We start from the raw sequence: 57,671 nt of genomic DNA, 5'->3' as shown, positions 1-57,671 counted from the left end.
AGGGTGTTGTAGAGGGCGACGCCGAACAGCGAGGCCACGGCGATGAAGCCGAGGTGCTTGCGGATCAGGGCCCGCTGCTGCCAGACCTGGCGGGCGGCGAAGGGGGCGACGGCGACGAGGGCGATGACCCAGCGCCAGAAGACGGCCTGGACGGGCGGGACGGTGCCGGCCATTCCCCGGGTGGCGACGAAGCTGCCGGACCAGACGACCGTCGCGAGGAGGGCGAGGAGCACGCCGAGCCCGGCGGCTCCCTTCTTCCCGGTGCCCACGGTGATGGGCTGTGCTTGCGGAACGGTACGGACGCGGTCCATGACGGCCACTGTGTGTCTCCCCCTCGGGGTCGGTCTGGGTGAATTCGTGGCTCTACCGTCGCACCTGCCCATTGCTCAGGTCCATCGAAATGTTTCGATCGATCTTTTCAGCAGAACTGAACGATTCCTCGGAGGTGCGGGCCGACCGGGCGGCGGCGAGCTGTCCGGCGACGGTGGCCCCGAAGGCGATCGCCATGCCGGCGAGCTGTACGGGCGTCAGCGCCTGCCCGAGCGCGGCCCAGCCTATGACGGCGGCGGTGAGCGGGGAGAGCGGGCCGAGCAGGGTGACCGAGGTGGCGCTGAGCCGGCCGATGCCGCGGAACCAGAGCCAGTACGCCGCTCCGGTGTTGATCAGCATCATGTAGCCGTAGCCGAGCAGGGCGTTGCCGTCGAGCGCCGGCGGGGCGCCCTCGACGAGGGCGGCTACGGGGATGATGACCAGCCCGCCCGCGGTGAGCTGCCAGCCGGTCATGGCCAGCGGGCCGACGCCCTCGGGGCGCCCCCACCGCTTGGTCATGACGGTGCCCGCGCCCATGGAGACGGAGGAGACCACGCCCGCGATGATCCCGATGAGGTCCAGCTCGGCTTCGGCGGTGAGGACCACCATGCTCACGCCGAGCGCCGCGACAACGGCCGCGAGGATCGTACGGAGGCTCGCGCGCTCCCCCAGGAGCAGCGCGGCGAGCCCCACGACGAAGAGCGGGCCTGCCGAACCGAGCACGGCCGCGACGCCGCCGGGCAGGCGGTAGGCGGAGAGGAACAGCAGCGGGAAGAAGGCGCCGATGTTGAGGGTGCCGAGGACGGCCGACTTCCACCACCACTCGCCCTTGGGCAGGGTCCGGGCGAGCGCGGTCAGCAGCAGTCCGGCGGGCAGGGCCCGCATGACCCCGGTGAACAGCGGACGGTCGGGCGGCAGCAGTTCGCTGGCGACGAAGTAGGTGGAGCCCCAGGAGACGGGGGCGAGAGCGGTCAGGGCGACGGTGGCGATGCGCTTCATGGCGGGGTGACTCCTCGGCAGGTGAGGAAGGCGGATCGTGGGGGAGGTGCGGGTGGCTCAGGCGGCGGCCGGCGCCGCGGCGCGCGGGGCAGCCGGGGCCGGCGGCTCGGCGTGGACGGCCTCGGCGGGCAGGTGCCGCTCCAGCCGGACCAGCGCCAGGGCGGCGCCGAGCGCGCTGACGGCGAGGACGGCCCAGGGCAGCCGGCCGTCGACGGCGAGCAGGAAGGTGAAGAGGGAGGGGGCGAGCGCGCTGGCCAGCGAGTACGACAGCTGGTAGGTGGCGAGGTAGCGGCCGCGGACGGCTTCGGGGGCGGCGGAGACCGAGAGGGCGCCGCCGGAGGGGCTGTGCACCAGCTCGCCGAGGGTGTAGACGACCACGATGGCCAGCAGGGCGATCAGGGTGGCGGTCTGCCCGGGGCGCACGGTGCCGAGCACGATCTGGCCGACGAAGGCGGCGGCGAAGAGCAGGGCGCCGAGGGCGGCCGAGCGGGTGCGGCGGGCGCCGGAGCGGCGGACCCGGCTCGCGATCAGCACGCCGATCCCGGCGCACAGGACGGTGTTGACGGTGAAGGCGGCTCCGGTGAGGGAGTCGGGCGCCATCAGCCAGGTGGAGAGGTAGAGCGGGAAGAGGACGGAGAGGGCGGAGTAGCCGAGCGCGGTGAGGAAGTTGGCGGCGGTCAGCCCGAGGAAGGGCCGGTCGCGTAGGACCATCCGGTAGCCGGCGGCCGGGCGCTTCGCGGAGCCGGCGGCGCCCGCCGTCCCGGCGTCGCGGACCGGGCGGACCCGGGCGACCAGCAGTCCGGCGAGGGCGAAGGCGAGCGCGTTGCCCCAGGCGGTGTAGGTGAATCCGCCGGTCCCCCACAGCCCGAGCACCGCGGAGACGAGGAGGGCGCCCGCGCCCATCCCGGCGTTCTGCAGGGCCCGGATGGAGGCCTGGAGCCGGTCGCGGGCGGAGCCGCGCGCCACCTCCCCGATCAGCGACTGCTGGACGACCGAGAAGGAGCGGTCGGCGAGGGCGGTGACGAGGGTGACGGCGGCGAAGGCGGGCAGCGAGTGCGCGAAGGGGTAGAGGGCGAAGCCGGCCGCCCGCATCCCGTAGAGCACCAGGTTGACCTTCTTGGCGCCGAACCGGTCGACGGCCGAGCCGGCCAGCGGCATGAAGGCCAGACCGGCGACGCCCGTGATGGTCATGACCAGGCCGACGAGGGTGAAGGAGAGGCCGGTGACGTGGTGGAAGAAGACCAGCGAGAACGGGATGTACATGCCGATCCCGACCGCGCTGATCGCGACACCGGCGAGCAGGGACCGCTCTCCCGCGACTCTCGTTTCCATTGCTTCCCCCGAAGTAGGCCGGTCCAAGTAGGTCGATGGAAAGTAGCTTACTCCTAAGCTACTTTCCGTCAAGCAACTTTCTTGCGATCGACTTGTGGAAGGCTGGATACTGCGCCCATGACCGAGGCCAACAAGGACGCCGTCGACGCCATCGCCGCCCAGTGGCACGTGGTGCGCCCGGACCTGAACACCGAGCCCATGGCCGTCTTCGGACGCATCTACCGGATCGCCCGGGCCATGGGGGACGAGATGGAACGGGCCTACGCCCGCTTCGGCATCTCGCGCGGGGAGTTCGACGTCGTCGCCACGCTGCGCCGCTCCGGCGAGCCGTACATGCTGTCGCCGCGGCAGCTGTCGGCCACGCTGATGCTCACCACCGGCGGCATGACAGGGCGTCTGGACAAGCTGGAGAAGGCCGGACTGCTCAGCCGCAAGCCGGATCCGCACGACCGGCGCGGACTGCAGGTGACGATCACGGACCGCGGACTGGCACTCATCGACGAGGCCGTCACCGCCGGCCTGGAGGTGCAGCGCGCCGCGCTCATCGGGCTGAGCGAGGAAGAGGTCGAGGTACTCACCGGCCTGCTCCGCAAGCTACTGGCCGGGATCTGAGGACACAACAAGGCGCCGGAGGTCGCCACACACCGTTCACGATCGGTGTGCGGACCTCCGGCGCCCCGGAAGCCTTGCGTCGGAAGCCCTACTGCTGCTTGCGCGACTTGTCGCCGACCATCACCAGACCGGCGATGACCAGGAACAGCACGATCGGCAGGACCACGTACAGGCCGATCGTCTCACCAATGCTGATGCCCTGGCCCGGGTCATCGCCGTCGTCGCGGGTCAGCGCGAGGGCGGGAGACGTCATCAGCTGCATCATCAGCGCAGATCCGGCCGTGACGGCGCCGGCGCGCAGAGCGTTCTTCTTGTCCACGGTGCAAAACTAGCGAACGCCCGAACGGCGCGCGCGCCCGGGGGTGCCGTACGGGGTCACGCCCCCTTGCGAAGGGCCTTCAGCAGGGCGTTCACCCGGGGCGACGCGGCCAGTTCCGCCAAGGTCAGCGGCCGTCCGCCGGCATCGGCGACCGGCAGCCGCCAATTGGGGTACTGGTCCCAGGTGCCCGGCAGGTTCTGCGGCCGCCGGTCCCCCACCGCGTCCGGCAGCCATACGCCGACCAGCCGGGCGGGGGTGCGCAGCAGGAAGGCGTACAGGGCCCGCACGGCGGCCTCCTCGCCCTGCGTGTCCAGGCCCAGCCCGGCCAGCAGTTCGAGCCACTCGGCGGTGTCGGCGGCGTCCTCGGCCCGCTCCCGCTCGACCGGGCGGGCCAGCAGGCCGAGCCGGTCGCGCAGTTCCACGTGGCCACCAGCCAGCTTGGCGGCCGTGGGCGGCAGGTCGTGCGTGGTGACGGTGGCCAGGCAGTCGGCCCGCCAGTCCTGCGGCGCGAGCGGCTTGCCGCCGCCGTCCCAGTCCCGCTCGAACCAGAGCACCGAGGTTCCGAGCACCCCCCGCCGGGCCAGCGCGCGGCGGACCCGCGGCTCCACCGTCCCGAGGTCCTCGCCGATGACCAGGGCCCCGGCGCGGTGGGCCTCCAGGACCAGGATCGCGAGCATGGCCTCGCCGTCGTAGGTGACGTACGTGCCTTCGGCGGGCGGGGTGCCCTCGGGGATCCACCAGAGCCGGAACAGCCCCATGACGTGGTCGATGCGCAGGGCCCCGGCGTAGCGGAACACCGAGCGCAGCAGCGACCGGAAGGGCGCGTACCCGGTCTCGGCCAACCGGTCCGGCCGCCAGGGCGGCAGCCCCCAGTCCTGACCGCGCGCGTTGAAGGCGTCGGGCGGGGCGCCGATCGAGGTGTGCCCGGCGTAACAGAACGACGCCCCGAAGCGGTCCGAGCCCTGCGGATGCACGCCGACGGCCAGGTCGTGCACGATCCCGACGGCCATCCCGGCCTCGCGCGCGACCCGCTGGGCGGCGGCGAGCTGGCCGTCCGTCAGCCAGACCAGCCAGCGGTGGAAGTCGGCCCGCTCCTTCGGGTCCTCCCCCGCGTGGCCTGCGCACCACACGGCATGCAGGTCCAGTTCCGCACCATGCTCCGCACGGAACCGGGCGTAAGCGGCTTCCCGCTCCGGCGTCCGCGGAACGGCGTACAACAACTCCAGGGCGGCGCGCTTGACTTCCCAGACCCCATCCCGGTCGATCAGCTCCCCCTTCTCGAGCACCGCGCGGCGCAGCTGCGCACCCCGCGCGGCGAGCTCGGCCAGAGCCTCCTTCTCCGGACACCCGGCGTACTCCGGGATGTCCTCGATCCGCAGGTGGACGGGGTCCGGGAAGCGGCGCGAGGAGGGCCGGTACGGGGACGGGTCGGTCGGGGTGCCGGGCACGGCCGCGTGCAGCGGGTTGACCTGGATGAACCCGGCGTCGTGGGTGCGGCCGGCCCAGCGGGCGAGCTCCGCGAGGTCACCGAGGTCGCCCATGCCCCAGGAGCGTTCGGAGAGCAGCGAGTACAGCTGGACGAGCAGCCCGTGGGCCCGCTCGGGCGCGGCGGGGGCCCGCTCCGGGGCCACGATCAGGGTGGCCTCGCCGACGGCGCCGTCCGGCAGGGTGACGCCGATCCGGTGCACCCCGAGCGGCAGCCGGGGGCTCCCGCCGGGGCCGACGACCCACTCGACGGCGGCCCCTGTCGGCTGCGAAGCGGGCCGCCGCCGGGGACGGGTGTGCGCCGGGGCGTCCCCGCAGGGCGCCGAACGCTCTGCCGCGTCACAGTCCGACCCCTCGCCACGTTCGGCGCCCGAGGAGACGCCCCGGCGCGCGCCCGGCCCCGGCGGCACCGGCCCGGACGACACGGGGTCCGCAGCCGCCGGCTCGGCCCCCGCAGGGCCACCACCCCCGTCCGCGGCCACCCCGCACCCGAACACCCCGCCCGGCCGGGCCACATCCGGCCCCGCCGGATCCGACTCCGGTTCCAGCCGGATCCGCGCCCCCGCCGGCAGGCCGGTCAGCGCGGCCGGCGGCGGTTCGCCCTCCCACCACACCAGGGTCCGCGGCAACAGCCGCTCCCGCTCGCCCCGTTCGGCGGACTCCAGGGACGCCCGGACGTCCTCCGGGGTGTCGGTCACCACCCCGAGCAACCCGAGCACCGCGGCGACCGTGGCCCGCGGTACCGGAACCGTGACGTCCGCCGCGGGCTGATAGGCGGTGGCCACGCCGTGCAGGGCCGCGAGCCGGGCCAGGTCGTCCATGGGCGCACTCCTTCGTGCATGAGGGTGGGTCGGCGCCAGGTCAACACCGGGGCGGCACCCAGGGACACGGCCGGGGGACACCGCAGCCCTACCCAGTCCGGGGCATCGCATTCCTGGCGTATCCCGGTCAGATCACCCATCCGCATTGACACTCCAGCCGCACTGGTGGTGGGCTCGGGCTCATCCGTACGAGCGGGGTACGTCTCGCGGCGAGGAGGCTCGGTGCAGCTCAGGGGCAGGAAGCGGGCGACGGCCGCCGCCGTGGCGGTGGTCGGGGCGCTGCTGGGCGGAGCCGTGGCCTCCGCTCCGATCGGGGTCATGGGGATCGGGTCCGCTCCGGACCGGACGGACCGCGAGCCGGGCCCCGTCGCGGGCGCGGGCGCCTCCGCCGAGCTGGTCCTCGACCCCGCCGCCAACCCCTCGCGCACCGCCGCAGAGGGCCCCGCCGTATGGCCCCGGCCGCAGTCCATGTCCGCCGATCCGGCGCGCGAGCTGCCGCTGGGCGCGGAAGCCGTACTGGTGGCGCCGGACGACGTGGATCCGTACGCGGTCCAGGTCGTGCGCGAGGCCCTGCGCGCGGCGGGCGTGCGCACCCTGCACGCGACCGCCCCCGGGGCTCCGCTGCCCGCGCGCGGCACCGTCGTACGTCTCCAGGGCCCGGACGCCCACGAGGCCCTGCGGGCGCTGGGCGCGGCCGAGGCCGGCGACCTCCCGGACGGGGGCTACCGGCTCGCGGTGGGGCGGTCCGGCGGCCGGGACACGGTCGCGCTGGCCGGCGTAGGGGAAGACGGGCTGTTCCACGCGGCGCAGACGCTGCGTCAGCTGCTCGCGGCGGGCGGCGGGAAGGCGCCCGGGGTGCTGGTGCGGGACTGGCCGGCGGCGCCCGTGCGCGGGATCACCGAGGGGTTCTACGGGGAGCCCTGGAGCGGGCAGCAGCGCCTGGCGCAAGTGGAGTTCATGGGGCGCACCAAGCAGAACCGGCTGCTGATCGCGCCGGGTGACGACCCGTTCCGGACGACGGCCTGGCGCCAGGAGTACCCGGCCGCGCAGCAGGCGGAGTTCCGCGCGCTGGCCGAACGGGCCCGCGCCAACCGGGTCGTGCTGGGCTGGGCGGTGTCCCCGGGGCAGTCGATGTGCCTGTCCTCGGCGGAGGACCGGGCGGCCCTCGCGCGCAAGCTGGACGCGATGTGGGAGCTGGGGTTCCGCGCCTTCCAGGTGCAGTTCCAGGACGTCAGCTACTCCGAGTGGGGCTGCCGGGAGGACCGCGAGCGGTACGGGAAGGGCCCGGCGGCGGCCGCGAAGGCGCACGCGCAGGTCGCGGGCGAGCTGGCGGCGCACCTGGCGCGCAAGGACCACGGCGCGGCGGCGCTGTCGCTGCTGCCGACGGAGTACCACCAGCAGGGTTCCACCGCCTACCGCAAGGCCCTGGCGGCCGCGCTGGACCCGCGCGTGGAGGTGGCCTGGACGGGCGTGGGCGTGGTGCCGCGCACGATCACCGGGAAGGAGCTGACCGGGGCCCGCTCGGCGCTGGGCCACCCGCTGGTCACCATGGACAACTACCCGGTCAACGACTGGGACCCGGGCCGGATCTTCCTCGGCCCCTACGCGGGCCGCGAGCCCGCGGTGGCGGGCGGTTCGGCGGCGCTCCTCGCCAACGCCATGCCGCAGGGCACCCTGTCGCGGATCCCGCTCTTCACGGCGGCCGACTTCGCGTGGAACGCGCGCGGTTACCGGGCCGGGGAGTCCTGGGCGGCAGCGGTGCGCGAGCTGGCGGGCCCGGACGCGCGGGCGCGGGAGGCGGTGGCGGCGCTGGCCGGGAACACCGCGTCGTCGGGTTTGAAGCTGGAGGAGTCGGCGTACCTGAAGCCGCTCGTCGAGCGGTTCTGGCAGGCCCGCGCGGCGGGCGACCCGGCGGCCGGGGCCGAACTGCGCAAGGCCTTCACGGTCCTGCGCGAGGCGCCCGCCCGGCTGCCGGCCCTGTCGGGCGAGGCGGGGCCCTGGCTGGAGCGGCTCGCGCGCTACGGGACCGCGGGTGAACTGGCGCTGGACGTCCTCCAGGCGCAGGCCCGTGGTGACGGCACGGCCGCCTGGAAGGCCTCGCAGGCCCTCGCCGGGGCCCGGGAGGCGCTGGCGGAGCCGGGCACGGCGCGGGTCGACAAGGCCGTACTGGACCCCTTCCTGAAACAGGCCGCCGCGGAGGCGGACGCGTGGACGGGGGCCGCGCGCACGACGGGCACGGTGACGCGGGACGCGGACAGCTGGACGGTGCAGCTGGACGCGCAGCGCCCGGTGTCGGCGGTGACGGTGATGACGGACCCGCTCCCGGCGGGCGCCCGGGGCGCGGCGGTGGAGGTCCACGTGCCCGGCGAGGGCTGGCGCAAGGTGGCCGAGGCCGCCGCCTCGGGCTGGACCCAGGTGGACACGGGCGGGCTGCGCACCGACGCGGTACGGCTGTCCTGGGCGGGCTCGGCGGCCGCGCCGGCGGTGCACCGGGTGGTGCCGTGGCTCGGTGACGGCCCGCAGGCCCGTTTCGAACTGGCGGACGGAGCGGCCGCCGACGCGGAGATCGGCGGCCCCGTGCAGCGGGTCTGGGCGAAGCTGACCGCGCTGGGCGCGGGAGAGGTCCGCGGGCCGCTGACGGCGAAGCCGCCGGCGGGCGTGTCGGTCCGGCTGCCGGGGACGGTGGTGGCCCCGCGCGGCGGGCAGGTGTCGATCCCCCTGGAGGTGAGCGTCGCCCCGACGACGGCGCCGGGCAGCTACCAGGTCCCGGTCGCCTTCGGCGGGGAGACCCGCACCCTGACGGTGCGTGCGGTGCCGCGTACGGGCGGCCCGGAGCTGCTGCGTACGGCGCGGGCGAGTTCCTCGGCGAACGAGACCCCGGACTTCCCGGCCTCGGCGGCGGTGGACGGCTACCCGAACACCCGGTGGTCCTCCCCGGCGGTGGACGGTGCGTGGTGGCAGGCCGAACTCCCGTCCCCGGCCCGGATCGGGCGGCTGGAGCTCCGCTGGCAGGAGGCGTACCCGTCGGCGTACCGGGTGGAGACCTCGACGGACGGGACCACCTGGCGCCCGGCGGCGGCCGTCCCCTCTTCCCGCGGGGGCCGCGAAACGGTCCGCCTGGACGCCCCGGAACCCGCGCGCTTCCTCCGCGTGACCTGCGACCGCCGCGCGACCCGCTTCGGCTGCAGCCTCTGGTCCGCGGAGGCCTACGCGGTCACGCCGTAGCCTGCGGCGCCGCAGGCTACGGCGTGGCTGGATTGCCCGCAGGGCAATTTCAGCCTCGCCGGCGTTTTGAGGCGCGGGGGTCCGGGGGCAGCGCCCCCGGCAACGGCGCCGCAGCCGCGCGGAGTCCCGGGGCAGGCCCGCAGGGCTACCCGGCCGCGACCCCGATGCGCTCCAGCGCATCCTCGGCCCCGTACGGCTGGAGGTACGGCATCCACCGCGGATCCCGGTGCCCCGTGCCGATGATCCGCCAGGCCAGGCCGGAGGGAGGGGCCGGCTGGTGCCGCAGGCGCCAGCCCAGTTCCAGCAGGTGGCGGTCGGCCTTGACGTGGTTGCAGCGGCGGCACGCGGCGACGACGTTGTCCCACACGTGCTGCCCGCCCCGGCTCCGCGGGATGACGTGGTCGACGCTCGTCGCGACGGCCCCGCAGTACATGCAGCGGCCGCCGTCGCGGGCGAAGAGCGCGCGCCGGGTGAGAGGAACGGGCCCCCGGTAGGGGACCCGCACGAAGCGCTTGAGCCGGACCACGCTGGGAGCGGGGACGACCCTTGTCGCGCTGTGCAGATAGGCGCCGGATTCCTCCAGGGAGACAGCCTTGTTCTCCAGTACGAGGACGAGCGCGCGGCGGAGCGGTACGACGCCGAGGGGCTCGTACGACGCGTTGAGGACCAGGACGTGCGGCACGGACTGCCTCCTTGTACGCCGGCGGCGCGTGGCTCGCGCCGGGACGATCTGCTCTCCAGTCTCTCCTTACGGCTGGTCGAAGCGCCACCACGCGCCCGTAACGGGTCCGGGGTGTTTTCAACCACACCTGCTTCCTGCCCAGGTGAGTCTGGTCTCTCCCTCGAACAGAAGGGCCGTTGGCAAACGCGTTGAAGGGATTGCCCCGTTAGTGTGGTTGGTCTGCCCGCACACCCCGTTCGGCGGGCAGGCCGCTATACCTGGAGGTACCTGTCGTGCCCTGGCCCGCCGCTCTGCTGCCGATCGCAGCAGACGTTCCGGACGCGCCCGCCTCGGTCAAGGAGGCGCAGGAGAGCGTCACCGAGGCCGCGAGCTTCATCGAGCAGAACTGGGCCACCTGGCTGAGCATCGGCCTGCGGATCCTGCTGATCGTCGTGATCGCGGCCGCTCTGCGCTCGGTGGTCCGCAAGGCGCTGACCAAGCTGATAAACCGGATGAACACCAGCGCCGAGGCCGTCGAAGGCACCGCGCTCGGCGGGCTGCTGGTCAATGCCGAGCGGCGCCGCCAGCGCTCGGAGGCGATCGGCTCGGTGCTGCGTTCGGTGGCCTCGTTCCTGATCATGGGAACGGCCGCGCTGATGGTGCTGGCCGCGCTGAAGATCGATCTGGCCCCGCTGCTGGCGAGTGCGGGTGTGGCCGGTGTGGCGATCGGTTTCGGCGCCCGGAACCTGGTGACGGACTTCCTGTCCGGCGTCTTCATGATCATGGAGGACCAGTACGGGGTCGGCGACAAGATCGACGCGGGGGTGGCCTCGGGCGAGGTCATCGAGGTCGGCCTGCGGGTCACCAAGCTGCGCGGGGACAACGGCGAGATCTGGTACGTCCGCAACGGCGAGATCAAGCGGATCGGCAACCTCAGCCAGGGCTGGGCGACCGCGACGGTGGACGTCCAGGTCAAGCCGACGGAGAGCCTGAGCCGGATCCGCGAGGTGGTCCAGGAGGTCGCCGACACCCTGGCGAAGGAGTCCCCGTGGGACGAGCGCCTGTGGGGTCCGGTGGAGGTCCTGGGCCTGGACGAGGTGCTGCTCGCCTCCATGACGGTGAAGGTGTCGGCGAAGACGATGCCCGGCAAGCAGTTCGCGGTGGAGCGGGAGCTGCGCTGGCGGATCAAGGAGGCCTTCGACGCGGCGGGCATCCGGATCATCGGCGGCCTGCCCGCCGGGGACGAGGAGGAAGCGCTCGCGGCCGACCCGTCGGCCTCCGTCGCCCCGCCGTCGGCGCTGGCGAACCCGGCCTCCCCGCAGTCCCTGGCCACCGCCCCGATCCCGCCGCCGGGCGGCCCGCGGATCACGAAGTAGATCCAACCCGAGCCGAACACCCCGAACGGACGTCTCCGCTGCCCCGCAGGCCAATCCTGCGGGGCAGCGGCATTGACACGGCTCGAACGACGACAGGAAACTTACCTAACAGTTCCTCGCAGTCCATCCCGGTGAGAGAGAGACCGCGCCATGCCCGCCGCCACGCCCGGAACACCCAGCCTGCTGCGCGCCATGAACGACCGGGCCGCCCTCGAACTCCTGCTGGCGCACGGGCCGCTGTCCCGGACCAGGATCGGCAGCCTCACCGGACTGTCCAAGCCCACCGCCTCCCAGCTGCTGGCCCGTCTGGAGGCCGCCGGACTCGTCGTGGCCACCGGCACCGACGACGGCCGCCCCGGCCCCAGCGCCCAGCTGTACGCCGTCAACCCCCGGGCCGCGTACGTCGGCGGACTGGACGTCACCCCGGGCCGGGTCCTCGCCGCCGTGGCCGACCTCACGGGCACCGTCGTCGGCACGCACGAGGTGCCGTACGCGCCCGAGACCGGCGCCGTCGACCAGGTGACCGAGGCCCTCGGCGGCGCCGTCAAGGCCGCCGGGCTGCACCGCTCCGACCTGCACCAGGTGGTCATCGCCACACCGGGCGCCTTCGACCCGCAGACGGGCCGGCTGCGCTACGCCGGCCATCTCCCCGGCTGGCACTCCCCCACCCTCCTCGACGAGCTGGCCGCCGCCCTGCCGATGCCCGTCGAGTACGAGAACGACGTCAACCTCGCCGCCGTCGCCGAGCAGCGCCTCGGCGCGGCCCGCGGCCACGAGGACTTCGTCCTGCTGTGGAACGAGGAGGGGCTCGGCGCCGCCCTGGTGCTCGGCGGCCGGCTGCACCGCGGCTGGACCGGCGGCGCGGGCGAGGTGGGCTTCCTGCCGGTGCCCGGCCACCCCCTGGTCCGCCAGGTGGCGCGCGCCAACACCGGCGGCTACCAGGAGCTGGCCGGCGTCCAGGTGCTCCCGCGCCTCGCCGCCGAACTGGGCGTGGAACCCGTACCCGAGGCCGCGCCCGGCGGACCGTACAGCCCCGAGGTCGGTGCCGCCGTCGCGCTGCTCTCCCGGGCCGCGGCCACGCCCGAGGGGCCCCACCTGCGCTTCCTCCAGTCGTACGCCACCCTCCTGGCCACCGGCCTCGCCTCGCTGGTCGCCGTCCTCGACCCGGAGATCGTGGTCCTCTCCGGGGCCGTGATCGCCGCGGGCGGCGACCCGCTGCGCACGCTGCTGGAGTCCGAGCTCGCCGAACTGGCCCCCTCCCGGCCCCGCCTGGTCTCCGGCGAGGTCGCGGAACGGCCGGTGCTGCGCGGCGCGCTGGAGAGCGCGCTGGCAGCCACCCGCGACGAGGTCTTCGACACCTCCCGCTGACCCCCAAGGACAACCCTGCCGCCTGGACCCTCAGTTACGGACCGGAGTCCTTCAAGGGCCCGCACCACACCGAAGGCGTTCGTCGAAGGCGTCACCCTCACAGGAGTGAAAGGCTGATCACGATGAAACTCGCAGTGGTGGGCGGCGGTTCCACCTACACCCCCGAGCTGATCGACGGCTTCGCGCGGCTGCGCGACACCCTGCCCGTCGGCGAGCTCGTGCTGATCGACCCCGCCACCGAGCGGCTGGAGCTGATCGGCGCCCTCGCCCGGCGGATCTTCACCCGGCAGGACCATCCGGCCAAGGTCACCACCACCGCCGACCTCGACGCGGGCGTCGCCGGCGCCGACGCGGTCCTGCTCCAGCTGCGCATCGGCGGGCAGGCCGCCCGGCTCCAGGACGAGACCTGGCCGCTGGAGTGCGGGTGCGTCGGCCAGGAGACCACGGGGGCGGGCGGGCTCGCCAAGGCGCTGCGCACCGTCCCGGTGGTCCTCGACATCGCCGAGCGGGTGCGCCGGGCCAGCCCGGACGCCTGGATCATCGACTTCACCAACCCGGTCGGGATCGTCACCCGGGCCCTGCTCGGCGCCGGGCACAAGGCGGTCGGACTGTGCAACGTGGCCATCGGCTTCCAGCGGAAGTTCGCCGCCCTGCTGGACGTGGCCCCGGCCGAGGTGTACCTCGACCACGTCGGGCTCAACCACCTCACCTGGGAGCGGGGCGTGCGCCTCGGCGGGCCCGACGGCGAGGACCTGCTGCCCCGGCTGCTCGGGGACCACGCGGAGTCGATCGCCGCCGACCTGCGCCTGCCCCGCGCGGTGCTGGACCGGCTCGGCGTGGTGCCCTCGTACTACCTGCGCTACTTCTACGCCCACGACGAGGTCGTCCGGGAACTGGGCGAGAAGCCCTCCCGGGCCGCCGAGGTCGCCGCGATGGAGCGGGAACTGCTCGGCCTGTACGCGGATCCCGCGCTGGACGAGAAGCCGGCGCTGCTGGCCAAGCGGGGCGGGGCCTTCTACTCGGAGGCGGCCGTGGACCTGGCGGCCGCCCTGCTGGGCGACGGCGGCTCACCGGTCCAGGTGGTCAACACCCTCAACAGCGGCACCCTGCCCTTCCTCCCCGACGACGCGGTGATCGAGGTACAGGCGCGCGTCGGCCCCGCCGGCCCGGTGCCGCTGCCCGTGCCCCGGCTGGACCCGCTCTACGCCGGACTGGTCTCGCACGTGACCGCGTACGAGGACCTCGCGCTGGACGCGGCCCTGCGCGGCGGCCGCGAGCGGGTGGCCAAGGCGCTGCTCGCCCATCCGCTGGTGGGGCAGTTCGACCTGGCCGAGGACCTGACGGACCGGCTCCTCGCGCACAACAAGGAGCACCTGGCGTGGGCGTGACCCTCCCTGCCGTACTGGCGATCGACGCGGGCAACAGCAAGACGGACGCGGCTCTGATCGCCGCCGACGGCACGGTGCTGGGCACCGGGCGCTCCGGCGGCTTCCAGCCTCCGCGCTCCGGAGTCGAGGCCGCGGTGGACGTCCTCGGGCAGGCCGTGTCGGCGGCCGCGGCGGCCGCCGGGCTGCCCGCGCCGGGGCCCGGCTCCCCGTACGCCGCACGGGTGTCGGCCTGCCTGGCCAACGCGGACCTGGCGGTGGAGGAGCAGCAGCTGGGCGAGGCGATCGGGGCGCGCGGCTGGGGCGCGGCCACCGAGGTGCGCAACGATGCGTTCGCGGTCCTGCGGGCCGGTGTGGACGAGCCGTGCGGGGTCGCGGTGGTGTGCGGGGCCGGCGTCAACTGCGTCGGCATGGCCCCGGACGGGCGCACCGCGCGCTTCCCCGCGCTCGGACGGATCTCCGGCGACTGGGGCGGCGGGGGCGGGCTGGCCGAGGAGGCCCTGTGGTTCGCGGCCCGCGCCGAGGACGGGCGGGGCGAGCCGACGGAGCTGGCCCGGGCACTGCCCGCGCACTTCGGGCTCGGTTCGATGTACGAGCTGATCGAGGCGCTGCACCTGGGCCGGATCCCGGGCGGGCGGCGGCACGAGCTGGCCCCGGTGCTGTTCGCGGTCGCTGCGGCCGGGGACCCGGTGGCGAGCGCGCTGGTGCACCGGCAGGCGGACGAGATCACGGCCATGGCGACGGTGGCCCTGCGCCGCCTGGAACTCCTCGACCGGGAGGTCCCTGTGGTGCTGGGCGGCAGCGTCCTGGCCGCCCGGCACCCCCAGCTGGACGACCGCGTCGCGGCCGGCCTCGCCGAACGGGCCCCGCTCGCCCGGATCCAGGTGATCACCGCGCCGCCGGTCCTGGGCGCGGCCCTGCTGGGCCTGGACTCCCTCGGGGCCGCGCCGTCGGCGTACGCGAACCTCCGGGCAGGTTTCGGGGCCCCGCTCACCACCCCGTCCGGTGCCCGATTCGACTGAACCTGCCCACGGGAGGCGGCAGGTCTGGAACCGTGGCGCTCCTGCGGGCGTATTGACGGTGAAGGGATGGCGGGGGCGCCGGGGGGCAGATCGCCCGCGAACGAGCACCGGTGGTGTGGGCGGCCGGCACTGACGCCATACTGCTGCGGACAGTGGACAGGACCGAGGGGGAGGTCACGGTGGCGATCACATCACGCGCGCCCGCGCCCGGGGGCGGTGTCTCCGCGCCGTCCGCCGGTCCGTCGGGGCCGCCGCCGGGCGGGCCGCACGGGCGGGGGACCGCCTGGGCCGAGGGCGTGGAGCGGCTGCGCGGGGCGGCGACGACCGAGCCGGGCCGGCTGCGGATCATCGGCGCCTTCCTGGCGGCCCTGGTGCTCCTGTTCGGCGCGGTCAGCGTGTGGGAGATCTCCGGCCGGTCCACCGCCGCCGACGACGTGGTGGGCCGCAGCCAGCCGCTCAGCGCGGACGCGGCGAGCATCTACCGCTCCCTCGCGGACGCCGACACGACCTCCTCCAGCGGGTTCCTGCTGGGCGCCCAGGAGCCGCGCGAGGTCCGCCAGCGCTACGAGAAGGACATCGCCAACGCCTCGAAGCTGCTGGTGAACGCGGCGGCCAACGCGGGCGGAGATGAGGAATCCCGCGCGCAGATCGCCCTGCTGAGCGAGCAGCTGCCGCGCTACACCGGCCTGATCGAGCAGGCCCGGGCCACCAACCGGCAGGGCATGCCGCTGGGCGGCGCCTATCTCCGGTACGCGAACGAGAAGATGACCACGCAGCTGCTGCCCGCCGCGCAGCGGCTGTACGAGGCGGAGACGAACCGGCTGTACTCGGACTACGACGAGGCCCGTGCCTGGCCGCTGGTCTCGCTCGGCGTGGGCCTGGCCGCGCTCGCCGCCCTGGTGTGGGCGCAGCGGCGCAACTACCGTCGGACGAACCGGGTGTTCAACCACGGGCTGCTGGCCGCGACGGCCGCGTCGGTGGTGGTCCTGATGTGGCTGGCCGTCGGCCACACGGTGGCGCGGTCGGACCTGAGCGCGGCCCGGGCGGACGGGCAGGAGTCCCTGAAGGTGCTGAACGACGCGCGCATCGCCTCCCTCCAGGCGCGGGCCGGGGAGAACCTGACGCTGGTCGCGCGCGGCGCCGTACTGGCCGAGGACAAGAAGTCCGACAAGTACGACGTGGAGTTCACCACCAAGATGAAGGAGCTCGACGCCGGGCTGGCGACCGCGCTCCGGCTCGCCGACGACGAGGCGGGCCGGGCGCCGGTGAGCCTCGCGGTGGACGGTGTGAAGCAGTGGCAGCAGCGGCACAAGGCGGCCCGGGAGGCGGACTTGAAGGGTGACTTCGACACCGCGCTGACCCAGGTCGTGGGTGACGCCAAGCACACGGACAGCAGCGGGGCCGCGTTCGACACGGTGGACGCCTCCCTGGAGCGGGCGGTGGCCCACGAGCAGCGGGAGTTCACCCGGGCGGCCCGGGACGGCATCGGCGCGCTGGGCGGTCTGGTGACGGGCTCGGCGGCCCTCGCGGTCATCGGCGCGGCGGCGGCACTGCTCGGTATCGGGCGCAGGCTTTCGGAGTACAGGTGAGCGCGATGCGGATACGAGCGAGGCGGGTCTCCGAGGGCTTCGAGCACCGCCGGGTCGCTGCCGCGGGCCCCATGGGCGCGGAGGGCCCCGCGGGCCCCATGGGCACGGGCGACCCCGCGGGCCCCATGGGCTCCGCGGACCCGGGCGGCCATGGCGGCCACGGCGGGCCCGCGGGCCCCGGCGGCCACGGGCCCGGTGGGTACGTCGGCGGGCCCGGCGGGCCCTCGGGCCCGGGTGGTCACGGCGGCCCCGCAGGGTACGGCGGGGACGGGGGCCACGGCGGCGGCGGTGAGTACGGCGGCCCCGCAGGGTACGGCGGCGGCGTGCGGCGCGTGGGCGGCCGGCTGCGCGGCTGGGGCGGGGTGACCGCGATGGCGGCCGCCTGCCTGGTGACGGCCTCGGCCGTGCTGCTGCCGCTGACCCGGACCGCGGCGCCGGAATCCGGCCGCCCGGCGGTCCTCCGCGAGCCCGCTTCGATGGCGGTGGCCCCGGCGGCCCCCTCCGACACCTGCCAGGACCCGGAGGCCAGCCTGCGCCCGTCCACCGTGGACGGGGCGGCCATCGCGCGGATCAAGGCGGCGGGCAAGCTCGTCGCGGGCGTGGACCAGAACAGCTTCCGCTGGGGCTACCGCAACCAGACCGCCACCCCCGGGCCCGGCCCGGAGGACCAGTCCGCCCAGGGCCACCTCGACGGCTTCGACATCGACCTGGTCAAGGCCATCGCCAAGGACATCCTGGGCGACGAGAACGCGGTCATCTACCGGGCCATCCCCACCAGCCAGCGCATCCCCGCCCTGCAGGAGGGCCGCGTCGACGTCGTCGTGCGGACCATGACCATCAACTGCAAGCGGCTGGAGGACGTGGCCTTCTCCACCGCGTACTTCGAGGCCGGGCAGCAGGTGCTGGCCCCCAAGGGCTCGCCGATCACCGGCTACGACGCCTCGCTGAAGGACAAGCGGATCTGCGTGGCGGCCGGTTCCACGGCGGAGGCCTCGCTGAAGTCCCAGTCGTACGGCGCGGCGCCGGTCCTCGTGCCCAACCAGCTGGACTGCCTGGTCCGGCTCCAGCTCGGCGAGGTCGACGGCATCATCACGGACAACGCCCTCGCGGCCGGCCAGGCCGCGCAGGACCCCTCGGTGCGGCTGGTGGGCTCGCCGTTCACCCGCGAGTTCTACGGTGTGGCGATGAACAAGGACGCCTCCGACCTGGTCCGCCGCGTCAACAACGTGCTGGAGAACTATCGTGCGGGCGGCGCCAACAGCCCGTGGATGCTCTCCTACCGCGAGCACCTCGAAAAGGTACTGCCCGGCGTGACCGCGCCGCCCGCCCCCAAGTACCGGGACGGCTGAGGCCGGTGGCAGCGGATTCTGACGCGGAGGCACGATCGGTGGAGGCACGGTCGGTGGAAGGCGGATCGGCGGTGATGGACAGGGACGGCGTCGACCGTGCCCTGGCCAGACTGGGCGCGGAGCACGAGGCCGTCGAGACCTCGCTGCTCGCCCTGCAGGACCACGCCGGCCGTCGGCTGCTGGAGGGCGCCGGGCTGACCGGGGTCACCCAGGAGCGGTGGGCGGCCGCCGAGGCCGACATCACCCGGCTGTGGACGTACTTCGACGCCTACAGCGGGGCCCTGACCGCTGCCCGGGAGATCCGGGAGCGGCGCCGCTGGCCGAACCGCGAGGACCTGATCGAGCTGACCGAGCGGCTGCGCGGGCCCGGCGTGCTGATCTCCGGGGCCGCGGTCGAGGGCGCCGCGCTGGCCGAGCGGCTCTCGCTCGCCGAGCTGGTGTCCCGGATGAACGGCCTCTACGCGCGCTCGCTGGACGTGGTGGTGGCCGCCGACGCGGTGTGGTCGGCGCTGCCCGCCCGCATCGACCTGCTCGCGGCCGAACTGCACCGCACCCGCTCGCTGGCGCACTCGGTGGGCGTGCGCCCCGGCGAGCACCCCTCGGGCGACGACCTGGAGGACATCACCGCCGAGCTGACGGAGCTGCGGGCGCGGGTGATCGCCGACCCGCTGGCCTTCTGGCAGCCGGCGGCGGGCAGTGCCGCCCCCGGCGGCGGCCGCCCGGACACCGGGCGCTACGACCGGGCCGCGCTCGCGCTGGAGGACGTACGCCGCGAGGTCGAGGCGGTGCTGGACGTACGGCAGGACGCCGAGCAGCGGCTGATCAGCCTGCGGGACGTGCTGTCGCGGGCGGACCGGACCCTGGCGGAGGCGCGGACCGCGCGGGGCGAGGTGCTGGCGAAGATCGCCGCGTCGGAGGTGCCCGCCGTGAGCGGCCCGCCGACGGTGCTCCAGGAACAGCTCGCGGCGGCGGCCGAGCACCGGCGCCATGCGCGCTGGCACCGGCTCTCGCCGCTGCTGGAATCCCTGGAGGAGCGGGCCGAGGAGGAACTTCGCAGGGCCCGCGAATCGTTGACCGCGGTGACGGCGCCGCTCGCCGTACGGGCGGAACTGCGCGGGCGGCTGGACGCGTACAAGGCGAAGGTGGCGCGGCACGGGATGGCGGAGGACCCGCTGCTGATGGACCGGTACGACACGGCCCGGCGGATGCTGTGGAGCGCGCCCTGCGATCTGCGGGCCGCCGAACAGGCCGTCCTGCGCTACCAGCAGGCGACGGCGGAGGCCTTGCAGGGCACGGGGACTTCCGGAAAGGACGGCTCATGAGCCTGGTGGGAACGGCGTGCCTGCGCCCCGGCTGCCCGGGGACGTACGAGGACATGGGCGGCGGCGAGCTGTACTGCGACACGTGCGGACTGGCGCCGGTGGGCGCGGTCGCGGCGGGCGCGGACGAGCTGGTGTCGCCGCCGACGGCGATGACGAGCGCGGCGCGGGGCGACCGGGGCTCGCAGGGCTCTGCGGGGTCCTCGGGCTCGTCGCGTTCCTCGTCCTCGGCCTCGACCTCGGCGCGCTCCTCGCGCTCGTCCCGTTCGTCCTCGTCCCGGCGCTCGGTGTCGGGGCGGCTGTCGCGCGCGCTGTCGGGGGCCGCGTCCACCCGCTCGGTGTCGGTGCGCAGCACGGGCTCGGCCCCGTCGGTCTCGGGGCGCAGCCGGCTGGGCGCCGGTCTGGTCAAGGTGCCGGAGGTGCCGCGGCCGGATCCCTCGGCGGCGGTCCTGGAGAACCCGGAGGTGCCGGAGCGCAAGCGGTTCTGCTCGCGCTCGGACTGCGGGGCTCCGGTGGGCCGGGCGCGGGGCGACCGGCCCGGCCGGACGGAAGGGTTCTGCACCAAGTGCGGGCACCCGTACTCCTTCGTGCCGAAGCTGCACGCGGGTGACGTGGTGCGCGGCCAGTACGAGGTGGCGGGCTGCCTGGCGCACGGCGGGCTCGGCTGGGTGTACCTGGCGGTCGACCGGGCCGTCTCGGACCGGTGGGTGGTCCTCAAGGGCCTGCTGGACACCGGCGACCAGGACGCGATGGAGGCCGCGATATCGGAGCGGCGCTTCCTCGCGGAGATCGAGCACTCCAACATCGTCCGGATCTACAACTTCGTGGAGCACCTGGACCAGCGCACCGGTTCGCTGGACGGGTACATCGTCATGGAGTACGTCGGCGGCAAATCGCTGAAGGAGATCGCGAACGAGCGGCGCCGGCCGGACGGCCGGCGCGATCCGCTGCCGGTCGAGCAGGCCTGCGCGTACGGGATCGAGGCGCTGGAGGCGCTGGGCCACCTGCACAGCCGCAACCTGCTGTACTGCGACTTCAAGGTCGACAACGCGATCCAGCAGCAGGACCAGCTGAAGCTGATCGACATGGGCGCGGTGCGGAGGATGGACGACGAGGAGTCGGCCATCTACGGGACGGTGGGCTACCAGGCCCCGGAGGTCGCGGAGTTGGGCCCTTCGGTGGCCTCCGACCTCTACACGGTCGCCCGGACCCTGGCCGTCCTCACCTTCGACTTCCAGGGCTACACGAACGTGTTCGTGGACTCGCTGCCCGACCCGGAGCACATCGAGGTCTTCCAGCGGTACGAGTCCTTCTACCGGCTGCTGGTGCGGGCGACCGACCCTGATCCGGGGCGCCGGTTCGCGTCCGCGCAGGAGATGGCGGACCAGCTGACGGGTGTGCTGCGGGAGGTGGTCGCGCTCCAGACGGGCCGGCCGCGGCCGCAGCTGTCGACCCTGTTCGGCCCCGAGACCCGGGTCCCGGACACCCGGCTCTTCGCGGACACGTCCGACCCGGCCGTCTCCCGCCTGGGCCTGCGGGATGTGGCCTCCCGGCGGGGTGGCGGGCTGTTCGGCGCACGCCGTGCCGCCTCGGGCGCCGCAGCCGTGCCGGGCGGGACCCAGCCCGGCGGCGGCGCGCTGCCCGCGGGAGCGCACGCGCCGGGGGGCGGGATCCCGTCGGGCGGCCACCCGTTGGCCGCGGGAGCGCACGCGCCTGGGGCGCCCGGTACGTGGGGGCCCACGCCCGGCGGCGGGACCCCGCCCGGCGGTCTCGCGGTGCCGGCCGCGACTCCCCCGGCAGCGGGGGCGCCCGGCCCGTGGGCGCACGCGCCGGGGGGCGGGACTCCGCCGGGCGGCGGCGCGCTGCCCGCGGGGGCGCACGTGGCCGGGATCGGGACGACCGCCACGCACGTGGCGGGGGCTGCTGTGCCGGGGCCCCGGTCCGCGCCTGCCGCCAGGGGGGCGGGGCTCGTACCCGTAGCCGTACCCGTGGCCACGGCCCCACCCACCGCGGGAGCCGCGCGCAGCGCCCTCGCCCTGCCCGTGCCGCTCGTGGACGCGGGCGACCCGAACGCCGGGTTCCTGGCCGGCCTGCTGGCCTCCGCGCCCGGCGACCTCCTGGCCGCCCTCGGCGCGGCGCCGGCCGACTCCGCCGAGCTGCGGCTGCGCGAGCTGCGGGCCCGCCTCGAACTGGGCGAACTGCCGGAGGCGTCCCGCACGCTGACGGATCTGGAGGCCGTGCATCCGGACGACTGGCGCGTGGTGTGGGCCCGCGGCATCGCCTCCCTCGCCACCGGGGAGAACGAGATCGCGGCCCTGTCCTTCGACGCGATCTACGACGCCTTCCCGGGCGAGCCCGCGCCGAAGCTGGCCCTCGGGCTGTGCGCGGAGGTGCTGGGCCAGCTGGACAACGCCGCCGAGTACTACCGCCTCGTGTGGTGCACCGACCCCGGCTTCGTCAGCGCGGCCTTCGGTCTGGCCCGGGTCCAGCTGGCCTCCGGCGACCGGGACGGAGCCGTGCGCACGCTGGAATCCGTACCGGAGGCGTCCATCCACTACACCGCCGCCCGGGTGGCGGCCGTACGCGCACGTCTGCGCGACCGGTCCCCGCAGGAGCCGTTGCTGGCCGATCTGACGGCCGCCGCCGACCAGGTGGAGGCGCTGCGGCGGTTCGGTCTGGACCCCGAGCGCCACGAACGGCTCGCCACCGAGGTTCTGGGCTCGGCCCTGGACTGGGTACTGTCGGGTAGCCGGGGTTCCGACCCCGGTCGGACCTCGCTGCTCGGCAGTCAACTGGACGAGCGGGGCCTGCGCTTCGGCCTGGAGCGCTCGTACCGCGTGCTCGCGCGGCTGGCGCAGCGGGGCGAGGAGAGGATCGAACTGGTGGAGCGGGCAAACCGTTTCCGTCCCCGGACGTGGGTGTGAGTGATGTCGATGCATCGGCCGTCGGGCTGCCCCAGCTGCGCGGAACCCCTGGAGGAGGGTGACCGTTTCTGCGGAGTCTGCGGATACGCCGTCACCGTCCCTCCCCCGGCGGCGTCCGCGGACCGCCCGACGATCGAAATCCCGACGGCGCCACCGGCCCCGGCGGCGCCCCCGGCCCCGGCCGCGGCCGCACCGGCCGCCGGGCCGGTCCCGGTCCCGGCCCCGGCGGCCCCCGCTCCTGCCGGCCCGGCCCCTGCCGGCTACGGCAGCCCGGCCCCCGGCGCGTCCTACGGCTCCGCCGAACCCGCCCCCGGCTGGGGCAGCGTGGCCTCCGCCGCGCCGACCCTGGTCGACACCCCGGCGGAGCACGCCCATGGCGGCGCTCCGGAGGGTCCGCGGGCCAGGTACGACCTGCCCGGCGGGAACACGCCCCCGGAGGGGACCGCCTGGGGCGCGGCCCCGTACGAGGGCCGGCTCCCCGGGCACGAGACCCCGGCCGAGGCGCCCCAGGGCTCCCCGGAGGGGGGCGCCAGGGGTGCGGCCGAAGCCGCGTACGAACCCGCACACGAGTCCCCGGCCGCTCCCTCGGCCGAGGCGCCCCCGGGCGCCCCGGAGGGAACCGCATGGGGCGCGGCCCCGTACGAGACCCCGGCCGAAGCCCCGCAGGGAACCGGCAAGACCTGTGTCGCCTGCCGCGCCGGCCACGTCGACACCGACGGCTACTGCGAGCACTGCGGCCACGCGCAGCCGCGCGAGCGGGACCACCTGGAGGAGGAGCTCGGCAGCGTCGCCGCCGTCAGCGACCGGGGTCTGCGCCACCACCGCAACGAGGACTCCTTCGCCGTGGCGGCCACCGCCCTGCCCGACGGCTCCGCCGCCACCGTGGCCATCGTCTGCGACGGCGTCTCCTCGGCCAGCCGCCCCGACGAGGCATCGGCCGCCGCGGCCGGCGCCGCCAACGAGGCGCTGCTCGAGGCGCTCCCCCGCGGCGCCCACCCGCAGGAGGCCATGCACGACGCGATCCTCGCCGCCGCCGCTGCGGTGAACGCCCTGGCCCCCGAGGTCCCCGGCGCGCAGAACGCCCCCGCCTGCACCCTGGTCGGCGCCGTCGTCAGCAGCGGGCTGCTGACCATCGGCTGGGTCGGCGACAGCCGCGCCTACTGGGTGCCCGACGACCGGGCCGCACTCCCCCGCCGCCTCACCGAGGACGACTCGTGGGCGGCCCAGATGGTCGCGGCCGGCCTGATGGGCGAGGCCGAGGCCTACGCCGACGTCCGCGCGCACGCCATCACCGGCTGGCTCGGCGCCGACGCGTACGACCTCGAACCGCACACCGCCACCTTCAAGCCGGACCACCCCGGCGTGGTCGTGGTCTGCACCGACGGCCTGTGGAACTACGCGGAGTCCGCGCGGGAGATGGCCCAGGTGCTGCCCGCGGACGCCGCCACCCGCCCGCTGCACAGTGCGCAGGTCCTGGTGGGGCACGCCCTGGACGGCGGCGGGCACGACAACGTCACCGTGGCCGTGGTCCCGTTCACGGAGCTCGCGGAACCCTCGCCGCGCCCCGTGGCGGAACCGGAACGTGAACCCGTAACCGAAGCGGAACCGGAAGCGCGCCCCCAGGTCTGACCCGCCTGCCTGCCCGACCGCCCTCCCGACCGAGCCCCAAGGAGTCCGATCGATGGCGAACTTCGCCAAGCCGAGCGCCCCGCGCTTCAGCGTGGAGGTGTACCAGAACGAGTTCCTCCCCGAGGGCGGGCGGGACGTCCACGCCATCGTCACGGTCACCGCCACCGGTGGTGCCACCGCCACCCGCACGAGCGTCGGCCAGGGCACGGCCGCCGTCGTGATCATGGTCGACTGTTCGGGCTCGATGGAGTACCCGCCGGACAAGATGCGCGGCGCCCGGGAGGCCACGGCCGCCGCGATCGACACCCTGCGCGACGGCACCTCGTTCGCCGTGGTCGCCGGTACGCACGTGGCCAAGGAGGTCTACCCGGGCCAGGGCCGCCTGGCCGTCGCGGACCCGGTCACCCGGGCCCAGGCCAAGGAGGCCCTGCGCGGGCTCAGTTCCGGCGGCGGCACCGCCATCGGGACCTGGCTGCGGCTCGCCGACGGCCTGTTGCGCGGCTCCGACGCCGCGATCCGGCACGGCATCCTGCTCACCGACGGCCGCAACGAGCACGAGGAGCCGGCCGTGCTCCGGGCCGCCCTCGACGCCTGCGCGGGCCGCTTCACCTGCGACGCGCGCGGTGTGGGCACGGACTGGGAGGTCAAGGAGGTCACCGGCATCGCGAGCGCGCTCCTCGGCTCGGCCGACATCGTGGCCGACCCGGCGCACCTCGCCGAGGACTTCACCCGCATGATGGAGAACGTCATGGGCAAGGAGGTCGCGGACGTCGCGCTGCGCCTGTGGACCCCGGTCGGCGTGGAGATCCAGTACGTGAAGCAGGTCGCGCCCACCGTCCAGGACCTGACCGGCCGCCGCACGGAGGCCGGGCCGCGGGCCGGCGACTACCCGACGGGCTCGTGGGGCGACGAGTCCCGCGAGTACCACGTGTGCGTCCGCGTCCCGAGCGCGGCCGTGGGCCAGGAGATGCTCGCGGCCCGCGCCACGCTCGTCCTGCCGGGGGCGGCGCCGGGCGAACCGGTGACCGCACTCGCCCAGGGTCTGGTCCGCGCGGTGTGGACGAACGATCTGGCCGCTTCCACGGCCATGAACCCGCAGGTCGCGCACTACACCGGGCAGGCGGAGCTGGCGCAGGCTATCCAGCAGGGCCTCGAGGCGCGCAAACTGGGCGATGTCGACGGCGCCACCGCCAAGCTCGGACGCGCCGTACAGCTGGCGAGCGCGTCCGGAAACGCCGACACCGCGAAGCTTCTGGCGAAGGTGGTGGATGTCGTGGATGCGGTGGCGGGTACTGTGCGGCTGAAAGCCAAGGTTGCCGACGCCGACGAGATGACCCTCGAAACGCGATCGGTGCAGACCGTCCGAGTGAAGAAGACCTGAGACCTGCCGCGATGACGCAGGGAGAAGAAGGGGGAAGCGCCGCCATGCCGACCTGCCCGAACGGGCACCAGTCCGCCTCCGACGACTGGTGCGAGGTCTGCGGCCACCGCATGGCGGCCCAGGAGGCGCCGCCCGCGGCCGCCTCGTACGGCTACGGTTTCCCCCCGACCGGTGGTGCCGCGACCGTCCAGGCCGAGCTCTGCCCGCAGTGCCGCACCCCGCGCGAGGCCATGGCCCCGTTCTGCGAGGAGTGCCGGTACAACTACCTCACGCGGACGCCGAACGCCGGCCCCGGCGCCCCCGGACCCGGCGTCCCCGGCCCCGGCCCGGGCCCCCGGACCGGCGCCACGCCTCCTCCGCCGCCGCCCGCTCCGGCGCCCCCGGCCTACTCCCAGGACCACTTCGAGTACCAGGGCTCGCGGCCGTCCCGGGTGAACCGGCCGGCCGAGCCGCTCCAGCGCGAGGACGACTGGCTGCTGCCGCCGCCCGCGCACGAGCCCGCGCAGGAGTACCAGCCGCCGGCCCCGCCGCAGCACTACCAGCAGCAGCCCCCGGCACCCCCGGCGCCCCCGCGGGCTCCTCAGCACCACGAGTACCAGCAGCAGCACCAGGTGCCGGCGCAGCCTCCGCAGCAGCAGTACACGCCCCAGTACCAGCAGCCGGCCCCGCAGCAGCCGTTCCCCGGCCAGGGCGGTACCTGGACCGCGACGATCGGTCCCGACCGCTCGTACTTCATGGCGATGATGCAGCGCAGCGGCCCCGAGGCGGCCGGGCTCAACCTGCCCGCGTACTCCCCGGAGCAGCACCTTCCGCTCTCCGGCAGCCAGATCACCATCGGCCGCCGCCGCGCCTCCACGGGCGAGTCCCCCGACATCGACCTGTCGGTGCCCCCGGAGGACCCGGGCGTCTCGCACGCGCACGCCGTGCTCGTCCAGCAGCCCGACCTGAGCTGGGCGGTGGTGGACCAGAACTCCACCAACGGCACCACCATCAACGGCGGCGAGGAGCCGATCCAGCCCTACGTCCCGGTACCGCTCACCGACGGCGACCGCGTCCACGTGGGCGCCTGGACCACGATCACAATCCGCCGGGGCTGATCCACCCGGGCCGGCCCGGCCTGGTTCACCCGTCCCCCAGGGGCCACACGTAGGGTCCCTGGGGGTCGTCGAGCCACGACCACTGGCCCCCGGTGCTGACGGTGACCCCGAAGCGTTCGCGGGCCGGGCGGTCCTCGCGGCGCCACAGGTCCAGCGCCTCGCGGGGGTGCAGGACCCCGTCGGTCAGCACCAGCATGAACTGGAAGCGCTCGTTCTCCACCATCTCGTACGGCAGCCCGTGCACCTCCCCGAACTCGGTGGGCGCCGGCGCGGCCGTGGCCCCGCGCAGCGGGACGAAGTAGGCCGGGGTGTGCAGGAAGCGGCCCTCGGCGAAGTCGGCGTCCCGGACGGTGAGGGCGATCAGCCCCGTCGACAGCGGGGCCAGGATCCGCGCCCCGGGCCGGCACTGGCCGAGCCAGGCGGCGGGGATCATCGGCAGCGTGCAGGTCACCATGATCCGGTCGAAGGGGGCCCGGGAGGGGCAGCCGCGCGCCCCGTCCCCGGTGACCACGGTCGGGTGGTAGCCGAGCAGCGCCAGGTGGGACCGCGCGGACTCGGTGATCTCCTCGTCCAGGTCCACGGTGGTGACGAACTCCTCGCCCAGCCGGTGGCACAGCAGGGCGGCGTTGTAGCCGGTGCCCGCGCCGATCTCCAGGACGTTGTCGCCGTCGGCCGGTTCCAGGGCCGACAGCATCTTCGCCATCAGGGAGGGCTGGCTGCTGGAGGAGACCAGCCGGCCGTCGCGCAGCCGCGTGGCGAGGGGCGTGTCGGCGTAGACCCCGCGCAGCCAGCGGGCCCGCCGCTCGGGGTCGGGGTCCTCGGCCCACAGCCGCTCGTGGCCGGCTCCGCGCCCGGTCCAGAAGTACGGCACGAAGACGTGCCGGGGCACGGCGGAGAAGGCCGCCCGCCAGCGCGGGTCCTCCAGCACCCCGGCGGCGGTCAGCTCCCGCACCTGGGCGGCGTGCGCGGTCTCCCGCAGGTCCCGTACCGCGGTGGTACGTGAGGTGTGTGCGCCCATGCCTCCACTGTGCTGCGCCGGGGCCCGGGAAGCGAGTGCGGATGGGTCCCGGTAGGTCCTGGGGCCCCGGTCCTCCGTCCGGGCGTCTGAGACGATGGTCGGGTGAATGAGATTCCGCGGGGCACGCTTCAGGAGCAGACCTTCTACGAGCAGGTGGGCGGCGAGGAGACCTTCCGCCGCCTGGTCCGGCGCTTCTACCAGGGGGTCGCCGAGGACCCGCTGCTGCGCCCGATGTACCCGGAGGAGGACCTGGGCCCCGCCGAGGAGCGGTTCGCGCTGTTCCTGATGCAGTACTGGGGGGGTCCGACCACGTACAGCCGGGACCGCGGCCACCCGCGCCTGCGGATGCGGCACGCCCCCTTCCAGGTGGACTCGGCGGCGCACGACGCCTGGCTGGCGCACATGCGGGTGGCGCTGGACGAGCTGGGCCTGGCGCCGGAGCACGAGGCGCAGCTGTGGAAGTACCTGACGTACGCGGCCGCCTCGATGATCAACACCGCGGGCTGAGCCGGACCCGGAGGACGAACCGGAACCGCTAGACCGGCCGGACCTGGAGGGCGCCCAGGCCGCCGGCGGCGCCGGGGCGGCGCATGGCGACGGAGCCGTACGGGGTGCGCAGCCGCAGCCAGCTCCCGGCGGCCAGCAGCGCCACCGGGTCGGGGGCCGCGCCGGCCGGCCCGCCGACGGCCACGGGGGACCGGACGGGCCGCAGGAAGCCCAGGGACTGCGCGGCGTGTACGGCGCGCAGCGGGAGTTCGGTGTCGCCGAGCGTCCGGGACCAGATCTCGCGGCCGATGCGGTCGCGCTCGGAGCGGGTGCGGTGCTGGGCGGGCAGGGCCTCGTCGCGGGCCCGGAACTCGGCGACGGCCGCGGCGACGGCCGCCCTCATCTCCGCGGTTCCGGGCAGCCCGGGCAGCTGCTGCCAGCCGCCGCGGGGCGGGAGCACTCCGGTCCAGGGCGGGCCGGTGACCGCGCCGGGCACGGTGGACGCGGCCGCGGCCTCGTCCACGTGCTCCAGGAGCTCTCCGGCGGAGACCGTCAGGTCCAGCGGCGTGGCGACCGGCGCGGCGAGCCGCACCGTGCGAATGGCCAGCACCTCGAAGGACGGCGGCCGTCCGAAAACGGCGAGCGCGCCGCCGCCCGCCTGGAGGCGGACCGCGGCGGCGCGGTCGTAGTGCACCAGCCGGCCCAGGAAGGCGGCGAGGTCCGCCGCCTCCCCGGAGTCGGCGAAGCGCAACTGCTCGTTCATGCCGCGAGGCGCCCTTCGGAAGCCGCTCCGGGGGCCTTCGGCTTGTCGAGGTACTCCTCCAGGAAGTGCCTCTCCTCGGCCGTGATGCGGCGCGGCCGCCCCTCGGCGAGGTTGAACGGCACGACCACGGTCTCGGCGCGCACGTAGACCGTCTCGGGCCTGTCCTCCGTCGCCTCGTCCTTGACCTCATAGCGGATGGTCAGCGACGCGGCGCCTATCCGGGTCACCCAGGACTCGATGAGGACCGGCTCGTGGCGGTGCACGAGGGGCAGCTTGTAGTCGATCTCGTGGCGGGCCACGACGGAGCCGCCCGTGAAGGACTCACTGCCCTCCCCCGGCGCGAGGCGGAACATGAAGTCGATCCGCGCCTCCTCCAGGTAGCGGAGGAAGACGACGTTGTTGACGTGCCCGAAGGCATCCATGTCCGCCCAGCGCAGGGGGCACCGGTAGTGGTGTCTGGCCATGATCTTCCGGCCTCAGCCTCGGGTGAGCTTCTTGTAGGTGGCGCGGTGCGGACGGGTGGCGTCCGGGCCGAGCCGCTCGACCTTGTTCTTCTCGTAGGACTCGAAGTTGCCCTCGAACCAGAACCACTTCGATTCGCCCTCGTACGCGAGGATGTGCGTGGCCACTCGGTCCAGGAACCAGCGGTCGTGGGAGACGACCACGGCCGCACCGGGGAACTCCAGCAGCGCGTTCTCGAGCGAGCCCAGGGTTTCGACGTCGAGGTCGTTGGTGGGCTCGTCGAGGAGCAGCAGGTTGCCGCCCTGCTTGAGGGTGAGCGCGAGGTTCAGGCGGTTGCGCTCACCGCCGGAGAGCACGCCGGCCGGCTTCTGCTGGTCCGGGCCCTTGAAGCCGAAGGCGCTGACGTACGCGCGGGACGGCATCTCGACGTGGCCGACGTTGATGTAGTCCAGCTCGTCCGACACGACCGCCCAGAGGGTCTTCTTGGGGTCGATGTTGGCGCGGCCCTGGTCGACGTACGAGATCTTGACGGTCTCGCCGACCTTGATCTCGCCGGTGTCCGGCTTCTCCAGGCCCTGGATCATCTTGAAGAGCGTGGTCTTGCCGGCGCCGTTCGGACCGATGATGCCGACGATGCCGTTGCGCGGCAGCGTGAAGGACAGGTCGTCGATGAGGACCTTGTCACCGAACGCCTTGGAGAGGTTGTTGACCTCGACCACGATCGAGCCCAGACGCGGGCCCGGCGGGATCTGGATCTCCTCGAAGTCCAGCTTGCGCATCTTGTCGGCCTCGGCCGCCATCTCCTCGTAGCGGGCGAGGCGGGCCTTGGACTTGGCCTGGCGGCCCTTGGCGTTGGAGCGGACCCACTCCAGCTCTTCCTTGAGGCGCTTGGCGCGCTTCTCGTCCTTCTTGCCCTCGACCTTGAGGCGCTCGGCCTTCTTCTCCAGGTAGGTGGAGTAGTTGCCCTCGTAGGGGTGCGCGCGGCCGCGGTCGAGCTCGAGGATCCACTCGGCGACGTTGTCGAGGAAGTAGCGGTCGTGGGTCACGGCCACGACGGCGCCCTTGTACTGGGCCAGGTGCTGCTCCAGCCAGTTCACGGACTCGGCGTCGAGGTGGTTGGTGGGCTCGTCGAGGAGCAGCAGGTCGGGGGCCTCCAGCAGCAGCTTGCAGAGGGCGACGCGACGCTTCTCACCACCGGAGAGGTTGGTGACGGGCCAGTCGCCGGGCGGGCAGCCCAGCGCGTCCATGGCCTGCTCCAGCTGGGCGTCGAGGTCCCACGCGTTGGCGTGGTCCAGGTCGTCCTGGAGCTTGCCCATCTCCTCCATCAGCTCGTCGGTGTAGTTCGTCGCCATTTCCTCGGCGATCGCGTTGAACCGGTTGAGCTTCTGCTTGATCTCGCCGACGCCGTCCTCGACGTTCTCCAGGACGGTCTTGGACTCGTCGAGCTTCGGCTCCTGCATGAGGATGCCGACGGAGTAACCGGGAGAGAGGAAGGCGTCGCCGTTGGACGGCTGCTCGATGCCCGCCATGATCTTCAGAACGGTGGACTTACCGGCACCGTTCGGGCCGACCACACCGATCTTCGCGCCGGGCAGGAAGTTCAGGAAGACGTCGTCAAGGATCACCTTGTCGCCGTGTGCCTTGCGCGTCTTGCGCATGGTGTAGATGAACTCAGCCAAGAGAAACCGTCCGGCAGATCGATGGTGGGCAGATACACCCCATCTTGCCAGGCGTCCATCCCCCGGGGGAAACCCGTATGGTCGGGGCCCCTGAGCCGGGCTCCCGCCGCGGGGGCGGCCGGCGGTCCGCCGCCGTCCGCTACGCGGGCTGCGCGGGGGCCTTGCCGACCCGCTCGATGTGCCGGTCCAGCAGTGCCCGCAGCCGGTCCACGTCGGCGGGCTGCTGCGCGCCCCGCTTGGGCAGGACGGTGATGCCCGCCCCGTACTTGTCGCCGCTCAGCAGCACGAACGCCTCGGGGGTCTCCGTGTACCGGGGGACCGCCGTCCAGGTCAGGGTCTGCGCGTAGGAGGTGGAGCCGACGGTGACCTCCGTCTCCGTCACCACGGCACGGAACTCGCCCTGCTTCTCGACCAGTGCCTTGTGCACCTTCTTGGCGCCCAGCCGCGGGGCGAGGAAGACCATCGCGAGCAGGGTCGTGCCGATCACCAGCTGCAAGTACACGCCCCGGTCGCCCAGGGTCATCCCGTGCTGCATCTTGTTCGCGGCCATCGCGAAGAGGACCACCGCCAGCAAGGGCAGGGTCCAGCGCGCCCTGCGCCCGTGGGGCGTGAACCGCCACCGCGCCTTGAGTCCGGCCTCCACGTCGGCCGGGGTCGGCCGGTACACCAGCTCGACCGCCGTGGCCTCCGAAGCCGCGGCCGTGTCTTGATCCCCACCCGTATGCATGGCCGGAAATGTAGCGCAGGGCAGGTACAGGTCAAGAATGCGGGGGACGGGCCCCTAATCCGGCCCGGGCCACATGATCACCGTGCAGGATGGCGTGGGGCCCGGGGCCACGGCCTCTCGGACAGTGACGTACGGAGGCTTGATGGACAACGCCCTGCTCGCCCTCGCCGGCGCGGTCGTCGCGGTGACGGGAACGCTCCTCGCGCCGATCCTGTCGCAGCGCGTGCTGGGCCGCGTCCAGACGGAGCAGTTCGAACGCCAGCAGCGCGTGGCCGAGGCCCAGTGGGCGCGGGAGCAGCGCCTGGCCGAGGTGGAGAAGCGGCGCGCCTGCTACGTGACGGCGAACTCCGGCTACCGCCGGTACCGCATCGAGCTGATGAACTACCTGTGGCTCGTCCACAAGGGAGAGGTCACCGAGCAGGGGCGCACGGACCTGGAGGAGGCCCGGCACGCCATGCACGCCGCGTTCGCCGAGGCCCAGATGATCGCCACCGACGAGGTGCTGACGGAGCTGGACTCCATGACGCAGCGCCTCGCCGTCGCGTACGGCCGCACCATGCGCCTGGACGAGGGCCGACCCACGCCCGCCGGGTCGTTCGAGGAGATCCACGCCGAGCTGGCACGCATGGGAGACCAGTGGACGGCCATGCGCACCGCGATGCGCGGCGATCTGGGCGTGGGCGCCGACCCGGCCGCGGCCGGCCTCCCGGCCCTCGATGGCTGAGGCCCCCGCCAGGGCTCCTAGATCTCCTCCTCGTCCTGCGGGCGCTTGCGGAGGAGGAGGACGACCAGGCCGCCCAGGACCACCAGGCCCACCGCGAGGGAGGCGATGACCGGGGTGGCCGCCGAGCTGCCGCTGGTGGCCAGGCGTTCCTCCTCGGGGGTGGTCTGGGCGAGGGCGGCCGCGCGGGTGCCCAGGGCCGCGGCGCCCCCCGGGTCGGCGGCGGCGCCCGGCTGGGCGGCCGTGGGCTGGGGCCAGAGCGCCGTGGCCGCGGCGGTGGACGCGGACTCGCTGGAGCCGGCCACGATCTGCGCCTGGGCCGGCACGTCGCTGGTGAAGACCCGGCCCACCGGTACCTTGGTCGCCCCGTGGACGGTGACCGAGGCCTCCCCGTCGGGGGTCCCCGCGGGCACCTCGAAGTACAGCCGGGTGCCGTGGACGGCGGTGTCCAGGGGCCGGCCCTCGGCGTCCACCACCCGGACGCCCATGGCGAGGGCCGCCGCGTCGGGGATGACGGAGACGCTCCGCGCCCCGGTGCGCACGGTCACCGGGCCGATCCGGGTGCCCACCGCCCCCGACACGTCCACCGGGTCCAGCGCCAGCGAGGCCGGCGGCTCCGCCAGCCGCGCCGCTGCCTTCTGGAGGTAGTCGGCCAGCTTCTCCGCCGCCGGGTCGGCCGCCTCGACCTGCACCTTGTCCGCCAGCCGCCAGATCGCCACCTGCGTCCCGGCGGCCGCGCTCTCCGCGGTGAGCGCCCCCGCCCCGGCCTCCTTGGCGAGCCCGGCCAGGTCGTTCAGCTGGGGGTAGGAGTGCTCCAGGACCCAGCGGATCCGGCCCGCTTCCGCGTTCCCCGCGAGCGGGCTGCCGCTCCAGCCGCTCTCCGTGTACCGGGCCTGCGGCTGCGCGTTCCCGGCGACGCCCACCCCGTACGTCTGGAGCATGCCGCCGCCGTCGACCCGCATCTCGTAGAGGCCGGCCGGGATCTGCCGCACGGATCCGTCGCCGGAGTGCAGGACCGCCTGCCCGTACGTCTTCAGCCCGTCCAGCACGGCGCTCGCGCCCTCCGGCGCCCTGGGCGCCGCCGGGCCGGAGTCGGCGGCCGCGCGGGCGCCGCCCGGCGCCGCGGTGAGCGCGGCGGCCAGCAGGGCCACCGCCAGCGGGCGCCGCGCGGAGCCCCGTACGGAAGCAGCGGGATCAGGAGCGGAGGATGCGGGAACGGCAATCGACACAGTCTTCCCCTTCGGGCCAAAGACCCAGGTGCCCGTGAGTACCGGGGAATCCTATCCGCCTCGAACACTCAGACCACCGCCGCCTTCTGAGTAGCCATCAGCGGGGTGTCCGTCTTCACCACGCGCCGGAAGGCCGCCGTGCCCCGGTTCAGGTCGTGCCCGATGGCGGTCGCGTCGATGTCCGCCGAGAACCACCGGTTCCCGTCCCCGTCGGCGGGATCGTCCCGGACCCGCAGCCGCCCGTGCACCACCAGCGGTTCGCCGACCGATACGGAGCCCGCCAGGTTCACGGCCAGCGAGCGCCGCGCCCACACGGTGTAGAAGCTGGTCGCCCCGTCGGTCCAGGCGTCCGTGCGCCGGTCGTAGTACCTCGGCGTCACCGCGAAACGGAACCTCGCCGACGGGCCGTTGACCGTCTCCTTGAAGTCGATCCGCGTCGCCACGCAGCCCACCAGCGTCACCTGGGTGTCGTTCATCCCAGCCCCTCCCCCTCGTACCGAGCCCGCGCGGACCATCCGTACGAGCTACGGACCATGCTGGGGCGGGCCGCCGACACCCGCCCGGGCCTGTGGACTACTGGCGGGTTGTGGACAACTTCGTCCCCCCTGCGGCGACCGCGGCGTACTGTTCGCGCACCTCCCGGTAGCGCAGCAGTTCCGCCGCCACCGGTTCCAGCACCCGGGCCCGCCCGCAGCCGGCCGCGGCCTGCCGCAGCTTGCTTTCCGCTTCCTGCCCGTAGCGCCGCGCCGGGCCCCGGGCCGCGATCGAGCAGGCCCATTCGACCAGCGGCCCGCCGATGATGCCCGCCACCATCAGCAGCACCGGCGGCAGCAGCCTCGGCTCCAGGACCCCGACGATCTGCCCGACCAGCCACAGCCCGCCGAAGATCTGGAGCAGCGTCATGGCCGCCTGCCCCAGCACCGCCGCCGGCCACCAAGCGGGCCGCGGCGGCCTGGCCGTCGGCACCGCGACCGCCGCCCCCAGGGTCACCGCGATCTCGTCCAGTGCCTCCGGGAGCCGTTCGGCGCCGCGCACCGCGGTCTCCCGTACCGCCTGCGCCCAGGGCTCGGGCAGGCCGGTGGCCGCCTCGTCGGCAACCGCCCGGACGGCCTGCTCCACGCGCTGGCGCGCGGTCACCTCCTCCTCGACGGGGGCCTGCGCGGCGGCCCCGCCCCGCCCGCCGATCGCGGCCAGCGCGGCCAGCCCGGCCAGCGTGCGGGGCGCGCGGCGGCCCTCGTACCACCGCCACAGCCGCAGCCACGGCGTCCCGCACGCCTTTCCGGCGTTGCGCCGCCAGGCCCGCTCGGCGGCGAGCCCGGCCGCATACGCCCCGACGGCCTCGGCGAGCCGGTCCTCGAACTCGGCGCGCACCGCCTCCCCGATCTCCGGCCCCGCGTGCCCGTCGGCCACGTACAGCGGGCGCAGCCGCGCGGCGGCGCGGTCCACGTCGGCGGAGATCCGGCGGGTCGCGGCGCCCTTCTCCTGGGTGAACTGTCCGAGGAGCTCGCGCAGTTCCCCGACGCCTTCACCCGTAAGGGCGGAAAGTCCGAGCACGGTGGCCCCCGGCTCCCCGTGCTCGCCGAGTGCGATCCCGTCCTCGTCGAGGAGCCGCCGCAGGTCGTCCAGTACGAGGTCCGCGGACTCCCCGGGCAGCCGGTCCACCTGGTTGAGCACGACGAAGGACACCTCCGCATGCCCGGCGAGGGGCCGCAGGTAGCGCTCGTGCAGGACGGCGTCCGCGTACTTCTCCGGGTCCACCACCCACACCACGGCGTCGACCAGCGCCAGGACGCGGTCCACGTGCTCGCGGTGCGCGCCGACCGCGGAGTCCAGGTCGGGCAGGTCCACGAGGACCATCCCGCGCAGGGCCCCCGCCTCCGAGGTCTCGCGGGGCCGGCGGCGCAGCCGGCCCGGGATCTCCAGCCGGTCCAGGAGTCCGGCGGCCCCGTCCGACCAGCTGCACGCGATGGGTGCGGCGGTGGTCGGCCGGCGCAGCCCGGTTTCGGAGATCTGCACTCCGGCGAGTGAATTGAACAGTGTGGACTTTCCGCTTCCGGTGGCTCCGGCGATCGCCACGACGGTGTGCTGCGGGGACAGCCCGCGGCGCGCGGCCGCTTCGTCCAGGACCCGGCCCGCCTCGGCGAGGGTCTTGCCGTCGAGGATGCGGGTCCGGGAGAGCCCGACGAGCTGGCGCAGCGCGTCGAGGCGGGCCCGCAGGGCCCGGGCCTCGGGGCTGAGCGGGGGCGCCGCCGATTTGCCGCCGTCGCTGCCGGCGCCGGAGACGGCCCGGACGAGTGCCTCGTCGCCGTCGGCGCCCGGGTCCTCCTCGTCCTCGTCCGCCTCCGCCCGGCGCGAGCGCGCGATGAGTCCGTCGTCCCAGCGGTCTTCGGTGCGGTCGCGGTCGGGGTCGGTCAGGGCGCTCACCGCGTCACCTCTCCTTCTGCAGTACGGACAGTGCGGCGATGAGCTCGGCCTGTGGTTCCGGGGTCACTTCGAGCGCCTCCAAGGGGGCGAGCCGGCGGTCGCGTTCGGCGCGCAGCACCTGGTCGAGGTGGTCGCCGAGGAGTTCCGCGCCCCGGTCGCGCAGCCGCAGGGCGGACTGGGCCCCGATCCGTTCGGCGAGCCGTTCTCCGGCGGGGCGGGCGCGCTTGCCGCCGAGGAGGGCGGCGGCCAGGAGGGCGGCGACGCCGTCGGGGTCGGGGGCGGTCTGCCTGTCGAGCCCGGCGGCCTCTTCCTCGGCGAGTTCCTCCAGCACGCGCCGCCAGCGGCGTACGGCCACGCCGATGCGCTCGCCCGCCTCGCGGTCGGGGGCGGGCAGCGGCACGGCTCCGGAGGCGGGCTCGCGCTTCCAGGCCTCGGCGATGCGCTCGTCGGCGGCGGCGACGGCGCACTGGACGAGCGCGGCGAGGGATTCGGAGAGGGAGTCGAACAGTTCGCCGGCGCTGGTGTCGAGGGGGTAGCCGCGCCAGCGGGTGAGCGCGTCCCCGGCGAGTACGGCGCCCTGGCCGAGGCGGACCTGGACCCGCTTGCCCTCCCTCTTGTACGCGTCCTCGACGGCGGCGGTCAGCCGTACGGCGGCGGCGTGCTGGGCGGCGACGGCGGAGGCGAGCTCGGGCATCCGCCGCGCGAGGGAGTCGAGCGCGCCGAGGGCGGTCCGCCCGACGGCGTACTGGCGGGCGGCCGGATCCTGCGCGTGGTGGGCGAGCCAGGCGAAGAGGGGGGCGACGGCGCTGGCCGGCAGCAGCCCGCCGCCGCCGGTCGATTCGGGCAGCTCCGGGACGGTGAAGCGCGGTACGTCGCCCAGCCCGGCCCGGGTGAGGAGCGCGGCGTACTGCCGCGAGACCTCGGCGAGCACCTGGTGCGGGACCCGGTCGAGGACGGTGATGAGGGTGGCCTTGTACTGCTTGGCGGTGCGCAGGAGGTGCCAGGGGACGGCGTCGGCGTACCGCGAGGCGGTGGTGACCATCACCCAGACGTCGGCGGCGCAGATCAGCTCCGCGGCGAGCGTCCGGTTCTCGACGACGAGGGAGTCGATGTCGGGGGCGTCGAGGATGGCGAGGCCGCGGGGCAGGCCGGACACGGTCTCGATGCGCATCTCGCGCGTCGCGCCGCCGGCTCCGCGCCCCCGGTCGCGGGGGGATTTCCGTAGCGCGGGCGGCCCCTCGTCCTCGTCGTGCGGCACCCAGACCCGCATCAGGTCGGGCAGCACCCGCATTCCGGCGAACCAGTGGTGGTCGTCCGGATGGCAGACGAGCACGGGGACGCGGGTCGTCGGCCGGAGCACCCCGGCTTCACTCACCTGGCGGCCGACGAGGGAGTTGACGAGGGTGGACTTACCGGCTCCGGTGGACCCGCCGACGACGGCGAGCATCGGCGCCTCGGGCGCCTTCAGCCGGGGTACGAGGTAGTCGTCGAGCTGCGCGAGCAGCTCGGCTCTGGTCTGGCGGGCGCGTGGGGCGCCGGGCAGGGGCAGCGGCAGACGCACGGACGCGACCCGGTCGCGCAGGGCGGACAGGGCATCGAGCAGCTGAGGCCGAACATCCAAGGTCACCACATGCGAAGAATGCCCAATTTAGGACCATTTTTGAAGCTTATAAGTCCTCTGCGCGCCGACCGCGACTCCAGAGGGACATCCTGGACACAGTGGACGAGTGGGACGCAGGCATAACGAGTGCACAACACCCAGGGCGCCGCGGCGCAAAAGCGGTGCGAGAATCGCACCTGCCTGCGATTATCGGGACCGCTTCACCGAACCTACACATCGTGGCACGCGGGTGAAGCAACCGGGACAAGGCAACCGGAGCCCTATCCTTGACCCGGCACGGCCCACCGCGGCCACTTCCGGCCCCCGTAGCTCAGTGGATAGAGCAGGTGCCTTCTAAGCACTTGGCCGCAGGTTCGAGTCCTGCCGGGGGCACCACCCTGCGGTTGCCGAAGCCGCAGGTCAGCGGCCCCAGCAACGGTTTCTTGCCACGGTCGCGGCGACGGGGCCCCTTCGGTGGCGGCCTTCACGCCGCCCCTCATCCCAATCCGGCCATTCGCAATGTAACGCGAGCGCGCAAATTGATCGGGGGCGTGCCATGATGCCGGCCGCCCCCGCTCCATGATGCCGCAGCGTCGTCCCGGGGCCTTCCATGACCAGGGAGCGGAGTACCCGCCCCGTCCGGCTGAACGGCCCGCCTCGTCCCGGCAGCCTTCACCGAACCCGCCACCGGCGCGTTCAGCCACCGCCGGAAACGCAGTCGCCGCACCGCGCCATGACGGTCCGTCGGCACGGATCCCGTACGCCGCTCCGCCCACCGGCGAGCGCCGGTGGGCGGCCCCCGACCCCGCCGCACGGTGGCGCGGCGTCCGGGCCGGCGATCCGGCAGAGCGCCCCGTGCACGGCAGGCACGGGGCAACGGGATCGAGGATCAGGCCCTAGCCGAACGGGCCGCGGCGGGCCAGCAGCGGGAGCTCGATGGGGACGACCTCGCCCTCCGCCCCACCGCCGTCCTGGCGCAGGGCCGACATCACCATCAGCTGCGGGTCCTGGAGCAACAGTCGTGCGTGGAGCGCCCGCAGGGCCGAGCCCGGCTCCACGCCGAGCGCCTCGACGACCCGGGCGCGCTGGACGGAGTACACCGTCAACGCCTCGTTGCCGCGGTCCGAGCGGTAGAGCGCGAGCATCAGCAGCCACAGGAAGCGTTCCCGCAGCGGGTACTTGTCCACCGCGTAGTGCAGGTACGGCACGGCGTTGCGGTGCCTGCCCAGCTCCAGTTCCAGTTCGGCGCGCACCTCCATGTCCGCGAGGAAACGCTCCTGGCGGTAGAGCCGTTCACGGTCGAGCATGGGCCCTTCGAGCCCTTCCACGAGCGGCCCCGTAGACATCGTGCGCGCCATTTCCAGCAGCCCGGCCGCCTGCAGGATCTCGCCCTTGCGCGCCGCGGCGATGCCCGCGGCCGCCAGCTGTTCGTACTCGTACAGATCCACTTCGGAGTCGCCGACGTCCATGCGGTAGCCGCCGCCCGACCACTCCAGGAACACGCCCTGGCCTTCGCCTTCGTCGGCCGACAGCAGGCCACGCAGACCCGAAACGGACTTCTGGATCAAATTCTTCGCATAAACCGGGGAGTCCTCCCCCCAGAGCGCCTCGATCAGCTGATCGACCCCGGTCTCCAGGCCGGGTCTGAGCAACAGCACTGCGAGCAGGGCCCGTTGCTTCGGCGGACCCAGCTCCAGCACCTTCGTTCCACGATTGACCTGCAGCGGTCCCAGAAGACGGAACCGCAGTCGCGACGTACCTCCGTCGCCCCCCTTGAAGCCGCGCTCACGCAGCAGCACACCAGACATCTCTACCCCCCGAGTAAGACCGCCATAAGGCTAGGTATTACCGACTGGTTCTCGCCATTCGAAGATCGAATGAGAGGGGGATCACATCGTCCGACATCTTGACGTCGCGCGGCAGTTGAGATCCGCAGGAGAGGCGCGAACGGTCTGAGAGGCACCCCGGAAGCCGTGCCGAGGCCGTCCTGTGGACGGTCAGCGAATACTCCAGCGGCTGGTCAAACCCCGTCCTCCAAGGTGATGCGGTCCCCTCGCTCGCTCTTTGGAGAAAACGATGACAGGTCCAGCGCAGCAGGACGAGCTCCGTTCCGCTCTCAGATACGACAGCACCGTCCCCCGTGCCATGGTCCACCGCGCCGCGATCGCCGAGGTCTTCCTGACCGATTCCCGTCGGGTGCCGGATCAAACCGACACGTACGAGGTGGCGGCCCAGCTGCCCCGCGCCCACATCATGGGCGAGCAGTCCCGCACCCACGACTTCCTCCTGCTGATCGAGATGCTGCGCCAGGCCGGGGTGTTCCTCGCCCACGCCTACGAGGACGTCGGCCTGGACGAGTCCTTCATCTTCCGCCACCTGCAGACCGAGGTACGGGACCAGGGGGCCCTGCGCACAGCTGACCGGCCGGCCCGCGCGGTCGCCACCCTCACCGTCCTGCCGCAGCGCAAGCGCAACGGCCGGGTGCAGGCCATCGACTTCTCCGGCTCGCTGGCCATCGAGGGCAAGGACGCACTCCAGTGCAGCGGCGGACTGGCCTTCTTCACCCGCGGCGTCTACCGCGCGCTGCGCGAGCGCCGCCGCAGCACCCTGGCGGGCGCCATCGGCGTCCTCCCCACCCATGTGGCCGCCGCCCCCGCCGCGGTGGGCCGCCGCGACCCGTACAACGTGGTGATCACCCAGCCCATCCCCGCCGGGGAGAGCGGCTTCGCCGCCACCGTGCTCTCCGACACGACGCACCCCCACCTCTTCGACCACCAGCTCGACCACGTTCCGGGCAACCTCCTGCTGGAAGCCGCCCGGCAGCTGGCCGCGGCCTCCGTGTCCTCGCTGCACGCCATCTCGGCGAACGGTCTCCAGGTGACCGCGATGGACGCGCAGTTCCAGGAGTTCGCCGAACTCGACCTCCAGACCCGGGCCGTGGCCCGCGTGGAGCAGTTCCGGCTGAACGAGTCGCTGAGCACGCTGGTCGTCCCGGTCGTCGTGGACATCCTCCAGCAGGGCCGCGCCGTCGCCTCGTTCCGTTTGGAGGTGGCCCAGTGACCTCCCGTCACATCACCACCGTCGTAGTCGACTACGGCGGCGTCCTGACCAATCCTCTGCACGAGACCTTCGCGGCCTTCGCCGAGGCCGTGAACGTGCCGCTCCCGGCGCTCCAGGGTGCCTTCGCGCGGGCGGCGCAGCGCTACGGCCGCAGCCCGATGGCGGACCTGGAGACCGCCTCGTGCACGGAGCGCGAGATGGTCGAGCGGGTGCTCGCCGAGCTGCCCGGCCGGACGTACGAGGAGCTGCTCGGCGAACGGGAGTTCGGCGAGGTGTGGTTCCGCGCCCGGACCGTCAACGAGCGGCTGGTCCGCTTCCTCCGCGAACTGCGTGGGAACGGCTACCGGACCGCCCTGCTCACCAACAACGTCGTGGAATGGGGTCCGCGCTGGCGCGCCCAGCTCCCGGTGGACGAGCTCTTCGACGCCGTCGTCGACTCGTCGGCCGAGGGGGTGCGCAAGCCCGATCCGCTGATCTACCGGCGGCTGCTGGAGCGGCTGCCCGCGGCGGCGCACGAGTGCCTGTTCCTCGACGACCTCGACGAGAACTGCCAGGCCGCCTCGGACCTCGGCATGCTCGCGGTCCACTTCACCACCACCGACGAGGCCATCGACCAGATCGTGGACCTGCTGCGTTCCCGCGGCGGCTCCTATGCCAGGAGCCTCGTATGACGCAGTCGGATACCGTGCTGATCGTGGGGGCCGGGCCCACCGGCCTCACCACGGCCTGCACACTGCTCCAGCACGGAGTGGACTGTCGGGTGATCGACCGCAGGAAGGGCCCGGCCAGCGAGCCCAAGGCGCTGATCCTGTGGAGCGGCGCGCTGGAAGTGCTGCGGCGCATCGACGTCGCGGACGCACTGGAGAAGCGGGCGCTGCCGCTGTCCGGCGCGTCGTACTGGTCCAACGGCAAGCGCACCGGAGGGGTCCGCTTCGGCGCACTGGCCGACACGGCGTTCCCCCGCCCGCTGTGCGTACCGCAGTCGGTCACCGAGGGCGTGCTGTACGACCGGCTGCTGAAGCTCGGCGGCAACGTCGAGTGGAACACGGAGCTCACCGAGGCCCGGATCACCGGCTCCACCCAGTCCGGCGTCCCCTCCGACGTCTCGGTCAGCCTCTCTGTTCCCGGTACGGGCTCCCCCGCCCCCCTCTCGCCGCGCTGGCTGGTGGGCGCGGACGGCACGCACAGCAAGGTGCGCGAGGCCGCCGGGATCGCCTTCGAGGGCAGTACGTACGCACGTGACTTCCTGCTGGGCGACGGCGAGTTCAGCGGTGGTCTGCCCGAAGACGAGGCCCAGTACCACCTCACGCCCGAGGGCGTGCTGGTCGTCGTACCGCTGCCCGGCGGCGGGCACCGCGTCTTCTTCGACCGGGACGCCACGGGCGAGGTGCGGCCGTTGTCCGACGAGGAGCTCCAGGAGCTGCTGACGGCACGCGGCCCGAAGGGCTGGACGCTCGACTCCACCTGGTGGCGCAGCACCTTCCGGGTCCACACCAAGGTGGCCGGGACGTTCCGTGCCGGCCGGGTCTTCCTCGCCGGGGACGCCGCCCACTGCCACAGCCCGGCCGGTGGGCAGGGTCTCAACACCGGGGTGCAGGACGGTTTCAACCTGGGCTGGAAGCTGGCCGCGGTGATCCACGGCGCGGATCCGGCACTGCTGGACAGCTACGAGGCGGAGCGGCGGCCCGCCGCCCTGCGGGCGCTGCGCAATTCCGACCGCCAGACCAAGCTGTGGATGCTGCGCGACGGCCCCAAGCGGGTGCTGCGCGACGCCGTGCTCAAGGTGGCCACGGCCACGGGAGCGCTGGACCGCAAGATCGTTCCCGAACTCGCCCAGCTCGATCCCGGTCTGGAATCGAGCCCGGCGGTCCCGGGCGGGCTGCCGAAGGCGGACCCCCGGAGTGCCAAGGACGCCAAGGGCCCGCGCCTGCTCCGGCCCGGGGTGCGGCTGCCCGACACCCCGTGGCAGCCGCTGCACGGCACGGGGTCGGCGTCGCTGCACGAGTTCCTCGCGGCCGGCCGGCACGCCCTGCTGGTCGTCCAGGGGGGTGGTGACGACCTCGCGGACGCCACCGCCCGGAAGGCCGCCGAGCTGGCGGCCCGCTCGTCGGTGGGATCCCAGACGGATGTCCTGCTGCTCACCGACCACCGGCCGCGGGGCGGAGGGGACGCCTCGGCCCCGTACGCCGGGGCGGTGGACATCAGCCGGAAGCTGACCGTGCTGGCCGAAGCCGAACAGCGCCCGCTGGTCATCTACGTACGTCCGGACGGTGCGGTCGGCGCCTGGTCCTCGCACCGCGATCTGGCGCCGCTGGCGGCCGGGGTGTCCGTACTCGGCACCGCCGTGGAAAGCGTGGCGTGATGCTGAGGCTTCTCGGGGCGCACGTCGTGCGCCGGCCCTGGCTGTTCCTGGTCGCGGCCCTGGTGCTGGTCCTGGACGCCCTCCTGCTCGGGGCGGACCTGCCCGACCGGCTCGGCAGCGGCGGTACGACGGACCCCGGTTCGGAATCGGCGCGCGTGCAGCGCGTACTGGAGGCGCACTACCCGGAGCAGCAGCCCAATCTCGTCCTGCTGGTGTCCGTACCGGAGGGCGCGCAGGTCGACGACCGCGCGTTCGCCGCGCAGGGTGCCCGGCTGGCCGAGCGGCTCGCCTTCGAGAAGCCGGTCGTCGGTGTCGTCTCGTACTGGCAGACCGGGCTCGCCGAGCTGCGCTCCCACGACGGCCGGCAAGCGGTGATCGCCGCCCGCATCGAGGGCGACGAGGACCGGGCCCGGACGGCGCTGGAGGAGCTGGCACCGCGGTTCCGCGGCGCGCAGCAGGGCGAGCAGGGCGAGCAGGGAGGGCTGACCGTACGCATCACCGGTCCGCTCGCCGTGCAGAACGAGATCCAGAGCACCGTGGCAGAGGACCTGGCCCGCTCCGAGCTGATCGCCCTGCCGCTCACCCTGATCGTCCTGGTCTGGGTCTTCGGCGGGGTGCTCGCCGCAGCGCTGCCGGTCCTGGTGGGCCTGGTCACCGTCCTCGCCACGGGCGCGGTGCTGCGGCTCATCACCGGGTTCACCGAGGTGTCGGTCTTCGCGCAGAACCTCACCACGGCGCTCGGGCTCGGCCTCGCCATCGACTACGCGCTGCTGATCGTGCGCAGGTTCCGCGAGGAACTGGACGCCGGGGCAGTCCCCGGGGAGGCCGTGCTGCGCACCGTGCGCACCGCCGGCCGGACCGTCCTGTTCTCGGCGCTGACCGTCGCGGTCGCCCTGGCGGCGATGCTGGTCTTCCCGCTCTACTTCCTGCGCTCCCTGGCCTACGCGGGGATCACGGTGGTGCTGGTCTCGGCCCTCACCGCACTGACCGTACTGCCGGCGGTGCTGGCGCTGCTGGGTCGCCGGGTGGACGCGCTGACGGTGCGCCGTCGTGGGCGCGGAGACGCGCCGGCCCCCAAGGGGCGGGTGACGGAGCTGGTGATGCGCCGTGCGCCACTGGTGACGGTGGCGGTGACGGGCATCCTGCTGGTGCTGGGACTGCCGTTCCTGAACGCCCGGTTCGGCACCGCCGACCACCGTCAGCTGCCGACCGCGAGCGAGTCACGGATCGCCCAGGAGACCCTGCGCGAGGACTTCGAGGACCTGCCCGAGGGTTCGATCCCGGTCCTGCTGCGTACGGGCGGAGCCTCCTCCGCCGACGCACAGGCCACCGCGGGCCGGATCGCCGGGAAACTGTCCGCGCTCGCCGGGGTGACCCGGGTCGAGTCCTCGGCCGGCACCTACCGCGACGGCGCCCGGTCAGAGGTCCCCTCGCCCGCCGACTCCGGGCGCAGGACGGCGGGTTACGACCTGCTGACGGTGGTGGCCGAGGACGACACGGCCGCGACCTCGGCCGCCCACCAGGAACTCGTCGGCAAGCTGCGCGAGGCGGCCGGTCCCGACGGCGCCTCCGTGGGCGGTCCGGCGGCCCAGGTGGTGGACAGCAAGGCGGCCATCGGCCGGGGCCTGGCCCCCGCCCTCGGCTTCATCCTGGTCGGCACGCTGGTACTGGTCTTCCTGCTGACCGGAAGCCTGGCGATGCCGCTGCTGACGATCGCGCTCAACGGCCTCAGCCTGACCGCCATGTTCGGCGCGGTGGTCTGGGTGTTCCAGGAGGGCGGGCTGTCCGGGCTGCTGGGCTTCACCGCGACCGGGGACGTGGAGGCGACCCTTCCGGTCCTGATGTTCTGCGTGGCCTTCGGCCTGTCAATGGACTACGGGGTCTTCCTCGTCGCCCGGATCAAGGAGCACTTCGACCGGACCGGCGACCACTCGGCCTCCGTGCTGCACGGCATGCGCACCACCGGCGGGCTGATCACCGCAGCCGCCGTGGTCCTCAGCGTGGTCTTCGTCTCCATCGGCCTGTCGCGGATCACCAACACCAAGATGCTCGGCCTCGGCGTCGCCCTGGCCGTGCTGGTGGACGCCCTCGTCGTACGGACCCTGCTGGTCCCGGCGGTGCTGGCGCTGCTGGGCCGTCGCGCCTGGTGGGCACCCGCCCCGCTGCGCCGGATCCACCGCCGTCTCGGGCTGCGCGAGGAGCCCGAGCCCGCACCGAACCTTCCCCCGGCAGGCCCGGCAAGCCCTGAAAGGACCGCGCATGACCGCGAACCCGCCGCCCTCTGAGCCGGCCCCGCAGTACCCGGCGCTGGGCGCCGTCATGGTCACCGGAGCCACCGGGCTGCTCGGCCACGCCGTCGTCGCCCGGCTGCTCGCCGCCGGGTCCGAGGTGACGGCGGTGGTCCGGGACGTCGAACGTGCGCAGGCGCTGCTGCCGATCCATCCCGCGCTGCGGCTGGTCACCGGGGACGTCACCGACATCGACAGCTACGCCGGCGCCCTGCGCGGGATGGACGCGGTGATCCACACGGCCGCGTACTTCCGCGAGTACTACCAGCCGGGCCGCGACCTGGACCTGCTGCACCGCACCAACGTGGACGCGGTGGAGGAGCTGCTGAAGGCGGCGGTCGACGCCGAGGTGCCCACGGTGGTGCAGACGAGCTCCATCGCCGTGCTGGGCGGCGGCGACGTACGCCGCCCCGCGGACGAGCACACGCCCAACGGGAACCCCGCCACGGGGAACCACTACCGTGCCAGCAAGATCCGTGCGGAGCGGCTGATCGCCCGCTTCGGCGCGAGGTACGGGCTGCGCGTGCCGCTCGTCCTGCCCGGCTGGATGTGGGGCCCCGGTGACTCCGGACCCACCTCGGCGGGGCGGCTCTTCCTGGCCGTGGCGCGCGGGGAGATCAAGGCACTGCCCGCGGCGGGCAACCACGTGGTGGACGCCCGCGACGCGGCCGCCGTCTGCGTCTCGGCGGCCGCGCTCGGGACCGGCGGCAGGCGCTACATCGCGGGCGGCAGCTGGTACCCCCTGCACGAGATCTGCGCCGCCGTGGTGCGGGCGACCGGTACCGGAACGGTGCCGCGCAAGCTGCCCTCGTCGGCCGCGATGACGCTCGCCTCGGTCCTGGAGTGGCAGGCGAGGGTGCGCGGGGTACCGCCCGTCGCCACCCGGACCGGCATGCGGACGCTGCTCGAAGGACACCACCGGAGGGTTTCCTCCGCCCGCGCCGTCAGCGAACTCGGCGCGACTTTCCGCCCGTTGGAACAGACCGTCGCGGACCAGGCTGCCTGGCTCCGCGCGCGGAGAGAGCTGCCGGCCGCCACTGCGGGGCCGCTGCGAGAGGTGAGGAGTTCATGAGCATCATCAAGCGGGTCGCCGTACTGGGCGCGGCCGCGGCGCTGCTGGCGAGTCCGGTGGCGGCGGCCATGACCGCAGCGGCCGACACCCCCGCCGCAGGCGCCGCCGGGGTGTCGACGACCGTGTCCTCCCCGCCGTCGCCCGCCGAGGCCGAGGCGGCCGCGAAGGAGACCGCGGCGCGGCTCGCCGCGCAGCACATCGTGGACGTGCCGGTCTCCTTCACGGTGCGCAACACCAACGGCAGCAAGACCGGTTGCCGCACCAGCGGCGGCATCCAGCGGATCAGCGGCCACCTGACCGCGCCCGCGTCCGTGCTCTCCGGCGGGAAGCGGGCGGTCACGCTCTACCAGCACGGGATCGCGGCGGGCGAGTGGTACTGGCGCCTCGACGTGCCCGGCTACCACTACGCCGAGGAGCTCGCCAAGCGCGGGCACGCCTCCGTCACCATCGACCGGCTCGGCTACGGGGCCAGCGACCGCCCCGACGGCTTCGACACGTGCATCGGCGCCGAGGCCGATATCGCGCACCAGATCGTGCAGCAGCTGCGGGCCGGGACCTACACCCTCGAGGGCAAGCCGGCCGAGGGTCCCGGCACGGCGCAGGGCTTCGACACGGTCACCCTCGCCGGGCAGTCCAACGGCGGGCAGGTCGCGCAGATCGAGGCCTACTCGTTCGGCGCCATCGACGGCCTGATGATCATGGACTGGACCGACCGGGGCCTGACCCCGGAGGCCAACACCCGTTTCTTCAGCGCCCTCCAGAGCTGCATGGCGGGCGGACAGCCCAGCCGCGCGCCCTCGGACCCGAGCGGCTACGTCTACTACGACCTGGGGCCCGACCAGTTCCGCCGGGGCAACTTCCACGACACCGAGCAGCGCGTCATGGACGCCGCGGCCCCGCACCAGAACCGTCACCCCTGCGGCGACATGAGCTCGCAGCTCGACTCCGTATTCACGGATCTCGAGCACCTGGGCTCGATCAAGGTCCCGGTCCTCCTCGTCTACGGGGACGACGACGCCCGCGTCACCGGAGGCTCCGCCCACCAGCGGCTGTTCACCGGCGCCCAGAGCGAACTCGTCACGATCCCGGGAGCCGGGCACTACGCCACGATGGCCCGCTCGGCGCCCAGCACCTTCGACCGGATCGACGCCTGGCTCGACGCCCGCGGTCTGTGACCCCGCCGCGTCCCCTGCACCCCTGACCCCTTCCCCCCACTGTTCCCCCTCCATCCAGAGAGCAGAAAATGCCGAGTACACAGCAGTCCCATCGGAACAACCCCCTGGAGCGGCCCCCCGCACTGCAGCGCTGGGGGCGGGTGACCGCCACCCGGTCCAAGCTCGTCGTATGGGTCGGCGTCGCCCTGGCCGTGCTGGGCCTGGTCCTGGCCGCCGGCACCATGAACCGCCTGGTTCTCAGCCGCTTCGAGACCCCCGGCTCCGAGTCGGTGACCACCCGGGCCGTCCTGGAGAAGGAGTTCAAGGCGGGCACGCCCAGCGTGCTGCTGATGGTCACCGCCAAGCAGGACACCGTGGACGAGGGCGCCGTCGCGTCCGAGGGCCGCGCCCTGGAGCGGGAACTGGCCGGGCAGGACGGGGTGGCCGAGGTCTTCTCGTACTGGTCGCGGGGCAACTCGCCCACCATGCGCGGCAAGGACGGCAAGCAGGCCCTGATCATCGCCCGGATGTCGGGCACGGTGACCGAGGCCCGGACCCGGCTGGCCGACATCTCGCCCGCCTTCACCCGGGACAACGCCCAGGTGAAGGTCCAGGTCGGCGGCGGTGACGAGGTGTTCCGGCAGGCCGCCGAGCAGTCCCGCAAGGACTTCCTGCGGGCCGAGATGATCGTCTTCCCGCTGGTGCTGCTCCTGCTGTTCGCCATCTACCGCCGCTTCTCGGCGGCCTTCCTCACCCTCGGCATGGGCCTGTTCTCGGTGATCACCACCCTGGCGCTGATGCGCGGTGTCACCTACATCACCGACGTCTCCACCTTCGCCGCCAACCTGGCCCTGGTGATGGGCATCGGGCTCGGCGTCGACTACAGCCTCTTCGTCATCAACCGCTTCCGCGAGGAGCTGAGGGCCGGCCGGTCCGTCCCCGACGCCGTCGAGCAGTCCGTCGCCAACGCCGGCCGCACCGTCGCCTTCAGCGGTCTCACCGTGATCCTGTCGCTGGCCGCCCTGCTGCTCTTCCCGTTCCCCTTCCTGCGCTCGTTCGCGTACGCCGGTATCGCCACCGTCCTCACCTCCGTCTTCGCGGCCCTGGTGATCCTGCCCGCCTCGCTGGCCCGCCTCGGCCGCAAGGTCGTCCGCAAGAACGAGAACACCCGTCCCGAGCAGGGCTGGTGGCACCACACCGCGCTGCGCATGATGCGCCGGCCGCTGCTGTACGGCATCCCGGCGCTGGTGGTGCTGCTGGGGCTGGCCTCGCCGACCCTGGGCCTCACCTTCGGCGTGCCGGGCGCCCAGGTACTGCCGCGTGACGTGTCGAGCCGGGTGGTCCAGCAGCAGATCCTCGACAACTTCGCCTCCGAGGAAATGAGCGCGATCAAGGTCCTGCGCGCCGGCCAGGCCGGGACCGACGCCAACCGGTCCTCGATCGAGGCCACTGCCGTCGAGCTGTCCCGGGTCTCCGGGATCCACCAGGTCGACGCGCTGACCGGCTCGTACGCGAAGGGCAGCAAGATCGCCGAACCCGGTGACTCCTCCCGCCGGTTCGCCGGTGAGCGCAGCACCTGGTACTCGGTGGTCGCCACGCACCGCACCGTCGCCCAGGACATCGACCGGGCCCACTCCGAGATCCGCTCCGTCGCCGCGAAGGGCGCCGAGCCGGGCTCGGTGAAGATCGGCGGCTACCCCGCCGAGCTGAGCGAGTTCCGCGCCGAGCTGGTCGACCGGCTGCCGCTGGTCTTCGGGCTGATCCTGGTGACCACGTTCCTGGTGCTGTTCCTGATGACCGGCAGCGTGCTGCTCCCGGCGAAGGCCATGCTCCTCAACACCCTGAGCATGGGTGTGATGTTCGGCGTCCTCGTGTGGATCTTCCAGGAGGGCAACCTGGCCGACCTGTTCGGCTTCACGCCGAGCGGCTCGATCGAGCCCAGCATCCCGATCCTGATGTTCTGCGTGGCCTTCGGCCTCTCCATGGACTACGAGGTCTTCATGCTGTCGCGGATCAAGGAGGAGTACGACCTCACCGGCGACAACACCGGCGCGGTGGCCGCCGGCCTGGAGCGCAGCGGCCCGCTGATCACCTCGGCAGCGGTCATCCTCGCGGCCTCGTTCGCGACGTACGCCTCGTCCGAGATCGTCTTCCTCAAGATGCTGGGCATCGGCATGGTCGTGGTGATCCTCGTCGACGCCACTCTGATCCGGGCCGTCCTCGTACCGGTCTCCATGCGGCTCGCCGGCAAGGCCAACTGGTGGGCTCCGAAGCCCCTGCGCGCGTTCCACGACCGGTTCGGCATCTCCGAGTCGTCCCCGGCCGCGCCCGCCGCCACGGCCTCCGCGCAGCCCGACACGGCAGGGGTCGGCGTCCCCGCCGGCCGCGCCTGATCCATCCGGTCCGAGGGAGAGAAACATGCTGGGAATCGGATTGTGGGTGCTCATGCTGGTGGGCTCCGGCGCCGTCCACTACTACCTGTGGATCCGGCTGGTCCGTGACACGACCAGGCCGCGGACGCTCGTACGGCGGCTGGCCACAGGGGGGGTGGTCCTCTCGGCGCTGCTCGCTCCCGGGACCCGGATCCTCACCCCGCTGTTCGATCCCTCGGACGGAGGTGGCGGCCGGTTCCTGGCGTGGCCCGGCTACACCCTGATCGGAGTACTGCTCTACCTGCTGCCGACACTCGTGATACTCGAACTGCCGCGGGCGCTCGCGCTGCGCAGGTGGCGGCGCGCCGAGCAGCAGGCGGATCCGGGACCGGCACCGGCACCGGTCGCCGTGGCGGCGTCGGCGACGACATCGGCGACGACATCGGCGACGACATCGGCAACGGCACCCGAGCCGGTCTCGGTCCCGGAGCCCGCGGCGGACTCCCCCGCCCCGGCGGAGGACCGCCTGGTCGGCCGCCGGCTCTTCCTCGGCCGGGCCGTGGGCACCCTGGCCGGGGCCACCGCCCTCGGCACGGTCGGCTTCGGCATGTCCTCGGCGCTCGGGGATCCGCTGATCAAGCGCGTACCGGTCACCCTCTCCAAGGTGAACCCGCGCCTGGCCGGTCTGCGGATCGCCGTCGTCAGCGACATCCACCTGGGGCCGCTGCTCGGGCGCGCCCACACCGAGCGGATCGTCCGGATGGTCAACGGGCTGCAGGCCGACCTGGTGACGATCGTCGGCGATCTCGCCGATGGAACGGCGTCCCAGCTGGGGCCCGCGGCCCGGCCGCTGAAGGGGCTCGAATCGCGGTACGGCAACTTCTTCGTCACCGGGAACCACGAGTACCTGTACGACGGGGTCGAGGACTGGCTGGACGAGATGCGCGCCGTCGGGGTCCGCCCGCTGGTGAACGAGCGCGTGGAGATCCGGCACAACGGGGCCTACCTCGACCTGGCCGGGGTCGAGGACCTCGCCGGGCAGGAGCACGGGCGGGGGCCCGACCTCGGGAAGGCCCTTGGCGGCCGGGACCCGTCGCGTCCCGTCGTACTCCTCGCCCACCAGCCGGTGTTCGCCGACGAGGCCGCCCGGCACGGGGTGGACCTCCAACTGTCCGGGCACACGCACGGCGGGCAGATGTTCCCGCTGACCGCCATCACCGAGCTGGCCAATCCGGTCAACTCGGGGCTCGGCAAGGTGGACGACACCAAGGTCTACGTGACGAACGGAGCGGGGTTCTTCGGACCGCCCGTCCGGGTCGGCGCCCCGGCCGACATCACCCTGCTGGAACTGCGTTCCCCGCAGCCCGTGTAGCGCCCTGCCCAGGACCGGCCCCGGCGATCACCGCCGGGGCCGGTTCCGGCGTTTGGTCCCCGGAGATCCCGATGCCCCTGACGGCCTGGTAGTAGGTCCACGCTGTGGCGGCGCAGGAGGCCTTCCTCCCGCCCGAGTAGCGCGCGCAGACCCGCTTCATGTCGGAATTGAACGCCTCGTCCAGCCGGGCCTTGGCAGCCGGGAACAGGCCCGCCGCACGGTGGTTGCGGTAGCCGAAGTCGTGGCGGGCGCAGGCCGTCTCGAAGGGGAAGCCGAAGGGGTTGTCCGGGGAGGCGGTGCAGTGGTCCGTCGACCAGTCGAAGCCGTACGCGGCCCACGCGGCCCGGTGCCGGCGTGCCTCGGCCCACTCGTGGTAGCTGGCGGCGCTGGTCTGCGTCCAGCGGCTCAGCACCTGCGGCTTGTCGGCCGGAACCGCCCGGGCCGGGGTCGCGAGGGCGAGCACGGCGGTGGCGGTTGCCAGGGCGGTGACAAGGCGGCGACGGCGCATGGCATTCCTCGGGTCCGGGGGCGGGCGGACGTACACGTCCCCCACCGGCCAACTGCTCGGGGCGCCGCCGGGTTACTGCGCGTTGACGGAATCGCGCGTGTTCAGCGGGGCCGCGCGGCGGGCCGGCCAGATCGCCGCGAGCACGCCCCTCTCAGGTATGAGGCCGTGTAGGACCTCCGGCAGAGCTGAGATTCGTCCTGGGGAGGGACGCGCGAGGGGGGTGCCGCCACCGAGACTGAAGGGCATGAACCGCCGTCCGCTCGTCGTCGCCGCCGCCACCGTCGGAGTCCTCGCCACCGCCGCCTTCGCGCTGCCCAACCTGCCGCCCAACCCCCTGTCCGACGCGATCGACGGCCACGTGTACAAGGAGAAGGGCAAGCGCTTCGCCACCGTCGCCGAGGCTCCGACGCGCGGTGACCGGGCGTTCGTCCTGCCCTCGTGGATACCGGAGGACGCCACCGACATACGCATACGGGTGCACACCACCGACCAGGCCCGGCTGATCCGGTTCGACCTCGGGGCGACCCCGCTCGACGGCCCGCGGTGCCCGGCGGGCACGCCGCGGCGGATGGACGGGCCGGAGCTGGGCGCCCGGTGGTGGCCGGGCCACCTGCGGGCCGAGGTGCGGCCCGAGTGCCGGGACCGCTACCAGTACCAGGTCGCGGTGCGCGGCAAGCGCGTCTACGCCTGGACCGACGGCACCCCGTCCCCGGGCGCGCGGCCGTAGGAGGGGCTCCTCGCGTCCTGGTGCCGGATCTCGTCAAGCTTCCACTGGAGGCGCCCGGGCGGGCCTTCGTCCAGTCGGGGGACGTACGCGTAGCGACGCGAGTACGGCATGGGGGATCCGGACTCCAGGGACCGGGCCATCAGACCGATCGTACCGGCGATGGGGAGCCACAGCGGATCCGCCCACGGATCCAGGATCCAGTGCTCGGGATCCTCGTCCCGCTGCTCGGTGAACTCTTCGAGCATTTCCCGCATGTACTCCGGCCCGCCCTCGAGCACTTCGACGGAGGAGGCGGGTGGGTGCAGGGCGGAGAGGGCACTGGTGCACCCGTGCTCCCGTAACCAGGTCTCGATGCGCTCCCAGTTGCGCGCGAGGTCGTCCATCAGCACTGTGTCCTCAGGCCAGTACGGCGGCGGCGGCTTCGGCGAAGGCCTCCGGGTTGTCCAGCATGATGTTGTGCCCGCAGTCGGGCAGGGCCACCACGCTGACGCCCGCGGCCTCCAGGGCCTCGGCGCCCGGGAGCGGGCCGTCGGCCTCGGGCAGCAGGAAGCCGCGCGGGATCTTCAGCTCCAGCAGCAGCTCCCGCATGGTGGGCGTGGTGCCCGCGGCGAGGTGGACGGCGGAGCGGTACAGGGCGGTCCGGTCGGCCAGCCGCATCGTGGCCCACCAGTGCGCGCCGACCCGGTCGCGGACCTCGGCCCAGCCGCCGTCGAGGAACTCCTCCTCGGTGTAGGCGGCGATCCCGCTGCTCCCGGCGGCCGGGACGGGCGGAGCCGGGTCCAGGTTGGCGTCGACGAGCAGCAGCCGGGAGACCAGGTGCGGATGGCGGGCGGCGAGCACGATGGCCACGGCCCCGCCCATGCTGTGCCCGATCAGCTCGGCGCCCTCCACTCCGGCCGCGGCGAGGGCGGCCGCCAGCGCGTCGGCGTGCGCTTCGAGGGTGTAGGAGAAGTCCGCGGGCCGGTCGCTGTGCCCGTGGCCCAGCAGGTCGACCAGCAGCGAACGGCGTCCGGCCAGCAGCGGATGCACGGCGCTCGCCGCGAAGTAGGCGGGCGAGCTGGCTCCGAGCCCGTGCACCCACACGCGCGCCGGTTCCTCCCCGGGAAGTTCGGCCCACCGGATCCGGTCTTCTCCCGCCGTCACGACTGCACTTCGCACGCTGCTCCCCCTCCGACTGTTCGGTCGGGGCCAGACTAGCGAGCAGTTCGATCATTTCGTCTAGGCTCGGCCGCGTGACCGATTATGTGAACCGGCTCGGCGTCGACGCACTGCGCACCGCGCCCCTCCCCGAGGGCGCGACCGCGGCGGTGTGGTCCCTGGACACCGGGCTGGACGCCGTCGGCGGGCACCCCGTCGCCGAGGCGGAGCGGGTGCTCGACGCCGCCGAGCTGAAGCAGGCCGGGCAGAAGTACCGGCCCGCCGACCGGCACCGGTACACCGCCTCGCACATCGGACTGCGCGTCCTGCTCGGCGCCCACCTGGGGCTGGCTCCGGCGGACGTGGTCCTGGTCCGCGAGGACTGCCCCGGCTGCGCCGGCCCGCACGGCCGGCCGGCGGTCGCCGGCGGCGGCGTGCACTTCTCCCTCTCGCACAGCGGCGACCTGGCGTACGTCGCCCTCGCCCCGGTGCCGGTCGGCGTCGACATCGAGGAGCTCCCGAGCGACCGGGCGGTGGCCGACGTACTGGGCAACCTGCACCCGGCGGAGACCGCGGAGCTGACCGCCCTCCCGCAGGCCGGCCGCAGGGCCGCGCTCGCCCGCGTCTGGTCCCGCAAGGAGGCCTGCCTGAAGGGGATAGGCACCGGGATCGGCCTCGGCATAGTCGAGCCGTACGTCGGCTCCGGCCCCGACCCCGCGGCCGTCCCGGGCTGGCTCCTGACGGACCTCCCGGCCCCGGCCGACTACGCGGCCGCCCTCGCGGTGCGCGTGTAGCGCAGCCCCCCGCCGTTATCGTGGCCGCCATGGACATCCGCCGGGCCCTGCGCCCCGCCGAGCTCACCGCCGCCGAGTCCCTGTTCGACGAACCCGCCCGCCCCGAGTGGGCGGAGCGGTTCCTCGCCGCCCCGGGCCACCTGATGCTCATCGCGTACATGGACGGCCATCCCGCCGGCATGGTCTCGGGCGTGGAGATGACCCACCCCGACAAGGGCACCGAGATGTGCCTGTACGAGCTCTCCGTTGACGAGGGCTACCGCCGCCGCGGGATCGGCCGCGCGCTGACGCTGGCACTGGCCGAGGAGGCGAAGGCGCGCGGCTGCTACGGCATGTGGGTGGGCGTGGACACCGACAACGAGGCCGCCCTGGCCACCTACGACTCCGCCGGCGCCGTGAACGAGGGCACCTTCGCCATGCGCGGCTGGCCCCTCGCCCCTTAGGGGGTGTGCAGTGGGGCGCCCCCGCAGGGCTCCGAACTGGGCCGCCCTCTCCCCTCCGACCCCTGGAAACGTTCGGAGCCCGAGGAGGTGCCCCGCCGCGCGGGCGGACCCGGCCGGGCCCGCCCTCGCGGATGACGCCCGCCCCACCCCGGCGGCGGCGTGTCGTGCCGCCAGTCGGCGCACCCTCCGCGCGCCCGCCCCACCGCTCGCCGAGCATCGGCGGCATGACCCCATTCGCCGCACTCCTGCCGGCCGCCGCACTCCTCGCGGCGGCCACCACGGCCACCGCCCCGACGCCGCACTCCGACGCCACCGACGCCGAAGCCCCCACCGCCTCCTACGTCGTCGTCCTCAAGGGCGTCACCTCCCGCGCCCCCGCCCCCGCCCCCGCCCGCGCCCTGGCCGCCGAGGCGGCGGACGCCGGGGACGAGGTGGGCTCCGTCTACGACACCGCACTGAACGGCTTCGCCGTCCGCACCACCCCCGCCCGCGCCGCCGCCCTGGCAGCCGACCCCCGGGTGGCTTCGGTGGAACCGGACGCGGAGTTCCGCATCTCCGACACCCAGCCGGAGCCGCCCTGGCCGCTGGACCGGATCGACCAGCGCGACCTCCCGCTCGACGGCTCGTACACGTACGCCACGACGGGCCGGGGCGTCACCGCGTACGTCCTGGACACCGGGATCAACGTGCGCCACGAGGAGTTCGGCGGCCGTGCCCGCAGCGGCTACAACGCGGTGTTCCTGGAGAGCTCCGGCGACTGCAACGGCCACGGCACGCACGTCGCGGGGACGGTGGGGGGGCAGACGTACGGCGTCGCGAAGGAGGTCTCGCTGGTCTCGGTGAAAGTGGCCAACTGCCGGGGCTCGGGCAGCCTTTCGAACATGATCAAGGGCATCGACTGGATGGTGCGGGACGCCGCCCGCAACCCGGCCACCCCGGCCGTCGCCAACATGAGCATGGGCGGCACCCGCAGCCCCGCCCTCGACGCGGCGGTGGCCGGCGCCGTCGCATCCGGGGTCACCTTCACCGCGGCCGCGGGCAACGCCGGCCAGGACGCCTGCGACGGCTCCCCCGCCGCGGTGCCCGAGGCCCTCACGGTCGGCGCGAGCGACGGCGGCGACCGGTGGGCGCCGTTCTCCAACCACGGCCCCTGCGTGGACCTCGCCGCCCCGGGCGTGGCCGTCGTCTCGGCCTGGAGGGGCTCCCCCACCGCCACGGCCCGCGCGTCCGGCACCTCGATGGCAGCCCCGCACGTGGCGGGAGTGGCCGCGCTGATCCTGGCGGGCGGGGTGGCGCGGACCCCGGCGCAGGTCTCGGCGACCCTGCTGCGTTCGGCCGTCCCGGACCACCTCGGCGACCTCCCGCCCGGCACGCCGAACCTGCTCCTGCACACCCCGACCGACCGCTGACCGACCGCTGACCGACCCACCCCGACCAGTCGGTATCCGATGGCCCATCAGACCCTCCCTGATGGGCCATCAATTTGTGTGTGCTTCGCACGAAAGCAAGTCATTGACTTCTCATCACGGCGACGCGTCAATATCGGCCACCGCACCGGCTCGACCTCCTCCACACAGCGGGTGGGGGGAGGGGTTCGTCATGACGAAGGAGTCGCGACCCAGTGAGTACGAGAACGCTCAGACGAAAACTGCTGGCCGGGGCGGGCGCGTTGTCCCTGGCCCTGACCGGTGGCGTCATGGGCCTGGCGGGGACGGCGCAGGCCGCGACCAAGACCACGCCCGTGTTCGTGAAGTGCGTCGCCCCGGCGCCGCAGCCGGGTGCCGACGGCAACCAGGACTTCACGGTCACCCTCCCCGACGGCGCGAAGGCCGGCGACGTCGTGCCCATCACGATCGACCCGGGACTGACCCCGGTCGTCCCGATGTTCACGATCGACACGGTGAACACGATCAAGGCCAAGCTGTTCGTCGGCGGCGTCGCCCAGACGGTGACCAGCCCGGCCACGCCGAGCCACCAAGAAGCCAACGTGAAGTCCGACCCGCCCGCCTTCAGCGGGACCATCACCATCCCGGACGGCACCGAGGGCACCACGATCCAGGTCACGATCGACCAGGTCATCACGGACGCCAACCTGGGCGGCACGGTCTACACGACCACCTGTACGCCCGATCCGCGCCCGAGCGCCTCGGTCGGTTCGGTCGTGGTCGAGGCCCTGCCCAAGGACCCGATCACCACGAAGCTGACGCCCAACAGCGGCACGGCGGGCACCGCCGTCGTCGCCACCGGCGCCAACTTCCCGGCCGGCCCCGTCACCTGCTCCGCCCTGCTCGCGGGCGCGGCGACCGGTGACACCGGATCGGGCACGGCGGACGCGTCCGGCGTCGCCACCTGCAACATCACGGTCACCAAGAAGGCCGACACGATCAAGATCGATGGCTCGACGACGTCCAAGGCCTTCGTCTACGTCGAGAAGGCGACCGGCGTCCAGAACCCGGTCGACGTCGAGGTCCTGCCCGGTCCGCTGGCCCTCGGCCCGAAGGACGGCCAGCCCGCCGTCAACTTCGGCGCGGTCACCATCAACGGCAAGTCCCAGTCGGTGTTCGGCGCGTTCAACGCCGCGACCGTCCAGGACTTCCGCGGCGGCTCGCTCGGCTGGGACGTGACGGCGACCCGTACGCCGTTCCTGAACGCGACGACCGGCCACTCGATGGCGAAGGCGCAGATCGGCATCCAGCCGTCCTGCACCGTCACCAACCCGGACAGCCCGAGCACCTGCACCGCGGGCGCGCCCGGCGCGATCACCGACACCCCGCTGAAGATCGCCTCCCAGGCGGCCGGCGGGGACGAGCTGACCGGTGGCGAGTTCGCCGTCGGCGGCGCGGCGATGCTCCAGCTCCCGCCGTTCATGTTCGCCGACACCTACCAGTCGGTGGTCACCTTCTCCATCGCGTAACCCGCGCGGGCAATCCGTACGGGCACTCCGCACGGCCTGCTCCGTCCAGGGTGGTGGGGGGGGGGGGGGGCGCCCCCCCCCCCCCCCCCCAACCCCCCCCCAACCCGCGGGCCCCCCCCCCCCCCCCCCCCCCGCAAGAGGGTGGGGGTCGGGCGGC

General features: G+C 73.8%; 47 protein-coding genes and 1 tRNA gene (1 of these 48 running past the window's edge). 29 read left to right on the top strand and 19 right to left on the bottom strand.

Translation table 11 applies throughout. The features are described 5' to 3' along the window. The 3 genes in view from AB0O21_RS17865 to AB0O21_RS17855 are tightly spaced (at most 57 nt apart) and all read right to left on the bottom strand, a layout consistent with a single transcriptional unit that may run on beyond the window. Positions 1-311: the 5' end (the start) of an EamA family transporter gene (locus tag AB0O21_RS17865; protein ID WP_365172078.1), read on the bottom strand. Its footprint begins 616 nt before the window's first position; 311 of the gene's 927 nt are visible here — the first part of the coding sequence; it begins with the start codon at positions 309-311; its stop codon lies off the left edge, out of view. A 52-nt stretch (positions 312-363) separates the two neighbouring features. Then, positions 364-1,308, bottom strand: a complete 945-nt coding sequence (locus AB0O21_RS17860; protein ID WP_365172077.1) for an EamA family transporter — start codon at positions 1,306-1,308, stop codon at positions 364-366. A 57-nt stretch (positions 1,309-1,365) separates the two neighbouring features. Next, positions 1,366-2,640, bottom strand: coding sequence for an MFS transporter (locus AB0O21_RS17855; RefSeq protein ID WP_365172076.1), 1,275 nt, complete (start codon positions 2,638-2,640; stop codon positions 1,366-1,368). A 117-nt stretch (positions 2,641-2,757) separates the two neighbouring features. Here AB0O21_RS17855 and AB0O21_RS17850 point away from each other — a divergent pair, with 117 nt between their 5' ends. Then, positions 2,758-3,252: a MarR family transcriptional regulator gene (locus tag AB0O21_RS17850; RefSeq protein WP_365172075.1), complete on the top strand. Its 495-nt coding sequence runs from the start codon at positions 2,758-2,760 to the stop codon at positions 3,250-3,252. A gap of 88 nt (positions 3,253-3,340) precedes the next feature. Here the strand turns inward: AB0O21_RS17850 and AB0O21_RS17845 are convergent, their stop codons facing one another. Then, a complete protein-coding gene (locus AB0O21_RS17845; protein ID WP_365172074.1) occupies positions 3,341-3,571 on the bottom strand; it encodes a hypothetical protein in 231 nt (76 codons plus the stop codon). 56 nt (positions 3,572-3,627) lie between these two features. Next, a complete protein-coding gene (locus tag AB0O21_RS17840) occupies positions 3,628-5,877 on the bottom strand; it encodes a 4-alpha-glucanotransferase (RefSeq protein ID WP_365172073.1) in 2,250 nt (749 codons plus the stop codon). 222 nt (positions 5,878-6,099) lie between these two features. On the opposite strand from AB0O21_RS17840, the gene AB0O21_RS17835 reads away from it, so the two are divergent. Further along, positions 6,100-9,102 carry a beta-N-acetylglucosaminidase domain-containing protein gene (locus AB0O21_RS17835; RefSeq protein WP_365172072.1) on the top strand — a complete coding sequence of 1,001 codons (3,003 nt, stop codon included), beginning with the start codon at positions 6,100-6,102 and terminating at the stop codon, positions 9,100-9,102. A gap of 145 nt (positions 9,103-9,247) precedes the next feature. Here the strand turns inward: AB0O21_RS17835 and AB0O21_RS17830 are convergent, their stop codons facing one another. Further along, positions 9,248-9,784 carry an HNH endonuclease gene (locus tag AB0O21_RS17830; RefSeq protein WP_327385376.1) on the bottom strand — a complete coding sequence of 179 codons (537 nt, stop codon included), beginning with the start codon at positions 9,782-9,784 and terminating at the stop codon, positions 9,248-9,250. Between the two features lie 293 nt (positions 9,785-10,077). On the opposite strand from AB0O21_RS17830, the gene AB0O21_RS17825 reads away from it, so the two are divergent. The 11 genes from AB0O21_RS17825 (at position 10,078) to AB0O21_RS17775 (ending at position 26,202) form a co-directional block, all read left to right on the top strand. Then, positions 10,078-11,139, top strand: a complete 1,062-nt coding sequence (locus AB0O21_RS17825) for a mechanosensitive ion channel family protein (protein ID WP_365172159.1) — start codon at positions 10,078-10,080, stop codon at positions 11,137-11,139. 150 nt (positions 11,140-11,289) lie between these two features. Further along, positions 11,290-12,507: an ROK family transcriptional regulator gene (locus tag AB0O21_RS17820; protein WP_365172071.1), complete on the top strand. Its 1,218-nt coding sequence runs from the start codon at positions 11,290-11,292 to the stop codon at positions 12,505-12,507. A gap of 122 nt (positions 12,508-12,629) precedes the next feature. Then, entirely contained in the window at positions 12,630-13,895 is a 1,266-nt protein-coding gene (locus tag AB0O21_RS17815) for a 6-phospho-beta-glucosidase (protein WP_365172070.1), read from the top strand. Further along, complete coding sequence (locus tag AB0O21_RS17810) at positions 13,886-14,914, top strand: BadF/BadG/BcrA/BcrD ATPase family protein (RefSeq protein WP_365172069.1); 1,029 nt, start codon at positions 13,886-13,888, stop codon at positions 14,912-14,914. The genes AB0O21_RS17815 and AB0O21_RS17810 overlap by 10 nt, the downstream gene beginning before the upstream one ends. 296 nt (positions 14,915-15,210) lie before the next feature. Then, on the top strand, positions 15,211-16,503 hold the full coding sequence (locus AB0O21_RS17805) for a hypothetical protein (RefSeq protein WP_365172158.1): 1,293 nt from the start codon (positions 15,211-15,213) through the stop codon (positions 16,501-16,503). Between the two features lie 371 nt (positions 16,504-16,874). Next, positions 16,875-17,852 carry a glutamate ABC transporter substrate-binding protein gene (locus AB0O21_RS17800; RefSeq protein ID WP_365172157.1) on the top strand — a complete coding sequence of 326 codons (978 nt, stop codon included), beginning with the start codon at positions 16,875-16,877 and terminating at the stop codon, positions 17,850-17,852. 74 nt (positions 17,853-17,926) lie between these two features. Then, positions 17,927-19,174 (top strand): hypothetical protein, encoded by a 1,248-nt coding sequence (locus AB0O21_RS17795; RefSeq protein ID WP_365172068.1) that lies wholly within the window; start codon positions 17,927-17,929, stop codon positions 19,172-19,174. Continuing rightward, positions 19,171-22,095 (top strand): tetratricopeptide repeat protein, encoded by a 2,925-nt coding sequence (locus tag AB0O21_RS17790; protein WP_365172067.1) that lies wholly within the window; start codon positions 19,171-19,173, stop codon positions 22,093-22,095. Before AB0O21_RS17795 ends, AB0O21_RS17790 begins: the two co-directional genes overlap by 4 nt. Positions 22,096-22,098: 3 nt before the next feature. Next, positions 22,099-23,724 (top strand): protein phosphatase 2C domain-containing protein, encoded by a 1,626-nt coding sequence (locus tag AB0O21_RS17785; protein ID WP_365172066.1) that lies wholly within the window; start codon positions 22,099-22,101, stop codon positions 23,722-23,724. A 52-nt stretch (positions 23,725-23,776) separates the two neighbouring features. After that, entirely contained in the window at positions 23,777-25,105 is a 1,329-nt protein-coding gene (locus tag AB0O21_RS17780; RefSeq protein WP_365172065.1) for a VWA domain-containing protein, read from the top strand. 44 nt (positions 25,106-25,149) lie between these two features. Beyond that, complete coding sequence (locus tag AB0O21_RS17775) at positions 25,150-26,202, top strand: FHA domain-containing protein (RefSeq protein WP_365172064.1); 1,053 nt, start codon at positions 25,150-25,152, stop codon at positions 26,200-26,202. Positions 26,203-26,227: 25 nt separating this feature from the next. On the opposite strand, the gene AB0O21_RS17770 is transcribed toward AB0O21_RS17775, so the two are convergent. Then, positions 26,228-27,220 (bottom strand): methyltransferase domain-containing protein, encoded by a 993-nt coding sequence (locus AB0O21_RS17770; RefSeq protein WP_365172063.1) that lies wholly within the window; start codon positions 27,218-27,220, stop codon positions 26,228-26,230. 102 nt (positions 27,221-27,322) lie between these two features. Here AB0O21_RS17770 and AB0O21_RS17765 point away from each other — a divergent pair, with 102 nt between their 5' ends. After that, positions 27,323-27,727 (top strand): globin, encoded by a 405-nt coding sequence (locus AB0O21_RS17765; protein ID WP_365172062.1) that lies wholly within the window; start codon positions 27,323-27,325, stop codon positions 27,725-27,727. A 28-nt stretch (positions 27,728-27,755) separates the two neighbouring features. Here AB0O21_RS17765 and AB0O21_RS17760 read toward each other — a convergent pair whose 3' ends face one another. The 4 genes from AB0O21_RS17760 to AB0O21_RS17745 form a co-directional block, all read right to left on the bottom strand. Further along, positions 27,756-28,469, bottom strand: coding sequence for a hypothetical protein (locus tag AB0O21_RS17760; RefSeq protein ID WP_365172061.1), 714 nt, complete (start codon positions 28,467-28,469; stop codon positions 27,756-27,758). Continuing rightward, complete coding sequence (locus AB0O21_RS17755; RefSeq protein WP_365172060.1) at positions 28,466-28,933, bottom strand: thioesterase family protein; 468 nt, start codon at positions 28,931-28,933, stop codon at positions 28,466-28,468. The genes AB0O21_RS17760 and AB0O21_RS17755 overlap by 4 nt, the downstream gene beginning before the upstream one ends. Before the next feature lie 12 nt (positions 28,934-28,945). After that, on the bottom strand, positions 28,946-30,610 hold the full coding sequence (gene ettA, locus AB0O21_RS17750; RefSeq protein WP_365172059.1) for an energy-dependent translational throttle protein EttA: 1,665 nt from the start codon (positions 30,608-30,610) through the stop codon (positions 28,946-28,948). A gap of 139 nt (positions 30,611-30,749) precedes the next feature. Continuing rightward, positions 30,750-31,337, bottom strand: coding sequence for a YcxB family protein (locus AB0O21_RS17745; RefSeq protein ID WP_365172058.1), 588 nt, complete (start codon positions 31,335-31,337; stop codon positions 30,750-30,752). A gap of 142 nt (positions 31,338-31,479) precedes the next feature. On the opposite strand from AB0O21_RS17745, the gene AB0O21_RS17740 reads away from it, so the two are divergent. Beyond that, positions 31,480-32,061: a hypothetical protein gene (locus tag AB0O21_RS17740; RefSeq protein WP_365172057.1), complete on the top strand. Its 582-nt coding sequence runs from the start codon at positions 31,480-31,482 to the stop codon at positions 32,059-32,061. Between the two features lie 17 nt (positions 32,062-32,078). On the opposite strand, the gene AB0O21_RS17735 is transcribed toward AB0O21_RS17740, so the two are convergent. From AB0O21_RS17735 to AB0O21_RS17720, 4 genes are all read right to left on the bottom strand, one after another. Then, on the bottom strand, positions 32,079-33,287 hold the full coding sequence (locus AB0O21_RS17735; protein ID WP_365172056.1) for a thioester domain-containing protein: 1,209 nt from the start codon (positions 33,285-33,287) through the stop codon (positions 32,079-32,081). Between the two features lie 68 nt (positions 33,288-33,355). After that, on the bottom strand, positions 33,356-33,763 hold the full coding sequence (locus AB0O21_RS17730; RefSeq protein WP_365172055.1) for a single-stranded DNA-binding protein: 408 nt from the start codon (positions 33,761-33,763) through the stop codon (positions 33,356-33,358). Positions 33,764-33,860: 97 nt separating this feature from the next. Then, positions 33,861-35,711: a GTPase gene (locus AB0O21_RS17725; RefSeq protein ID WP_365172054.1), complete on the bottom strand. Its 1,851-nt coding sequence runs from the start codon at positions 35,709-35,711 to the stop codon at positions 33,861-33,863. A gap of 4 nt (positions 35,712-35,715) precedes the next feature. Continuing rightward, positions 35,716-37,332, bottom strand: coding sequence for a dynamin family protein (locus AB0O21_RS17720; protein WP_365172053.1), 1,617 nt, complete (start codon positions 37,330-37,332; stop codon positions 35,716-35,718). 299 nt (positions 37,333-37,631) lie between these two features. Between AB0O21_RS17720 and AB0O21_RS17715 the strand changes: the two genes are divergently transcribed. Beyond that, positions 37,632-37,707 (top strand) — tRNA-Arg (locus AB0O21_RS17715). A gap of 500 nt (positions 37,708-38,207) precedes the next feature. On the opposite strand, the gene AB0O21_RS17710 is transcribed toward AB0O21_RS17715, so the two are convergent. Further along, on the bottom strand, positions 38,208-39,011 hold the full coding sequence (locus tag AB0O21_RS17710) for an AfsR/SARP family transcriptional regulator (protein ID WP_365172052.1): 804 nt from the start codon (positions 39,009-39,011) through the stop codon (positions 38,208-38,210). Between the two features lie 376 nt (positions 39,012-39,387). Here AB0O21_RS17710 and AB0O21_RS17705 point away from each other — a divergent pair, with 376 nt between their 5' ends. The 8 genes from AB0O21_RS17705 (at position 39,388) to AB0O21_RS17670 (ending at position 50,991) form a co-directional block, all read left to right on the top strand. Beyond that, complete coding sequence (locus tag AB0O21_RS17705) at positions 39,388-40,371, top strand: ScbA/BarX family gamma-butyrolactone biosynthesis protein (protein WP_365172051.1); 984 nt, start codon at positions 39,388-39,390, stop codon at positions 40,369-40,371. Then, positions 40,368-41,042: an HAD family phosphatase gene (locus tag AB0O21_RS17700; RefSeq protein ID WP_365172050.1), complete on the top strand. Its 675-nt coding sequence runs from the start codon at positions 40,368-40,370 to the stop codon at positions 41,040-41,042. Before AB0O21_RS17705 ends, AB0O21_RS17700 begins: the two co-directional genes overlap by 4 nt. Beyond that, positions 41,039-42,733 carry an FAD-dependent monooxygenase gene (locus AB0O21_RS17695; RefSeq protein WP_365172049.1) on the top strand — a complete coding sequence of 565 codons (1,695 nt, stop codon included), beginning with the start codon at positions 41,039-41,041 and terminating at the stop codon, positions 42,731-42,733. The genes AB0O21_RS17700 and AB0O21_RS17695 overlap by 4 nt, the downstream gene beginning before the upstream one ends. After that, positions 42,733-45,018 carry an MMPL family transporter gene (locus AB0O21_RS17690; RefSeq protein WP_365172048.1) on the top strand — a complete coding sequence of 762 codons (2,286 nt, stop codon included), beginning with the start codon at positions 42,733-42,735 and terminating at the stop codon, positions 45,016-45,018. Before AB0O21_RS17695 ends, AB0O21_RS17690 begins: the two co-directional genes overlap by 1 nt. After that, on the top strand, positions 44,993-46,093 hold the full coding sequence (locus tag AB0O21_RS17685; protein ID WP_365172047.1) for an NAD-dependent epimerase/dehydratase family protein: 1,101 nt from the start codon (positions 44,993-44,995) through the stop codon (positions 46,091-46,093). The genes AB0O21_RS17690 and AB0O21_RS17685 overlap by 26 nt, the downstream gene beginning before the upstream one ends. Further along, complete coding sequence (locus tag AB0O21_RS17680) at positions 46,090-47,268, top strand: alpha/beta hydrolase (protein WP_365172046.1); 1,179 nt, start codon at positions 46,090-46,092, stop codon at positions 47,266-47,268. The genes AB0O21_RS17685 and AB0O21_RS17680 overlap by 4 nt, the downstream gene beginning before the upstream one ends. Positions 47,269-47,336: 68 nt before the next feature. Then, positions 47,337-49,640 (top strand): MMPL family transporter, encoded by a 2,304-nt coding sequence (locus tag AB0O21_RS17675; RefSeq protein ID WP_365172045.1) that lies wholly within the window; start codon positions 47,337-47,339, stop codon positions 49,638-49,640. Positions 49,641-49,665: 25 nt separating this feature from the next. Next, positions 49,666-50,991 (top strand): metallophosphoesterase, encoded by a 1,326-nt coding sequence (locus AB0O21_RS17670; protein ID WP_365172044.1) that lies wholly within the window; start codon positions 49,666-49,668, stop codon positions 50,989-50,991. Here AB0O21_RS17670 and AB0O21_RS17665 read toward each other — a convergent pair. Further along, complete coding sequence (locus AB0O21_RS17665; protein WP_365172043.1) at positions 50,954-51,499, bottom strand: phospholipase; 546 nt, start codon at positions 51,497-51,499, stop codon at positions 50,954-50,956. The two genes, AB0O21_RS17670 and AB0O21_RS17665, sit on opposite strands and share 38 nt — an antisense overlap. A 244-nt stretch (positions 51,500-51,743) precedes the next feature. On the opposite strand from AB0O21_RS17665, the gene AB0O21_RS17660 reads away from it, so the two are divergent. Then, the gene (locus AB0O21_RS17660; protein WP_365172042.1) at positions 51,744-52,226 is read left to right on the top strand and encodes a hypothetical protein; all 483 of its coding nucleotides are present in this window, start codon (positions 51,744-51,746) and stop codon (positions 52,224-52,226) included. Here AB0O21_RS17660 and AB0O21_RS17655 read toward each other — a convergent pair. Together AB0O21_RS17655 and AB0O21_RS17650 are read right to left on the bottom strand one after the other, a co-directional pair. Further along, the gene (locus tag AB0O21_RS17655) at positions 52,181-52,609 is read right to left on the bottom strand and encodes a hypothetical protein (RefSeq protein WP_365172041.1); all 429 of its coding nucleotides are present in this window, start codon (positions 52,607-52,609) and stop codon (positions 52,181-52,183) included. The two genes, AB0O21_RS17660 and AB0O21_RS17655, sit on opposite strands and share 46 nt — an antisense overlap. Before the next feature lie 13 nt (positions 52,610-52,622). Then, positions 52,623-53,384, bottom strand: coding sequence for an alpha/beta hydrolase (locus tag AB0O21_RS17650; RefSeq protein WP_365172040.1), 762 nt, complete (start codon positions 53,382-53,384; stop codon positions 52,623-52,625). A 74-nt stretch (positions 53,385-53,458) separates the two neighbouring features. Here AB0O21_RS17650 and AB0O21_RS17645 point away from each other — a divergent pair, with 74 nt between their 5' ends. The 4 genes from AB0O21_RS17645 (at position 53,459) to AB0O21_RS17630 (ending at position 57,514) form a co-directional block, all read left to right on the top strand. Continuing rightward, positions 53,459-54,157, top strand: a complete 699-nt coding sequence (locus AB0O21_RS17645; RefSeq protein ID WP_365172039.1) for a 4'-phosphopantetheinyl transferase superfamily protein — start codon at positions 53,459-53,461, stop codon at positions 54,155-54,157. 29 nt (positions 54,158-54,186) lie between these two features. Then, positions 54,187-54,600: a GNAT family N-acetyltransferase gene (locus tag AB0O21_RS17640; RefSeq protein ID WP_365172038.1), complete on the top strand. Its 414-nt coding sequence runs from the start codon at positions 54,187-54,189 to the stop codon at positions 54,598-54,600. A 224-nt stretch (positions 54,601-54,824) separates the two neighbouring features. After that, complete coding sequence (locus AB0O21_RS17635; RefSeq protein ID WP_365172037.1) at positions 54,825-56,009, top strand: S8 family serine peptidase; 1,185 nt, start codon at positions 54,825-54,827, stop codon at positions 56,007-56,009. Positions 56,010-56,221: 212 nt separating this feature from the next. Beyond that, positions 56,222-57,514: a hypothetical protein gene (locus tag AB0O21_RS17630; RefSeq protein ID WP_365172036.1), complete on the top strand. Its 1,293-nt coding sequence runs from the start codon at positions 56,222-56,224 to the stop codon at positions 57,512-57,514. Positions 57,515-57,671 lie beyond the last annotated feature (157 nt).

This window comes from Streptomyces sp. NPDC091371, assembly GCF_040684275.1.
Taxonomy (GTDB): domain Bacteria; phylum Actinomycetota; class Actinomycetes; order Streptomycetales; family Streptomycetaceae; genus Streptomyces.
This window is presented reverse-complemented; position numbering and strand designations above follow the sequence as displayed.

Coding starts and splice junctions, on each gene's coding strand:
- AB0O21_RS17815 (WP_365172070.1), top strand. CDS start 12,630: ATGAAACTCGCAGTGGTGGGCGGCGGTTCCACCTACACCCCCGAGCTG.
- AB0O21_RS17820 (WP_365172071.1), top strand. CDS start 11,290: ATGCCCGCCGCCACGCCCGGAACACCCAGCCTGCTGCGCGCCATGAAC.
- AB0O21_RS17680 (WP_365172046.1), top strand. CDS start 46,090: ATGAGCATCATCAAGCGGGTCGCCGTACTGGGCGCGGCCGCGGCGCTG.
- AB0O21_RS17775 (WP_365172064.1), top strand. CDS start 25,150: ATGCCGACCTGCCCGAACGGGCACCAGTCCGCCTCCGACGACTGGTGC.
- AB0O21_RS17690 (WP_365172048.1), top strand. CDS start 42,733: ATGCTGAGGCTTCTCGGGGCGCACGTCGTGCGCCGGCCCTGGCTGTTC.
- AB0O21_RS17790 (WP_365172067.1), top strand. CDS start 19,171: ATGAGCCTGGTGGGAACGGCGTGCCTGCGCCCCGGCTGCCCGGGGACG.
- AB0O21_RS17850 (WP_365172075.1), top strand. CDS start 2,758: ATGACCGAGGCCAACAAGGACGCCGTCGACGCCATCGCCGCCCAGTGG.
- AB0O21_RS17635 (WP_365172037.1), top strand. CDS start 54,825: ATGACCCCATTCGCCGCACTCCTGCCGGCCGCCGCACTCCTCGCGGCG.
- AB0O21_RS17745 (WP_365172058.1), bottom strand. CDS start 31,337: ATGCATACGGGTGGGGATCAAGACACGGCCGCGGCTTCGGAGGCCACG.
- AB0O21_RS17755 (WP_365172060.1), bottom strand. CDS start 28,933: ATGGCCAGACACCACTACCGGTGCCCCCTGCGCTGGGCGGACATGGAT.
- AB0O21_RS17670 (WP_365172044.1), top strand. CDS start 49,666: ATGCTGGGAATCGGATTGTGGGTGCTCATGCTGGTGGGCTCCGGCGCC.
- AB0O21_RS17800 (WP_365172157.1), top strand. CDS start 16,875: ATGGCGGCCGCCTGCCTGGTGACGGCCTCGGCCGTGCTGCTGCCGCTG.
- AB0O21_RS17840 (WP_365172073.1), bottom strand. CDS start 5,877: ATGGACGACCTGGCCCGGCTCGCGGCCCTGCACGGCGTGGCCACCGCC.
- AB0O21_RS17760 (WP_365172061.1), bottom strand. CDS start 28,469: ATGAACGAGCAGTTGCGCTTCGCCGACTCCGGGGAGGCGGCGGACCTC.
- AB0O21_RS17660 (WP_365172042.1), top strand. CDS start 51,744: ATGAACCGCCGTCCGCTCGTCGTCGCCGCCGCCACCGTCGGAGTCCTC.
- AB0O21_RS17665 (WP_365172043.1), bottom strand. CDS start 51,499: ATGCGCCGTCGCCGCCTTGTCACCGCCCTGGCAACCGCCACCGCCGTG.
- AB0O21_RS17685 (WP_365172047.1), top strand. CDS start 44,993: ATGACCGCGAACCCGCCGCCCTCTGAGCCGGCCCCGCAGTACCCGGCG.
- AB0O21_RS17655 (WP_365172041.1), bottom strand. CDS start 52,609: ATGGACGACCTCGCGCGCAACTGGGAGCGCATCGAGACCTGGTTACGG.
- AB0O21_RS17795 (WP_365172068.1), top strand. CDS start 17,927: ATGGACAGGGACGGCGTCGACCGTGCCCTGGCCAGACTGGGCGCGGAG.
- AB0O21_RS17705 (WP_365172051.1), top strand. CDS start 39,388: ATGACAGGTCCAGCGCAGCAGGACGAGCTCCGTTCCGCTCTCAGATAC.
- AB0O21_RS17730 (WP_365172055.1), bottom strand. CDS start 33,763: ATGAACGACACCCAGGTGACGCTGGTGGGCTGCGTGGCGACGCGGATC.
- AB0O21_RS17785 (WP_365172066.1), top strand. CDS start 22,099: ATGTCGATGCATCGGCCGTCGGGCTGCCCCAGCTGCGCGGAACCCCTG.
- AB0O21_RS17855 (WP_365172076.1), bottom strand. CDS start 2,640: ATGGAAACGAGAGTCGCGGGAGAGCGGTCCCTGCTCGCCGGTGTCGCG.
- AB0O21_RS17740 (WP_365172057.1), top strand. CDS start 31,480: ATGGACAACGCCCTGCTCGCCCTCGCCGGCGCGGTCGTCGCGGTGACG.
- AB0O21_RS17860 (WP_365172077.1), bottom strand. CDS start 1,308: ATGAAGCGCATCGCCACCGTCGCCCTGACCGCTCTCGCCCCCGTCTCC.
- AB0O21_RS17640 (WP_365172038.1), top strand. CDS start 54,187: ATGGACATCCGCCGGGCCCTGCGCCCCGCCGAGCTCACCGCCGCCGAG.
- AB0O21_RS17780 (WP_365172065.1), top strand. CDS start 23,777: ATGGCGAACTTCGCCAAGCCGAGCGCCCCGCGCTTCAGCGTGGAGGTG.
- AB0O21_RS17770 (WP_365172063.1), bottom strand. CDS start 27,220: ATGGGCGCACACACCTCACGTACCACCGCGGTACGGGACCTGCGGGAG.
- AB0O21_RS17675 (WP_365172045.1), top strand. CDS start 47,337: ATGCCGAGTACACAGCAGTCCCATCGGAACAACCCCCTGGAGCGGCCC.
- AB0O21_RS17695 (WP_365172049.1), top strand. CDS start 41,039: ATGACGCAGTCGGATACCGTGCTGATCGTGGGGGCCGGGCCCACCGGC.